Genomic DNA, 57671 nt, shown 5'->3' on the forward strand with positions numbered 1-57671 from the left:
CATAACCGTCAACATGTTAAAGGGCGCGGAAAATCCGCGCCCTGGAGGTGGTTAGAAACGGAACGTTGCGGTAGCAACAACCTGACGCTCTGCGCCCCAGTAGCATGCATATTCGCTATAGCAGCTGGAGACGTATTCACGATCAAACAGGTTATTGACGTTAACCGCGACAGACGATCCCGGCAGGCCGAAGCGCGCCAGATCGTATTTCACCATCGCATTAGCAACGGTGTAACCGCCGACGTTAAACGAATCATTCTTCTTCCCGGTTGTCGTGTCGTATTTGTAATAACTAACGGTTGAACCGGTATAACGCACACCCGCACCGAAGGTCAGGCCACTGAGCGCGGTATCGTAGAAGGTGTAGTCAGTCCACAGAGAAGCCTGATTACGCGGAACTTCTGCTGGGCGTTTGCCTTTGAAGATGGTGTCTTCAGTATATTCAGCATCGTTGTAGCTGTAGGCAGCGGTCACGTTGATATTTTCGTTAACAGCGGCTTTCGCTTCCAGCTCAAGACCACGAGAGCGAATTTCACCCGTTTGAACGCTGTACAGACCCGTAGAGTCGTTCGGATCAGACGTCAGGTTTTTGTTCTTGGTCAGCTGGTAAATAGCGGCTGTCAGCACAACTGGCATATCTTTCGGAACGTACTTCACGCCGGTTTCATACTGCTTGCCGCGAGAAGGATCGAATGGCTTGCCTTCTTTCGTGGAGCCAGACGTCGGTTCGAAGGATTCACTGTAGCTGAAGTATGGAGAAATACCGTTATCAAACAGGTAGTTTACACCGCCACGCCAGGTGAACTGCTGGTCGTGATTCATGGCTTCATTACCGTTGGTACGGGTCAGCGTTGACGTTTTCGCGTAGTCATAGCGACCACCCAGCGTCAGCACCCATTTATCCCATTCCATCTGATCCTGTGCATACAGACCCGTCTGCTCCATGCGGTTCAGAACCTGGTATTTCGCATACGGACCGCTGACGTCGATGTTCGGGTTACCGTACTGTGGATTCTGCATATTCAGAGAATCAGCAGAACCGTACAGTGCATCAATGTCGTTGCGCATACGTGAGTAATCAACGCCAGTAAGCAGCGTATGACCTACGTCACCGGTCGCAAAGTTGGATTGCAGCTGCGTATCCACGGTAAAGGTATTGAGATCTTCGTCGGAACGAACGTAGTTACGTTTGATATTACCGGCGCCGTCATAGCCAAAGCCGTACACGGAACGGTAAAGCGTTTTCACCTGGTCGTAACGCAGATTCTGGCGCACGGTGAAGGTATCGTTAAACGCGTGAGAGAAGCTGTAGCCCACCATCTGCTGGCGTCGCTGCATCTTGTTATCTCTTTCACCTTCGTTGAAGTCGGTCGGCAGCTTGTGCGAGTTACCGTTAGCATCAACGTAAGGAACCACCGTGCCTTCACGTGGCAACCAGCCGTAGTAACCGGCATCTGGATCGCTCTGGAAATTGCTCAGGAAAGTGAAGTCAGTTTTATCATCCGGACGCCAGCTAAAGGACGGCGCCACCGCATAACGGCTGGCTTTCGCCATATCCTGCTGGGCATCCTGGCTGCGACCTAAACCGGTCAGGCGGTAAGACCACACGCCCGCGTCATCAATAGCATCACTGAAGTCAAAACCGGTCTGCCAGAGGTTGTCAGTACCCATTTTGAACTGAATTTCACGCAGCGGTTCAGTGGTCGGACGCTTGCTGACCATGCTAACGACACCACCCGGGTTGCTGTTGCCGTAGAGCACAGACGTTGGCCCACGCATCACTTCTACGCGTTCCAGGAAATAAGGGTCCATCGAAATTTCAGAATAGTTATTACCCTGAAGCTTCATACCATCCAGATATTGGTTGGTGTTAACGGTGGTTGGTGCAGTAAAACCACGAATGGAAACAACATCATAGGTCGAGGAGCTGCCACGAGTGGAGAAGACGCTTGGCGTATAGGCCATTGCATCCTTCACGGTCGTCGGCTGACGAATATCCATCTCCTGACGGGTAATCACCGAAACAGACTGCGGCGTCTTTTCAATCGGGGTATCCGTTTTGGTTGCCGTTGCCGAGTGCTTGGCAGCAATCGTCGCTGCCGGGCCCCAGGCACTTTCCTGAGCCGCTGGAGCTGCGGTAACGGTGATGGTTTCTTCTTTCGGTTTATCTGCAGCCTGTGCGTAAACAGACATGCCGCTAACCGCTGTGGCGACTACGACTGCGAGTTTACGCAGCGAGTGGGTTGGCTGAGCAGTTTTAGGACGCGCCATTGGTATATCTCTAATGAAGTGAATGATAACGTAAACGAGAATTATTATTATAACCGAAAGCATAATAGGACAGCCGATGGACGCATAGCAAGCGATATAAGCCCCTACCAGAATTAAGGGGTTAAGAAATAAACAGATGAAATAAATGCGTTAAAAAAAAGCAAAAAGAGATGTAAAAAAGCCCCTGTTTAAAACAGAGGCTTTTTATTTAGGGCAAGACAGGATTAATTACCGCCGAACATATCCTTGATCCAACCTGCGACGCCTTCGCCGTCTTTTTTCTCCTGCGCCGGCTGCTGCTGCTGTTGTTGCTGTTGCTGCTGCGGCTGTGAAGAAGACGAATCAAACGGGTTCGCTGACTGCTGCTGTTCTATCTGCTGCTGGCTCTGCTGGCAGAGCGCATCCGGGTCTGTCGTCCAGACTGGCAGCATACGTAAGCCACCGCCGCCGCAGATAAAGTTGCCGTTATCATCAACGCCCATGTTGACGACATCTTCAGGCGGCGTCAGCTCCAACGCGATAGGCGACTCGCTCGCCAGGTAACGCTGATAAATCGACATCGCCCCGCTAGCGCCGTACAGCTTGGTCGGCTGGTTGTTATCGCGACCGACCCAGGTAATCACCACTTCACGCCCGTCAATCCCGGCAAACCAGGTATCGACGTTGTTGTTGGTGGTACCGGTTTTCCCTGCCAGATGCAGGTTCGGATATTTAGCACCCAGCTGACGGCCGGTACCGCGTTGAACAACCTGCTGCATGGTCCACAGCGTCATGTAAGCCGCCTGTGCCGGAACGGCACGCTCAGCCTGCGGGAAGCTCTGGTACAGCACGGTTCCGTCTTCGGCAATCACCGAACGCAGCGCCGACAGCGGTGCACGATTACCGCCGCTGGCAATAGTCTGGAACGCCTGCGCCACTTCAATTGGCGTCAGGTTCAGCGCCCCCAGCAGCATTGCCGGAACGGCGTTGAGCTGATCTTTCGGTGCCCCCAGCTTCAGCCAGGTGTCGGTCACGGCTGGCAGACCCAGCGCCATCCCGAGGTTAACGGTCGGCACGTTCATCGAACGAGTCAGCGCATCCACCAGCATCACCTGGCCGCTATAGCGACGATCGTCGTTCTGCGGCGACCATACCTGGCCATTTGGCTGACGCAGAGCAATCGGTGCATCGGCAATCCAGGTATTCAGGCGATACTGATTCGGCTGGCTTAACGCCGTCAGATAGGTTGCTGGTTTTGCCAGAGAACCAATCGAGCGACGTGCCTGCATCGCACGGTTGTAGCCGGCGAACTGCGGCTCGGCACCACCCACCATGGCTCGAACTTCACCGCTGAAACGGTCCACAACCACCATCGCCGTTTCGAGATCGCTCAGCTTGCGCTGTTTCTTCAGTACCGGAATACCTTCAGTCGCCGCTTTCTCTGCCGCATCCTGAGCAACGGAGTCGAAGGTGGTGAAGATTTTCACGCCGGACAGGTCTTTGACCTTATCGCCCAGCTTCGCCTGCAGCTCCTGACGCACCATCTGCATAAACGCTGGCTGCGGTGAAATCACCCCACCGCGCGGCTGTACGCCCAGTGGACGGGCGCTCAGCATGTCATACAGTTCCTGGTCGATAACCTTCTGCTGTTGCAGCAGGCGCAGAACCAGGTTACGACGTTCCAGCGCCAGTTTCGGGTTACGCCACGGGTTGTAGACCGAGGCCCCTTTCACCATGCCCACCAGCAGCGCCTGCTGGTCAAGACTCAACTCTTCAACCGGACGGCCAAAGTAATAGAGGCTCGCCAGCGGGAAGCCGCGAATTTCATTGTCACCGCTCTGACCGAGATACACCTCGTTCATATACAGCTCAAGAATGCGATCTTTGCTGTAGCGAGCGTCCATGATCAGCGCCATGTACGCTTCGTTTGCCTTACGCCAGTAAGAACGTTCGCTGGAGAGGAACAGGTTTTTCACCAGCTGCTGGGTCAGCGTACTCGCCCCCTGCACCGTCCGTCCGGCGGTCAGGTTCGCCAGCACCGCACGCCCCATCGAGTAGAAGCTAATGCCATCATGCTCATAGAAATGGCGGTCTTCGGTCGCTATCAGGGTATCAATCAGCAGGTCCGGGAAACCGTTGCGCGGGACAAACAGACGCTGCTCGCCGTTTGGCGAAGACATCATGGTAATCAGGCGCGGGTCGAGGCGGAAGAAACCGAACTGGCGGTTGCTGTCCATATTCTCGATGGTTTCCAGATGATCGCCATCAAAGGTCAGACGCGCGCGTACCTGCCCTTCTTTACTGTCCGGGAAATCGAACGGGCGGCGAATCATCTCGATGCTGTTAGCCTGCACGGTAAATTCGCCCGGCCGCGTCATCGCCGTCACCTGGCGATACTGGGTTGCCGTCAGCAGCTGCACCATCTCTTTTTTACTGATGGTCATATCCGGCTCAAGGTTGACCATACGGCCATACACCGCCGCCGGAAGCTGCCAGACTTTACCGTCAATACGGCTACGGATTTTTTGATCCAGATAAACGCCGTAAATCGCCATCAATACCGCAAAGACGATGCCGAGTTTGACCAGGAACCAGAACCAGCGGTGTTTACCGCGCGGTTTGCTTCCTTTACCGCCGCTTTTACGCGAACGCGGTTTTTCATCTTCGTATTCATCATCATCATAATCGTCGTCATACTCATCGTCTCTGAGCTGTCGACGGCTTACCTTTTGTTTTGCCGGACGTGCAGGTTTCCCTTTCCGTCCAATCGGCTCGCGGTCATTCCCCGCCATGCTTTCTCTCCGCAACATTCAGGCATAAAGGCCTGATTCTCAATTCTTCTGTCACAGGACAGAAGAAGATATCTCTCAATTTTGCTCCCCGGCGTCAACGTCTCAGCCGGGCTGGTACCATCATGAATACTTCTTCGTCCGCCGCGTGGGCGCGGTATTCGCCGGATCGTCCGGCCAGACGTGTTTCGGATAGCGCCCTTTCATCTCTTTTTGCACCTCGCGATACGCCCCTTGCCAGAACGCGCTTAAATCGCGGGTTATCTGTAGCGGTCGCTGGGCGGGTGAAAGCAGCTCCAGCACCAAAGCCACTCGCCCCTGGGCGATGGTCGGCGTACTGGCTTCGCCAAACATTTCCTGCATCCGCACCGCTAACGCCGGTGGATTATCTTCATCGTAGCGAATGGCGATTTGGCTTCCCGTCGGCACAGTGTAATGAGTTGGCAAAGAACTCTCCAGACGTTGTTGTAATGACCATGGCAACCGGTCGCGCAGCGCCTGGTAAATATCCACAGATTTCAGCCCACGCAGAGAGTGGACGCCGGTCATATGCGGCAACAACCAGGTTTCCAGTTCATCGAGCAACGTTGCATCATCCACAGCGGGCCACGCCTCTTCCGGCAGCCACTGTGCAGCGCACTGTAAACGCAAGCGTAGCTGCTGCGCAGCACTCGTCCAGTTAAGCACGCTCAATCCTTTCTCGCGAATGCCGGTGAGCATCGCCTGATGCAGTTCGCTTTCGGACAGTTTTGCCAGCGGGCGTACGCTTAGCGTTAGCTGGCCAATCTGGCTACGTCGCAGGGCTTTTAAGGTCCCCTGAGTATCATCCCACTCAATCGTGTCAGATTGTTGAAGCAACGAGGGGCAACGGGCGGTCAACGCATCGATATCCAGCGCGCAGGCCTGCAAAATACGCGCATCCGGCGCAGCATTGCCCTGTAACAATAGCGGCGCAATCAGCCATTCGTGGCGATTTAACGCATCGTCCGCGTCCAGCATCGCCCCCATTCCGTTCGCCAGTTGATAACGCCCTTCCTGCCCGCGTCGACGGGCGATACGGTCAGGAAACCCTTGCGCTAACAGCGCAGGAATGGCATCGCTGTCCGGCTGCCCAGCGCGGCGGTTCAGGCGCTTGCAAAGCTGCTGGCTACGCTGCTGCCACTGACCCTGCGGGCGGGAAAATGCCTGTAACAAGTCATGATTTGTTCCGCGCGGCGGCTCTTCGAGAATCGCCGCCAGGCGTGCGGCCGTCGCCACTTCATCATCGGTTTGCGCTGCCACCAACATTGCCGCCAGACGCGGATCGTTGCCCAGCGTTGCCATTTTTTGCCCTTTCGCCGTCAAACGGTCATCAGCCAGCGCCGCAAGCTGCGTCAACAGCCGACGAGCCGCCGCCAGGTTAATGGTAGGCGGTTGATCCAGCCAGCTAAGCTGCGCTGGATCGACGCAACCCCACTGCAGCAGCTCCAGCAGCAGTGACGACAGATCGCTTTGTAAAATTTCCGCATCGCTCTGCGCCGCCGCGCGTTCCGCCTGCTCTTTCGCCAGCAGATGCACGCAGACGCCCGGCTCCAGTCGCCCGGCACGCCCGGCGCGCTGAGTCATCGACGCCTGGCTGACGCGCTGGGTTAACAACCGCGTCAGCCCGGTGCGCACATCAAAACGCGCCACGCGCTCCTGCGCGCTGTCCACCACCAGCCGAATACCTTCAATAGTCAGGCTGGTTTCAGCAATATTGGTCGCCAGCACCACCTTACGTTTCCCCGCTGGCGCGGGAAGAATCGCCTGCCGCTGTTCGTTAAGCGGCAATGCACCATATAAAGGACAAAGCAGCACATCGTCAGCCACCCGTTCAGCTAGATAATTCTGCACCCGCTGGATCTCACCGACGCCGGGTAAAAATAACAACAGCGAACCTGGCTCATTGCGCAACAACTCAGCCGTGGCTATCGCCACCGCTTCATCAAAGCGCTGATGCGACGGCAACGACTGATAGCGGCGTTCAACTGGGAAAGCGCGTCCTTCTGAGATAATGGTCGGTGCCTGTGGCAGCAGCCGCTGGAGTTTGTCGTTATCCAGCGTCGCCGACATGATAAGCAGCTTGAGATCGTCGCGGAGCCCTTGCTGTACATCCAGCAGCAGAGCCAGCGCCAGATCCGCCTGCAGGCTGCGCTCATGGAATTCATCAAGGATAACCAGCCCCACACCCGAAAGTTCAGGATCGTGCTGGATCATGCGGGTCAGGATCCCTTCAGTCACCACCTCCAGCCGGGTATCCGCGCCAACGCAGGTTTCGGCGCGCATTCGGTAGCCCACCGTCTCGCCCGGTTTTTCGCCCAACAGTTCCGCCAGACGTTGCGCAACGTTACGCGCCGCCAGCCGACGTGGCTCCAGCAGCAGGATGCGCCCTTCAATCGCGCCGTCGCGTAAAATTTGCAACGGCAGCCAGGTTGATTTGCCCGCTCCCGTCGGCGCATTAAGTAGCACCTGCGGGGATTGCCGTAAGGCGAGAAGGAGTTCAGGAAGGATGCTTGCGACCGGCAACAGGGACACGAATGGCTCCAGGGGTTAACATTAAACGGCGTACATTGTAGCATCGCGTCAATTCATAACCGAGTACCCACGATGTCTGAGTCAAAAAGACTGTTTTTCGCCATTGAGATCCCGGCGAAAATTCAGAAGCAACTGGTGCAGTGGCGAGCGGATAATTTTCCCGCCGATGCCGGTGTGCCCGTAGCCGCCGCCAATATGCACATGACGCTGGCGTTTCTCGGCGAGGTGAGCGCAGAAAAACAGCGCGCGCTGGCGGCAATGGCCGGACGTATTCGTCAGCCTGGTTTTACGCTGCACCTCGACGATGCCGGGCAGTGGCTGCGCTCTCGCGTGGTCTGCCTTGGCACGCGCCAGCCGCCGCGCGGGCTGTTACAGTTAGCCAATATGCTGCGCGCGCAGGCCGCCCGCAGCGGATGTTATCAAAGCCCGCAGCCGTTCCACCCACACCTGACGCTGCTACGCAACGCCGGACAGGCGGTGTCCATTCCCGCACCCGGCTTTCATTGGGACTTTCCGGTGACGGAGTTTGTTCTGTACGAATCGCGCTATGCCGGAGGGCGCACGCGGTATACGCCATTACAGCGCTGGACGCTCAGCGAATAATTAAGGAAATCTGATGCAGTTCACGCCGCCGCTCCAGTCCGCCACGCTCATTAAACGCTATAAACGATTTCTGGCCGACGTGGTCACGCCTTCGGGCCAAGTCTTTACCCTTCACTGCCCAAACACCGGCGCGATGACCGGTTGCGCAACGCCGGGCGATACCGTGTGGTATTCAACATCCGAAAATACCAAACGTAAGTATCCGCACACATGGGAACTCACTCAGACGCAAAACGGTGCATTTATCTGCGTAAATACGTTACGAGCAAATACCTTAGCAAAAGAGGCAATAAACGCAGAGAGTATTCCTGAACTTACCGGCTACAACACGCTGAAAAGCGAGGTGAAATATGGCGAGGAAGGAAGCCGGATAGATATTCTGTTACAGGCAGATGATCGCCCCAGATGCTATATTGAAGTAAAGTCGGTAACGCTTGCAGAAAATGAGTTTGGTTATTTCCCCGATGCAGTAACGGCGCGGGGTCAGAAGCATTTACGCGAGCTTATGGGCGTTGTGGCGAACGGAGAGCGCGCCGTTTTACTGTTTGCAATCTTGCACTCAGCCATTGAATATTTCTCTCCTGCACACCATATTGATGCCAAATACGCAAAGCTATTGAACGAGGCGCACAACAAGGGGGTGGAGATTTTGGCTTATAAAGCGGAACTTTCTGCCGATAATATGACTCTGATATCGCCGTTACCCGTGACGTTAGTTTCGGGTTAATTTGCATAGAAAGTGTTCGGGCTGCGGCGCAAATACGCTTTTCCTCACAGCATTGTCAAGTGTTACGTTTAGATAATTGCCAACCGGAAAAGCATCTGTTATTTATAGCGGCCTGATTTTTCCCCCGAACACGGGGATCGATAGTGCGTGTTAAGGAGAAACAACATGCAAGAAGGGCAAAACCGTAAAACATCGTCCCTGAGTATTCTGTCCATCGCAGGGGTGGAGCCGTACCAGGTGAAACCGGGCGAAGAGTATATGAACGAAGCCCAGCTAGCGCACTTCCGACGTATTCTTGAAGCATGGCGTAATCAACTTAGGGATGAAGTCGATCGCACCGTTACTCACATGCAGGACGAAGCTGCAAACTTCCCGGACCCGGTTGACCGTGCCGCACAGGAAGAAGAGTTCAGCCTCGAACTGCGTAACCGCGATCGTGAACGTAAGCTGATCAAAAAGATCGAGAAGACGTTGAAGAAAGTCGAAGATGAAGATTTCGGCTACTGCGAATCCTGTGGTGTTGAAATTGGTATTCGTCGTCTGGAAGCGCGCCCAACGGCCGACCTGTGTATTGACTGCAAAACGCTGGCAGAAATCCGCGAAAAGCAGATGGCAGGTTGATAGAACGCTAACACTCTATCTTCAAGGCGGGAGTCACTTCCCGCCTTGTTGTTTTTTATTTTTATAAACATGTCATTACAACCTTATATAGGGCGTTTCGCCCCTTCACCTTCCGGTGAACTCCATTTCGGCTCGCTGATTGCTGCGCTTGGCAGCTATCTACAGGCTCGCGCCCAACAGGGTATCTGGCGAGTTCGCATCGAAGATATCGATCCCCCTCGTGAAGTTCCCGGTGCTGCAACCACCATTTTGCATCAGCTGGAACATTACGGCCTGCTCTGGGACGGTGACGTTCTGTGGCAGTCTCAGCGTCATGACGCCTACCGTGAGGCGCTGGCCTGGTTGAAAAATCAGGATTTATGCTATTTCTGTACCTGCACGCGCGCGCGCATTCAGAGTATCGGTGGTACCTATGACGGCCACTGTCGGGCCCTGAGAAATGGTCCAGAGAACGCCGCTTTACGGCTGCGCCAACTGCATCCGGTGCTGGAATTTAACGATCTTCTGCGCGGCACGCTTCAGGCCGATGAACGACTGGCCCGCGAAGACTTCATTATTCATCGTCGTGATGGTCTTTTTGCCTATAACCTGGCGGTCGTTGTCGACGACCATTTTCAGGGGGTGAGCGAAATTGTTCGCGGCGCCGATTTAATTGAACCGACCGTGCGACAGATTTCGCTCTACCAGCAGTTTGGCTGGCAAGCTCCTGACTATATTCATCTGCCGCTGGCATTGACTGCAGAAGGTGCTAAACTTTCCAAGCAAAATCATGCACCTGCTTTGCCTCACGGCGATCCACGTCCGGTCCTCATTCAGGCACTACGCTTTTTGGGACAGGATATCCCGGCGCAATGGCAGGATTTCAGTACGGCGGATTTATTGCAAAATGCGGTCGCTAAATGGTCGCTTTCTACCGTACCCGAGACGGCGAAGATCAATCCGCCATTCTCAAACGCGTTATGCTGAGCTATGATTAGCCGCTATTTTTTTGTCCTGGATACTGATATTACCGAGGTGCACCATTTTTACCCGAGTCGCTAATTTCTGCCGCAAGGTGCTAAGCCGTGAGGAGAGCGAGGCTGAAAACGCCGTTGCTGAGCCTGTTATGACTGTCATTCCGCGCGAGCAGCACGCTATTTCCCGCAAAGATATTAGCGAGAACGCCCTCAAGGTTCTTTATCGTCTAAACAAAGCAGGCTACGAGGCCTACCTCGTCGGCGGGGGTGTCCGCGACCTGCTTTTAGGCAAAAAACCAAAAGATTTCGATGTGACCACCAGCGCCACGCCCGACCAGGTGCGTAAGCTGTTCCGTAACTGCCGCCTGGTTGGTCGCCGCTTCCGCCTGGCTCACGTCATGTTTGGCCCGGAAATTATCGAGGTCGCCACCTTCCGTGGTCATCACGAAGATGGTCAGTCTGACCGCACCACCTCCCAGCGTGGGCAAAACGGCATGCTGCTGCGCGATAATATCTTCGGTTCTATTGAAGATGACGCCCAGCGCCGCGACTTTACCATCAACAGCCTTTACTACAGCGTGGCCGACTTTACCGTCCGCGACTACGTTGGCGGTATGCAGGACCTGTCTGACGGCGTGATTCGCCTGATTGGTGTTCCGGAAACCCGCTACCGTGAAGATCCGGTGCGTATGCTGCGCGCCGTGCGCTTTGCCGCCAAGCTGAGTATGCGTATCAGCCCGGAAACCGCCGAGCCGATTCCACGTCTGGCGACGCTGATGAACGACGTGCCGCCGGCGCGTCTGTTTGAAGAAGCGCTCAAACTGCTGCAAGCAGGCTACGGCTATGAAACTTACAAGCTGCTGCGTGAATACAACCTGTTCCAGCCGCTGTTCCCAACCATCACCCGCTATTTCACCGAAGACGGTGATAGCCCGATGGAGCGCATCATTGCGCAGGTGCTGAAGAACACCGATAACCGCATTCATAACGATATGCGCGTCAATCCGGCGTTCTTGTTCGCCGCGATGTTCTGGTATCCGCTGCTGGAAATGGCGCAGAAAATTGCCCAGGAAAGCGGTCTGGCCTATCACGATGCCTTCGCGCTGGCGATGAACGACGTATTGGATGAAGCCTGTCGTTCGCTGGCGATTCCAAAACGAATCACCGCGCTGGTGCGTGATATCTGGCAGCTACAGCTGCGGATGTCCCGTCGTCAGGGCAAACGCGCGTGGAAGCTGATGGAACATCCAAAATTCCGCGCGGCCTACGATCTGCTGGCGCTACGTGCTGAAGCCGAAAATAACCATGAACTGCAGCGCCTCACCCAATGGTGGAGCGAGTTCCAGGTTGTGGCACCGCCGGCACAAAAAGATATGCTGAACGAGCTGGATGACGAGCCGGATAACCGCCGCCGCCATCGCCGCCCGCGTAAACGTGCCCCGCGTCGCGAGGGCAGCGCGTGACGCTGGTTTATATCGCACTCGGCAGCAACCTCGCCTCGCCGCTTGAGCAGGTGAATGCTGCCGTCAAGGCGCTCGGGGAAATCCCTGACACACGTCTTGTCGCGGTATCCTCTTTTTACCGCACGCCGCCGCTCGGCCCACAGGATCAGCCAGATTATCTGAATGCTGCCGTAGCGCTGGAGACCACGCTGGCACCCGAAGTTCTGCTGAGTCATACCCAGCGCATTGAACTGCAGCAGGGCCGCGTACGCAAAGCCGAGCGCTGGGGGCCACGCACCCTCGATTTAGACATCATGCTGTTTGGTCAGGCGATAATTCATACCGATAATCTGACCGTGCCTCACTACGATATGTACAATCGCGGCTTTATGCTGTGGCCGCTGTATGAAATCGCCCCTTCTCTGACCTTCCCTGACGACATCAGCCTGCAGCAACGCCTTGATACCCTGGGCGCTGAAAAACCCGCCCTCTGGTAGCGTACAGCTCTCATTTTTAACGTTCCCTGCTTTACGGGGAACCGCTTGCCTAAAATAATTGCCCCCCTGAATTCGGCTGTTAAAATGCCGGGTAATTTGACCTTATCATCAGGGATTATTATGAAACCGACCACCATCGCGGTATTGCAGAAATGCAAGCAAGAGAAAAAACGCTTCGCTACCATTACGGCTTACGATTACAGCTTTGCCAAACTATTCGCTGACGCGGGTATTAACGTGATGCTGGTTGGCGATTCCCTGGGGATGACGGTGCAGGGGCACGACTCCACCCTGCCAGTAACCGTTGAAGATATTGCTTATCATACCCGCGCCGTTCGTCGCGGTGCGCCAAACTGCCTGCTGCTGTCCGATCTGCCGTTTATGGCTTACGCCACCCCTGAGCAAGCGTTTGAAAATGCCGCCACCGTTATGCGCGCGGGCGCCAATATGGTCAAAATCGAAGGCGGAGCCTGGCTGGTCGATACGGTGAAAATGCTCACCGACCGCGCCGTACCGGTATGCGGACACCTGGGATTAACGCCGCAGTCGGTCAATATCTTTGGTGGCTACAAAGTTCAGGGACGCGGCGACGCCGGTCAGGTACTGCTTGACGATGCGCTGGCTCTGGAAGCGGCGGGTGCACAGCTGCTGGTATTGGAGTGCGTGCCGGTTGCGCTGGCGCAGCGCGTCACCGAAGCGCTGTCGATTCCGGTTATCGGTATTGGAGCCGGCAACGTCACCGACGGGCAGATCCTGGTGATGCACGACGCTTTCGGTATCACCGGCGGCCATATTCCTAAATTCGCAAAAAATTTCCTCGCCGAAGCGGGCGACATGCGCGCCGCGGTGCGGCAGTATATGGCTGAAGTGGAGTCCGGGGTCTATCCGGGCGAAGAACACAGTTTCCATTAAGGAGTCTTGTTGTGCTAATTATCGAAACCCTGCCGCTGCTGCGTCAGCATATCCGTCGCCTGCGTCAGGAAGGCAAACGTGTCGCCTTGGTCCCGACAATGGGCAACCTGCACGACGGCCATATGACGCTGGTTGAAGAGGCCAAAACGCGGGCCGATGTGGTCATCGTCAGCATCTTCGTCAACCCGATGCAGTTCGACCGCGCCGAGGATCTGGCCAACTATCCACGGACTCTTCAGGAAGACTGCGAGAAGCTGAATAAGCGCAAAGTGGATTACGTCTTTGCACCAGCCATCGCTGAAATCTATCCGCAGGGAACGGAAAGCCACACCTTCGTTGATGTGCCGGGTTTATCCACCATGCTCGAAGGTGCCAGCCGTCCGGGTCACTTCCGCGGCGTCTCAACGATTGTCAGCAAGCTGTTCAACCTGATTCAACCTGACATTGCCTGCTTTGGTGAGAAAGACTTCCAGCAGCTGGCGCTCCTGCGCAAAATGGTGGCGGATATGGGCTATGACATCGAGATTGTCGGCGTACCAATTATCCGTGCCAAAGACGGTCTGGCGCTGAGTTCGCGCAACGGTTATCTGACGGCTGATCAGCGCAAAATTGCCCCAGGGCTGTATAAAGTACTCAGCAGCGTGGCGGAGAAGTTGAAGGCCGGCGAGCGCGATCAGGATGAGATAATCACCCTTGCTGAGCAGGCGTTGAACGAAAAAGGCTTCCGTGCGGACGATATTCAGATCCGCGACGCGGATACCCTGCTCGAGCTGACGGAAAACAGCAAACGTGCGGTAATCCTGATGGCCGCCTGGCTTGGTAAAGCGCGTTTGATTGATAATCAAAGCGTAGAGCTCTAACGCCAGTCCCCAGAGCCCGGCGGCGTTTAGCCGGTCCGGGCTCCCGGTAAATAGCGACTCAACTCACCGCTTCTAAGCCGTGCTTTGGCTACATGAATGGTAGCATTCTTGCGACACGACAACGGTTGCAGAGCATTGTGAGTGATGATACGCAATTAATCGAAAGCCCGGTGAATAGCATATAGACACCTGGTTTAAATCGGGCAATACTGCCTGCCAAATTTCTCAAGGTAGCCGCTGGCTGCTTTGTTTCCGTTAAGAATTAAAGGTAGACGCTATGATTCGCACTATGCTGCAGGGCAAACTCCACCGCGTTAAGGTCACGCAGTCCGACCTGCACTATGAAGGTTCCTGCGCGATTGATCAGGACTTCCTTGACGCTGCAGGGATCCTGGAAAACGAAGCCATTGATATCTGGAATGTGAACAACGGCAAGCGTTTCTCAACCTACGCCATTGCTGCCGAACGGGGTTCTAAAATCATCTCCGTTAACGGTGCGGCTGCGCATAACGCCGATGTTGGCGATATCGTCATCATCGCCAGCTTTGTCACCATGTCTGACGAAGAAGCCCGCACCTGGCGCCCAAACGTAGCCTATTTTGAAGGCGACAATGAAATGAAACGGACGGCGAAAGCCATTCCGGTACAGGTTGCCTGATATTCACTGGCGCCCGGCATTCGCTGAGCGCCAGCTTATCCCTGCGGCTGGTTACTGACTAACCGCGCCATCGTCTCCAGCGAATCCGTCCGCAGAATATACAGTCGTTTGAGCAGCATCGGATTATCCCCCGGCTTCACTTTTCCTTTCACCGTCGTCACCGCCAGATGAAAACCAGCATCACCCGCCGCCTTCACCGCCGTAGCGTTATAACCGCCAAACGGGTAGGAAAGGTACAGCACGTGCGGATTGAACTGCGCCAGGGCCCGCCGCGAGTGCTCAAAATCAAACAGAATGTTGTGGTAGCTGCGGCTAAGCAAAATCGGCCGGCGATAACCATCCACCCGATGCAGGAAATGGGTATGCGACTGGAAATCGAACACATCTTTAATCTCTTCCAGTTCAGAGACGCTCATAAACTGCAGCGATTTCGGCGCCCACTTTTGCGGGTGACGCTTGATGCGCGACGAAATAATAAACGCGGTTGCTTTCATGCCGTACTGATGCAGCACCGGCCAGGCGTAGCGACTGACTGATTTCAGACCATCATCGAAGGTAATAACCACCGCTCGCGCAGGTAAATTAGCGCGATTATGTATGTAGTCTTCGAGCTGATACATCGTCAGCGTGGTATAGCCCATATCACGCAGCCAGGTCATTTGGTTGCTGAAGGCACGCACGGAAGTGGTGGTAGACGTATGGCGAAAACGGGTGTTTTCTTCATCACGCAGAATATGGTGGTATGTGAGCACCGGAATACCGTTATCTGGCTGCGCATCCAGCGCGCTAATATAGGCCAGGCGATCGCCAATGCGGATTTGATACCAGGTCTGGTTAAGGTGATCTTTGAGTCGGTTGATAACCGGATAGCGCAGGTTCTCCGCCAACGTACCGAACGGTGCGCTGCTAATGTCCGGAGCGCTATAGATCGGGGTATCTTTCCACGTCATCAGGTTCTGGTTGCTGAGAGGCTTATTTAAATCACCAAGTCCATCCTCAACCCGCTGACGCCCCTGCACCGGCTCAAGATGACCTTTGTCGATGAAGCCTTTGCCAAAGCCAAAATTGAAGGTGTAATAATCCTCAACGTCCGGCTCGATGGCGATGATTTGCCCCGCCCGCAGATTCCCCACCGTCATCGTTTTATTACCAATGCGCGCCCAGACCGTCGCATCTTCGGTGGTTTGCATATAACGCATAGGTAAAGCAGCAGCGCCACCGGAGAGAAACACAAGCAGTAATACAACAGCGCGTATAGCCATCAACAATAACCAAAGCGGGAACCGACCTGACTATTGTAACAAAAGCCGCATCAATACCAACGTTTAATTCTCATACAAATCATGGAGTAGAACGAAGGGAGGATTTTTCTGCTGCTGATGCCACAGGCTAGTCACCCCGGGCGTTCCCAGCTCAACGATACGCTGGCGAAAATCGCTGCTGCTCATTGACTCGCGCACGGGAATCATTTGCTCAAGCAATGAATAATGGATACCGGCGATCACTTCACAGCCGCTGTGTTTATGGCTCATCAGCGATGCCACACGATACGGCGCGGCGCCTGCGCTGTCAGTAAGAAAGATAACACCGTCGCCAGAATCGGTCTGGTGTAGCGCTTCACACATCATGCGACTGAGCATATTGGCGCTCAGTCCACGCCAATAATTTACCGCTCGACATTGCGGTAGCGGACCATATTTTTTTTCCAGACGATCCAGCAGTTCCTGTGCGCGATCGTCATGGCAGGAAATCACCCAACCCAACATAGCTTGCCTCCTTAGCAGGCAAGTAGTTTAGCGAAGCAATCGATATATTGGGGTGATGACTGTCAAAAAACGCATCCCGGCAGGTGTTAACTGCCGGGAATAACAGCGTAATTAGCTACGCAGACCGCGTCCGCGCTGGATGAGATACCAGCAAAGCAGGTAGAAGGCAGCAATAAACACCACCAGCACGCCGAAGGTTGTTACCAGCGGCACATCGTTAATGCCGAGGAAACCGTAGCGGAAGCCGCTAATCATGTAGACGATCGGGTTCAGGTGCGACAGCGCCTGCCAGAACGGAGGCAGCAAAGTCAGAGAATAGAACACCCCGCCAAGGTAAGTCAGCGGCGTTAGCACGAAGGTCGGGATCAGACTAATGTCGTCAAAGGTTTTGGCAAATACCGCATTCAACAACCCAGCCAGCGAGAACAGCACCGCGGTCAGTATCAGCGTGAGCGCCACAAAGACCCATGAGTGCACCTGGAATGGCACGAAGAACAGCGAAATCGCAGTCACCAGCACGCCCACGCACAGACCGCGCGCCACACCGCCGCCAACAAACCCGGCAATGATGACGTGCGTCGGCACCGGCGCCACCAGCAGCTCTTCGATGTTGCGCTGGAACTTGGCGCTGAAGAACGACGAGGCGACGTTAGCATAGGCGTTGGTGATAACCGCCATCATGATTAGGCCCGGCACGATAAACTGCATGTAGCTAAAACCATGCATTTCACCAATCCGCGAGCCAATCAGGTTGCCGAAGATAATAAAGTACAGCGTCATGGTGATGACGGGTGGCACCAGCGTCTGTACCCATATACGCATAAAGCGGTGGATCTCTTTCGCCCAGATGCTTTTCAGCGCGACCCAATAAAGCTGCATCATGCGTCATCTCCTTGTTTTTCATGAACCAACGAAACAAACAGCTCTTCCAGACGGTTCGCTTTGTTACGCATACTCAGCACCTGAACGCCCTGCGCACTGAGCTGGGCGAAGACGCTATTAATCCCCTGCTCGCGCAGCACTTCAACTTCCAGCGTCGAGGTATCGACCAGACTGTACTGGTAGCCTTCCAGCTTCGGCAGCGGGCTTTTTGGTGCCAGGTCGAGGATAAAGGTCTCTGACTTCAGTTTGGAAAGCAGGTTTTTCATCGAGGTGTTTTCCACCAACTCACCGCGCTGGATAATGCCGATATTGCGGCACAGCATTTCTGCCTCTTCCAGATAGTGCGTGGTGAGGATAATAGTGGTGCCTTTATCGTTGAGATCCTTGAGGAACCCCCACATTGAGCGACGCAGTTCGATATCTACGCCCGCCGTGGGCTCATCAAGAATCAGCAGTTTTGGCTCGTGCATCAGCGCACGGGCAATCATCAGACGACGCTTCATCCCACCGGAAAGCATCCGTGCACGTTCGTTGCGTTTTTCCCACAAATCGAGCTGCTTGAGGTACTTTTCGCTGCGAATCATCGCTTCTTTATATTCTACGCCGTAGTAGCCCGCCTGGTTCACCACGATTTGCTGCACGGTTTCAAATGGGTTGAAGTTAAATTCTTGCGGCACCAGCCCCAGCTGGCGTTTCGCATTGACCACGTCCTTTTGCAGGTCGTAGCCAAAGACGCTAACGCGCCCGGATGTCTTATTCACCAGCGAACTGATAATGCCGATGGTGGTCGATTTCCCCGCGCCATTCGGCCCCAGAAGCGCGTAAAAATCGCCGGCTTCAACTTTTAAATCTATCCCACGCAACGCCTTAACGCCGCCGGGATAGGTCTTTGTCAGTTGCTCTAATTCCAGTGCAATGGTCATAGATTTTCGCTTACCTTACATTCTGATACTTGATATTTGGTTTTAATAAATCAGGAGTTGCCCTATATTAGCCCAACGCAATTTACTTGGTTACAGCCTCCATGAACGACATAGATACACTCATCAGCAATAACGCACTATGGTCAAAAATGCTGGTAGAAGAGGATCCCGGTTTTTTTGAGAAACTGTCGCAAGCGCAAAAACCGCGCTTTTTATGGATTGGGTGTTCTGACAGCCGCGTTCCTGCCGAACGTTTGACCGGACTCGAACCTGGCGAACTGTTTGTTCACCGTAATGTGGCCAACCTGGTGATTCACACCGATCTCAACTGCCTTTCCGTGGTGCAGTATGCCGTTGATGTGCTGGAAGTTGAACACATTATTATCTGTGGTCACTACGGCTGCGGCGGCGTTCAGGCGGCGATAGAAAATCCAGAATTAGGGCTTATCGACAACTGGCTGCTGCACATCCGCGATATCTGGTTCAAACATAGCTCATTGCTTGGCGAGATGCCGCCGGAACGTCGCCTTGATACGCTGTGCGAACTGAACGTGATGGAACAGGTGTATAACCTCGGCCATTCCACGATTATGCAATCGGCATGGAAGCGCGGTCAGAAGGTGATGATTCACGGTTGGGCTTACGGCATTCACGATGGCCTGCTGCGCGATCTTGATGTTACCGCCACTAGCCGCGAAACCCTGGAACAGCGTTACCGCCATGGGATTTCCAACCTCAAGTTAAAGCACATCAATCACAAATAGACCGCTTATGCCGGGTGGCGGCGATAACGCCTTACCCGGCCTACGAATCTGCATCCATAGGCCCGATAAGCGAAGCGCCCTCAGGCACTTCATGCAAAATTACTCGTCCAGCATCACCACTTTGCCCACGTAAGGCAGATGGCGATAACGCTGCGCGTAGTCGATACCGTAACCGACCACGAACTCGTCAGGGATGGAGAAGCCGATAAACTCAACCGGCACTTCTACTTCGCGGCGGGACGGTTTATCCAGCAACGTACAGATAGCCAGAGACTTCGGTTCACGCAGCCCCAGAATTTCACGCACTTTCGACAGGGTATTACCTGAATCGATAATGTCTTCAACGATCAGCACGTCTTTGCCACGAATATCTTCGTCGAGATCTTTGAGGATTTTCACGTCGCGGGTGGTGGACATACCGCTGCCATAGCTGGATGCCGTCATAAAATCGACTTCGTGCGGAACCTGTACTTCGCGGCACAGATCAGCCATGAACATGAACGAACCGCGCAGCAGGCCCACTAACACCATTTCGCTGCCGCTATCTTGATAGCGCTCGTTAATCAGACGACCCAATTCGGCGATACGCGCTTTGATCTCCGCTTCCGGGATCATCACTTCAACAGTATGTTTCATTTAACTAACCACATGATTTTAAATGTAAATCACTCAACCCGTTAACCCAGAGCCAGCAGATTGATCAGCAAGCGGGAAAGTATACCAGCAAAACGGATCGGGCGGCTAATTGGATAATAAAGCTCATTTTGTGATTTCGATCACACTTGTTAAATCCTATAATGAAATGAAAGCAATAATTAACAAACGAATGGACACCTTTCTATGGCAGAAACAAAATCTCAACAATCACGGTTACTCGTGAGGCTAACGGCCCTCTTCGCCGCATTCTGCGGGCTGTATTTGTTAATCGGCGGCATATGGCTGGTCGCCATCGGCGGCTCCTGGTACTACCCGATCGCCGGTCTGGTGATGCTGGGCATTACCGCCATGCTGTGGCGGGCAAAGCGTTCAGCGCTGTGGCTCTATGCCATACTGCTGGTCGCCACCATGGTCTGGGGCGTTTGGGAAGTCGGCTTCGACTTCTGGGCGCTGACGCCGCGCAGCGATGTGCTGGTTATCTTTGGCGTGTGGCTGATTTTGCCATTCGTCTGGCATCGTCTGGTGGTGCCTTCCAGCGGCGCGGTAGCCGCTCTGCTGGTTGCCCTGCTGATTAGCGCCGGGATCCTCACCTGGGCGGGCTTCAACGACCCACAGGAGGTCAACGGTACGCTGAGCGCCGATGCCACACCTGCCGAGCCTATCTCGCAGGTTGCCGATCAGGATTGGCCGGCTTATGGGCGCAATCAGGAAGGCCAGCGTTTCTCCCCGCTCAAGCAAATCAACGCGGATAACGTGCACAACCTGAAGGAAGCGTGGGTGTTCCGCACCGGCGACCTGAAGCAGCCTAACGATCCGGGTGAAATCACCAATGAAGTAACGCCGATTAAAATCGGCAACATGCTGTATCTGTGTACCGCCCACCAGCGCGTGTTTGCACTGGATGCAGCAACCGGTAAAGAGAAGTGGCACTTCGACCCGCAGCTGGGCACCGACCCAAGCTTCCAGCACGTGACCTGTCGCGGCGTTTCATACCATGAAGCCACTGCCGATAACGCTTCACCGGATGTGGTGGCCGACTGTCCGCGTCGCATCATCCTGCCGGTGAACGACGGTCGTATCTTTGCGCTCAACGCCGATACCGGTAAGCTGTGCGAGTCCTTTGCTAACAAAGGCATCCTCAATCTGCAGACCAACATGCCGGTGACTACGCCGGGGATGTACGAACCGACTTCACCGCCTATCGTCACCGATAAAGTGATTGTGATTGCCGGTGCTGTCACCGATAACTTCTCAACCCGCGAGCCTTCAGGCGTGATTCGTGGTTTTGACATCAACAGCGGCAAGCTGCTGTGGGCCTTCGATCCAGGTGCCAAAGACCCGAACGTCATCCCGGATGACGAACACCATTACACGCTCAACTCGCCAAACTCGTGGGCGCCAGCCGCCTATGATGCGAAGCTGGACCTGGTTTATCTGCCTATGGGCGTGACCACGCCGGATATCTGGGGCGGAAACCGTACTCCAGAGCAGGAACGCTACGCGAGCTCGATTGTGGCACTGAATGCGACCACCGGTAAGCTGGCCTGGAGCTATCAAACCGTACACCACGACCTGTGGGATATGGATATGCCGTCTCAGCCAACGCTTGCGGATATTACGGTTAACGGCAAAAAAGTCCCGGTCGTCTATGCACCAGCGAAAACCGGCAACATCTTCGTGCTGGATCGTCGTAACGGCGAGCTTGTCGTTCCCGCACCGGAAAAACCGGTACCACAGGGTGCGGCGAAAGGTGACTACGTCAGCAAAACTCAGCCATTCTCTGACCTGAGCTTCCGTCCGAAGAAAGATCTGACCGGCGCGGATATGTGGGGCGCCACCATGTTTGACCAGTTGGTGTGCCGCGTAATGTTCCATCAGATGCGCTATGAAGGCATCTTCACGCCACCGTCTGAACAAGGCACGCTGGTGTTCCCAGGGAACCTGGGGATGTTTGAATGGGGCGGTATCTCTGTCGATCCGAACCGTCAGGTAGCCATTGCCAACCCAATGGCGCTGCCGTTCGTGTCGAAACTGATCCCACGCGGCCCGGGCAACCCGATGGAGCCGCCGAAAGATGCGAAATCCAGCGGTACCGAGTCCGGTATTCAGCCGCAGTATGGCGTACCGTTTGGCGTGACGCTGAACGCCTTCCTGTCACCGTTTGGCCTGCCGTGCAAACAGCCGGCTTGGGGTTACATTTCGGCGCTGGATCTGAAGACCAACGAAGTGGTGTGGAAAAAACGTCTGGGTACACCGCAGGATAGTCTGCCGTTCCCAATGCCAATTCCACTGCCGTTTAATATGGGGATGCCGATGCTGGGCGGCCCAATTTCAACGGCCGGTAACGTGCTGTTTATCGCCGCCACCGCGGATAACTACCTGCGCGCTTATAACATGAGCAACGGTGAGAAACTGTGGCAAGGACGTCTGCCAGCAGGCGGCCAGGCAACGCCGATGACCTATGAAGTGGATGGCAAGCAGTATGTTGTCATCTCTGCCGGCGGTCACGGTTCGTTTGGCACCAAAATGGGCGACTATATTGTGGCCTATGCACTCCCGGATGACGTGAAGTAACCCCCACTCTCGTCATCAGTAAAAACGCCCGCAAACTTTGCGGGCGTTTTTTTATGCATCAATCATCAACGACATTTAGCGATTGAATTTCAGCGACAGCAGAGAAGCCCTAGCCGCATCCTGATACTGTGGGACCAGATCTTTAGTCATATTGAATGCTGCCTGTACCGCTTTATCGTTTTGTGAAGTTATCAGCATCATATTCAGTATTTCGGTATCCGGGGCCTGCGAACGGAAGGTAATCAGCCACGCTTTATGTCCGTCCACCGTTACGGCTTCAGCCTGCGGCTTGAAGTTAGCCAGCATCTTCACCGTTGCGTCTTTGGCCATCTCAATTTGCGAAGCAGGCAGCGCGTGGCGCCCAGCGCTAATCCCGAGGGATGCTTTACCGCGCTCATCACCATAAATTACCTGAGGACGATTTTCAGAAGGGTATTTAATCTTCGCCATTTCATCAGACATTGGCGTTAAAGTCTGAGGAATATCTATGCTCAAATTGAGCTGTGGGATATTATGGTGTTCCATTTTCATTTCAGCATGCGCTGAAATTGCCATCATCATGACAAAAAGTGCAGTGAGTAAATTGCGGAAAAGCCCCATTCTAACCTCATGATTTAGTGTTAATCATGTCAGTATATCCGCAATGTTTAGCAACGAAATGGCGGATGTCCCTTTTAAGAACATCCTGTTTTAACGGATGGCAAAATTGCCACCCGATCATTTTCTTAGACGGTAAATCCGAGCATCATGCCGGTATCTTCATGTTCCAGCAGGTGACAGTGCGCCATGTACATGTTCTCTTTCGACGCCTCGTGGTCGAACTTCACCAACACTTCACTCACCCCGCCTTCCACACGTACCGTATCTTTCCAGCCCGTACGATGTGCCGCCGGAGCCTGGCCATTTTCACGTAAAATACGGAACTGAGTGCCGTGGATATGGAATGGATGCAGCATCATGTCGCCTTCACCGGAAATCACCCAGCGCTCGTATTGCCCTTTCGTTGCGGCAAACATCGGCTCATTCATATCAAATGCTTTTCCGTTAATACGGTTAGCGTTATGGAAATCGAACCCACCGGTACCATGATTCATGTTGCCCATTCCACCGTGATCCATTTCCATGCTGCCATGTCCCATCATATTGCCGTGGTCCATGCCGCCCATCGCCTGATTGCCGTACTTCTTCATCAGCGCCTGCATCCCCATCATGTCGAGCATCGGGTCCATCGATAGCTGAAGCTTACGCTGGGTCAGTCCGTCCAGCGAAGGAAGCGCGGGCATAGAGGCCAACGAATCCGGCAGCGTACCCGAACCGGGAATCCCCACCGGCTGCACGCGCAGGATCGGTACCGCCTTGTCAAATGGCGCAACGGCCATCCCCATCTGCGTCACCGGCAGCGTAACCAGGTCAAACGGTTTGCCGTCACGCACATCCACCAGCACTTCAAAACGCTCGCCCATCAGCATCGGCAGTTCGCTAACCTGAACCGGCTCCGCCAGCAGACCGCCGTCGCTGGCAATCACGTACAGCGCGCGCTTATCGCTGGCGGCAATCGTCAGCGAGCGGGCGTTACAGCCGTTCAGCAGACGCAATCGCACCCAGCCGCGCGGCGGAGCGTGCTGCGGATACTGAATGCCGTTGGTCAGCAGGGTATCGCCAAACCAGCCGACCGCCGCACTCATAATATCGAGCTGGTAGTCAATTTCACCCGCTGCGGTGAATTTCTTATCCTGCATAATCACCGGAATATCATCGATACCCCACTGTTTTGGCAGCATCAGCTTGCGGGTGTCTTCATCGTCAATCAACACCAGCCCTGCCAGCCCCATCGCGACCTGATGCCCGGTTTTTCCGTGCTGATGCGGGTGGAACCAACAGGTCGCCGCGCGCTGCGTTGGCGTGAAGCTGATGGTACGGCTAGCTCCGGGCTGAATGACGCCTTGCGGCCCACCGTCAACATCGCCAGAGACCTCCAGCCCATGCCAGTGCACGGTGGTTTCTTCGGCCAGGCTGTTGCTAATTTTCACCGTCGCCGGCTTCCATTGCTCCAGCTGTATAGCCGGGCCTAAAAGACTGCCGTTGTATCCCCAGGTGGTTGCTGTTTTCCCACCAAACTGCGTCTTCCCAGACTGCACGTTAAGCAGTATCTGGTTATTCGCATCAGCAGTAAGTAAAGCAGGAATGGGAAGCGTGGCCCGTTCGGCGGCGAATACCGCCCGACTCCACAGAGGCAAGGCGCTGACGGCGCCGATAGCGGCACCCAGTTTGATAAAATCACGACGATGCATCGTTACATCCTTTTCGGCTTCTGGTGATTAATTGAGCTTAAACCCTACCCCTGCGGGAAGGTCAAGCATAAAGCGGCGAATAATGCTCCCCGTCCCGTTGGGAAGTATGTTAACGTTGAATATCGACGATGTAAGGTATAAGAAATGACGATGTTTTTCCGAACTGTGCTGCTTGGATCGCTACTGGCGATATCCAGCTCGAGCTATGCATTAAGCGAGTCTGAAGCGGAAGATATGGCCGATTTGACGGCGGTATTTGTGTTCCTGAAAAATGACTGTGGCTACCAGAACCTGCCTAATACGCAAATTCGTCGTGCGCTGGTCTTTTTTGCCCAGCAAAACCAGTGGGATCTGAGCAACTACGATACCTTCAACATGAAGGCACTGGGTGAAGATAGCTACCGCGACCTGAGCGGCATAGGCATCCCAACCGCGAAAAAATGCAAAGCGCTGGCTCGTGACTCACTGAGCCTGCTCGCATACGTAAAATAAAAAGAGACTTTCGAGTGAGATAAACATGTAGCCGTATCAAGCGGCTACATTGTGAAATACTGCCGCAGAAGCTTCATAAATTCTTATATTCGATTCACATATCAATTCAACAATTCATTAAGCGTTTCGTTAACTAATAAATAAAAAAATCACAATTCATATATTAAAAAACACGCCACCACGCGTTGCATTATTAACATCCCATCACTACCATCGCTCAATATCAAAACCGACCATCAATGGAATGAGACCTTGAATATATCAGCTATTATCCGCATCGTACCGCTGGCTATTATTTTGTTATCCGGCTGTCATTCGACTCAATCCCAACAATCCTCTGGGCTGACAAAGCCATCATCAGAGAGTGAGTTAAATCAACAACAGACTGAGCAACGTAGAGTCGCCAGTGAGCAAGAACGTATTAATACCTGTCGTCAGGCCTTAGAGTCGCTAAAAGAAGTGAACCCTCAACAGGCCGCAAAACTGGGTAATGACTTTACAGCATTAATCAATGCAGCATCACAGTACAATGCCGTGCGAAATAAGGTGGCCGAACCGACCAAACAAGGGATTGACTCAATGTATCAGTTTAAGTCAATCAAGCTGTGCGCTGATATCGAAAAAGAGTTGATAGACAGCCTGGTTAAGCGTGGCGACAATATTAAATCATGAAAAGATTGATTACGCGTTATGTTAATACTCTGGCGCTAATAATGATGTTAGCGCTATCGTTATCGCATAATGCTTATGCCGAAAAAGAGACGTTAGCGAACATAACGGCGAATTCAAACAGCAACGGTTCAGCCCCGGCATTTCTGAATTATGCACAACAGCAAACACAGGAAAATAAAGTTCCAGAAAAAATTACTGAGAGCAAATCAATAAATACTGAAACCGTTAATCGCTCAAAACCTCAACACATCAAAAAAACCGCAGATCAATCTTCAATTATTGCGCAAAAAGATAAAACAATTCACCAGTTGCAAAAGCTGCTGGCGGAGAAATCCGCCGCAGTATCACCGATACCCGATCGGCAGCTGGCGCTGCTCGCGAAACTGAAACAGTTGCAGGAAAAACTCGACGCGACCACTGCGGAAAAACAGCAGTTAATCCAACAAGCGCTCAACGCAGATAAAACAAAAACGCAGAACACCGCCAAGTCTGCAGAAACAGATAAAACGGTTGTACAGCAGGCAGCAAAGCTTTCCCTGGTTGAATCAGAGAAGCATAAGCTCGAAATATTCCTGTCTACGGTCGCCGCACAGGAGCAAGAGCTAAAAATACAGTTGGCAAACACTGAAAATAAAAATAAGGAAATGGCAGACAAGCTAGCCCTGGCTGCATCGGATAAGCGCATTCTCAGCGAAAAGCTGACGACAGCCGCGGCAGAACAGCAGGCTTTCGGCAAAAAAGTCAGTGATGCTGAAAGTGAGAAAGAAAACCTTCTGCTAGAGCTTAACGCCACCACGGCGGAAAAAGAGGCGTTAACGAAAAAGCTCGGTGTCGCAGCTGCCGATACACAGATGGTCACGGCAAAACTAACCGATACCAAGGTCGAGCTACTGGCGTTGACAACAAAACTTGATGTACTGACCATCGAGCAGAAACAGGCATCTGAGGAAAACAAGGCGCTGACCCAGCAAGCTGAGAAAGATAAACAACGCCTGCTGGCGCAAACAGCTCACATTCAGGAACTCAATGAGCAACTAAGCAGCCCTCCTACTGAGAGAAAAACTTCGGCGGTCGATCTGTCCAGCGAATCTCAGCAACAAGCATATGCCATTGGCGTATCTATGGGAGATAAGGCATTGAAAATGCTGTCAACCCGAGATGCTCAGGGCGTTAAAATCGATCTTAACACCGCTCTACAGGGGATCGCTGATGCCTTCTCAGGAACGATCGCTTTAGATGAAAAAACGCGGGATAAAGCCCTATTTACCGCCTCTGAAAAGGTAGCCAGGAATTTGCAGAAAATTGAGCAACAGGCTGCAAATGACGGTAAACACTATCAGGAAGAATTCGCGAAACAAAAAGGTGTCGTGCTGAGTCAAGGGGCCTATAGCCGCGTTGATGCTCTGGGAGAAGGCAAAATTCATGACGATGATATTGTTACCGTCACCATCAAGGAAATGCTTACCGATGGAACCGTCATCAATGATATGGCCGCAGAAGATAAAGTTCTGTCGCAAAAGCTAAAAACCTACCCCCCTATTTTCCTTGCGGCAATCAAACGTTTGGAGAATCACGGGACGGTGACCATTGTAATCCCTGCCGAGCGCGCATACGGCGCTGAAGGCCGCCCCCCGAAAATCCCGCCAGGAGCAACCATGGTCTATTCGGTCAGCATTATCGACGCCGTAGCCGCCAATCCTCTGGCTAAACAGCCATAACGCAAACGCCTCCCGGCAAAGGAGGCGTTCGCTTTTGGGCTGAATAACGCTAGCTCATTTCTGCTGTAAAAATTGCCGATACGCGGCAACAACCTGCAAAAAGTCTTCGACGCCGCAGAGCGACAGGCTCTCTTCGTCGTAGTAGTTCATCCCTTCTTCCATTTCATCGCCAGAGAACTCCAGTTGATTGGCGCGAATCATCACTTCTTCACCATCCAACCACAGGGTGTACTCATGCCCGGCGCGCTGCCATGAACGTTCGCTGCCTTTTACAGTACGTGCGGCCTGCTCTACTTCATCCAGTAGCGAGAGGTTGTCTTTAACCTCTTCATTAAACCAGTGACCGACCACTTCGTGGCCCATCGACATACGTACTCTTACCCCTCCGGTAACGTCGCGCAGAAATTCGTATTCCATGATCTGTTCCTCTACAAAGGCAATGCGTCACCGCTGCATTGTACCTATAGGTAATTATCGCAGCAGCAGGCAATAAAAAAAGCGTGCCAGGTAGAGGTCATGCAAATAAAAGCACGTTAGCTACCGGCATGACGGTATTACCATCAACTTTCGCGCATTATTCCGCCATCTACGGCAACAGACTGAGCCGCTTTGCAGCAATTTAACAGCGGTGAGAGGATGGATTGCCGTGCGGTTAAAAGTGAGCAGGAAAGAGTAAAAGCCGTCATAGGCCTTTACTGGGCATCGCAGAAGTAAAAAGGGGAAAGCCGATGCTTTCCCCTTTGTCATTTCCCGGAGGCAGCGTTTACACGCTTTCCCCGAAAAATCACCTTAAACCGCGGTCTGGAAAATCACACCATCGGCTTTCTCAGTGTACTGAGCCAACTGGTCAAAGTTCAGATAACGGTAGGTATCAACCGCCGTCTTATCGACCTGCGCAACGTAAGTCTGATACTCATCCGGCGTCGGCAGTTTACCGATAAGTGCCGCCACTGCCGCCAGCTCAGCCGAAGCCAGGAAGACGTTAGCGCCGGTACCTAAGCGGTTCGGGAAGTTACGGGTAGAGGTCGAAACCACCGTTGCACCGTCAGCTACGCGCGCCTGGTTACCCATACACAGGGAACAGCCAGGAATTTCAATACGCGCACCGCTCTTACCAAACACGCTGTAGTAGCCTTCTTCCGTCAGCTGCGCCGCATCCATACGGGTTGGCGGAGCCACCCACAGACGTGTTGGCAACTGGCCTTTATGCGCATCCAGCAGTTTACCCGCCGCGCGGAAGTGGCCGATGTTGGTCATACAAGAACCGATGAACACTTCGTCGATCTTCTCACCCTGCACGTCAGACAGCAAACGGGCATCGTCAGGATCGTTCGGTGCACACAGAATTGGCTCTTTGATATCTGCCAGATCGATGTCGATCACCGCCGCATACTCTGCGTCAGCATCGGCTTCCAGCAGTTGCGGATCCGCCAGCCATTTTTCCATGCCCTGTACACGACGTTCCAGAGTACGACGGTCGCCGTAGCCTTCTGCAATCATCCACTTCAGCAGCACGATGTTGGAAGTCAGGTACTCAATAATTGGTGCCTGGTTCAGCTTGATGGTACAGCCAGCAGCAGAACGCTCAGCGGAAGCATCGGTCAGTTCGAACGCCTGCTCCACTTTCAGATCTGGCAGGCCTTCGATTTCCAGGATGCGGCCAGAGAAGATGTTTTTCTTACCTTTCTTCTCAACGGTCAGCAGGCCCTGACGAATCGCGTACAGCGGAATGGCGTGAACCAGATCGCGCAGGGTGATACCCGGCTGCATTTTACCTTTGAAGCGCACCAGAACAGATTCCGGCATATCCAGCGGCATCACGCCGGTCGCAGCAGCAAACGCTACCAGACCCGAGCCCGCCGGGAAGGAGATACCGATTGGGAAACGGGTGTGGGAGTCACCGCCGGTACCTACGGTATCTGGCAGCAGCATGCGGTTCAGCCAGGAGTGGATAACACCATCGCCCGGACGCAGCGACACACCGCCACGGTTCATAATGAAGTCAGGCAGCGTGTGGTGGGTAGTCACGTCAACCGGCTTCGGATACGCCGCGGTATGACAGAAGGACTGCATCACCAGATCCGCAGAGAAGCCCAGGCACGCCAGGTCTTTCAATTCATCACGGGTCATTGGACCGGTGGTGTCCTGAGAACCCACGGAGGTCATTTTCGGCTCACAGTATGCGCCAGGGCGAATACCGGTAACGCCGCAGGCACGGCCAACCATTTTCTGTGCCAGAGAGAAGCCGCGGTTGCTTTCCGCCACGTCTTTCGCCTGACGGAATACGTCGCTGTGCGGCAGACCCAGCGATTCACGCGCTTTGGTGGTCAGGCCGCGACCGATGATCAGCGGAATACGGCCACCGGCGCGAACTTCGTCGATCAGCACGTCGGTTTTCAGTTCGAAGTTTGCCAGCAGCTCATTGGTTTCGTGATTACGCACTTCGCCTTTGAATGGGTAAACGTCAATCACGTCGCCCATGTCCAGCTTGTTCACATCAACTTCGATTGGCAGCGCGCCCGCATCTTCCATGGTGTTGAAGAAGATTGGCGCAATTTTACCGCCGAGGCACAGGCCACCGCCGCGCTTGTTAGGCACGTGCGGAATGTCATCGCCCATAAACCACAACACGGAGTTAGTCGCGGATTTACGTGAAGAACCGGTACCCACAACGTCGCCAACGTAGGCCAGCGGGAAACCTTTTTGCTGCAGCGCTTCGATCTGTTTGATCGGGCCAACGGCACCCGGCTGATCAGGATCAATACCTTCGCGGGCGTTTTTCAGCATCGCCAGCGCGTGCAGTGGAATATCTGGACGAGACCACGCATCCGGTGCCGGAGACAGGTCATCGGTGTTGGTTTCGCCGGTGACTTTGAAGACGGTAACGGTGATTTTGTCAGCCAGCTGAGGACGGTTCAGGAACCATTCGGCGTCAGCCCAGGACTGGATAACCTGTTTCGCGTAGGGATTGCCCGCTTTGGCTTTCTCTTCTACATCGTAGAAGTTATCAAACATCAGCAGAGTCTGGGACAGCGCGGTCGCCGCGATAGGAGCCAGTTTGGCATCGTCCAGAGCGTCGATCAGCGGATGGATGTTGTAGCCACCCTGCATGGTGCCTAACAATTCAACGGCTTTTTCAGGGGTAACCAGCGGAGAGGTCGCTTCGCCTTTCGCAACGGCTGCGAGGAAGCCCGCTTTAACATAGGCGGCTTCATCAACGCCTGGCGGTACACGATTAATTAACAGGTCTAACAGGAATTCTTCTTCGCCAACAGGCGGATTCTTTAGCAGCTCAACCAAGCCGGCCATTTGGGTTGCATCTAAGGGTTTGGCAACAATCCCTTCGGCGGCACGCTCAGCTACGTGCTCACGGTATTCTTTTAGCACGACGGTATCTCCTCGCTCTCATTGTCATATGCGGTCGGCGATCTCTTCACGCTCCTGTGAGACAGCAGTTTGTAGGGTAAAAGCCCGGTACCGCGTGGGCCAGCATAGCAGGATTTCCAGAGGGTGTTAATCCGTTTACAAAAAAGCAACATTAAATACTTGCTGAATCGTTAAGGCCAAAATAAACCCATTCTTAACTGTTTTTTTAGACACAATAATCTTATCCGGTTACACACTTCGGCCCGCGATCCCAACTTAAGTCAAAAACGAAAAATAAGCCTCCCTATACTTCCGCCAGTGCTGACATTTTCGACAATACTCTCTGCAACAGGCCAAACTATTTGCGCCAGGAGAAACAAATGACGTTACCATTTAAGCCCCATATCCTTGCGCTGATCTGCAGTGCAGGATTGCTCGCGGCCTCCGGTACTCTCTATGTCAAAAGCCGTGCCGCCGATACGCCACCGGCGGCAGCGGTTCAACCCGTCGCCCCGGCACCTGCTCCAGTGGTTGAGCCCGCAGCCAGCGCCCAACCCGCAGCGTCAACTTACACGTCTGCGCAAATTGATCAGCTAACGGCTCCCATTGCCCTGTATCCCGACAACTTACTGTCGCAGGTGCTGATGGCCTCCACCTACCCGAGCAATGTGCTACAGGCCGTACAGTGGTCGCAGGACAATCCCACTCAAAAAGGCGATGCTGCGGTACAGGCCGTCGCCAATCAACCTTGGGACCCGAGCGTAAAATCGCTGGTTGCATTTCCGGCGCTACTGTCACTGATGGGCGAAAATCCACAGTGGGTCCAGGATCTCGGGAATGCCTTCCTGGCACAGTCGCAGGATGTGATGAATTCGGTACAAAAACTTCGTGCGGTGGCCCAACAGACGGGGACGTTGAAATCCACGCCGCAGCAGAAGGTTACCACCGCTGCGAAAGCTGCCGCCCCGACATCTTCGGGCACGACAGCCCCAACGGCTTCTGCACCGCCGCCGCAGGTGATTAAGATTGAGTCCACCGACCCGAATGTTGTGTATGTACCGACTTACAATCCAAATACGGCATACGGCGCCTGGCCTTCCACCGCCTACCCTCCGGTTTATTTGCCGCCGACTCCGGGCCAGCAGTTCACCAACAGCTTTGTTAACGGCCTAGGCTTCAGCCTTGGTATAGCCACCACCTATGCGCTGTTCAGCAGCATCGATTGGGATGACGATGACGATCATCACCATCACGATGATGATTACCACGATGGGGGCTGGCACGGCGGCGGCAATAACAACATCAATATTGACGTCAATAACTACAACCACATCACCGGGCAGCACCTCAACGGTAATAACACTCACTGGCAGCATAACCCGGCGTATCGCAACAACTTGCCGTATCCCAATGACAATGTGGCGCAGCGCTTCCACCAGACCAATGTGCCTGGCGGCTTAAGTGCTACGCAGAAAGCACCTGCGGCTCTGGACAACCAGCGTCAGGCGGCACTCAATCAATTCCAGCGCAGCACCCACAACGGTGCGGCCAAAAATCTAACCCCAGGAAGTGGCGCAGCGGCAGGAACGCGTGATGCTCAACGTCAGGCAGCGTCTAATCAGCTGCACCAAATCACCCAGCGTAGTAACTATCGCGGCTACGATGGGACTCAGACGGCGAAACAAAAAATGCAAAATCCGACGGCGCAACAACAACAGCGCCGCGAGAATGCAAAGTCCCATCTGCAAAATCCAACGACACAGCAGCAGCAGCGACGCGAGCAGGTCCAGCAGCAGCACTCCTCGCTCACAGAGGAGCAGTATCAGCATCGCCAGCAGCAGGTGCAAAACCTCCGAGCCAATGCGCTAAGCGGCAACGATAGCCGTTCGCCATCCTGGCAGTCGCAGAATCAGCGGGGGCAGCAAAGCCGCAGTGCATCGGGCATCAGTGATGCACAAAAATCGGCTGCACGCGAACATCTCTCTCAACATCGCGAACTGCGCCATCGCTAAGGAGAAGCAATGAAAAAACTCATCATTACCGGTCTGCTGACGCTGTTCGCCCTGCCAGCTTTCGCCCAGCAAAATTATGCTACGCCGGAAAAAGCCGCCAGCGCCTTTGCAAAGGCGCTAACCACTCAGGACGATAACGCGATAAATCAGGTGCTGGGCGATAACTGGCGCCAGTATCTCCCACAGCGCGAAGATGAGCCCGAAGCCGTTGCCCGCTTCCTGCGCGACTGGGAGGTAGGTCATCAGATCGATGAGCAAGGTGACACCGCCCATCTCAATGTCGGTAGCGACGGCTGGCAGCTGCCAATCCCGATAGTGAAAACGGCCAAAGGCTGGCGTTTCGATATGGCCGGGGGTCAGGATGAGATTCAGACCCGAGAAATAGGCCGTAATGAGCTATCGGCAATTCAGGCCATGCACGCTTATGTGGATGCTCAGAATGATTACTATCAGCGCTTCCAGCATTACGCAGCCAAACTGCTGAGCAGCGAGGGACAAAAAGACGGTCTTTACTGGCCAACGGGCCCCGGCGAGGAACCCAGCCCATTAGGGCCGGCCTATAGCCCAACCTTGCCTGACGCAGGCTATCACGGTTACCGTTTCCGCATTATCGCCGATCAGGATCGGCAGGGTTTCGCCCTGATCGCCTGGCCGGTCAAGTTTGCTGAAACTGGCATCATGAGTTTTATCGTCGATCAGAACGATACGGTATATCAGGCCAATCTGGGCAAGCAGTCCGCATTAAAAGCCGCAGAGGTGAAGGCCTTTACCCGGGATAAACCCTGGGACGCAATGACGCAGTAAAAAAAGACCTGGCGTAAGCCAGGTCTTACTATCGGGCTCTCAACCCTACTGCGCGGCGGCAGGCTGAGCGCTGGTCAGCGCTTGCTCATCGGCTTTAATACTGCCAGAGTTTGCCGCCCACACCCCTTCCTGCGTTTTGGTGACGGCCTGGTGGTGCGCATTAAGGTTCTGCCCCATCGGCGCAATGTGCGTGGATTGCGTGCCGCCGCTATTATCGGCCCATGGAATAAGCGGATCGCTGGCCGCAGCGAAACCTGAAATAAGAGCGGTAGCGAGTAGGGTCGTAGTTAGAAAAGTTTTCATATTTCACCTCAATATAGTTATCACGCTATTAGTTTGCAGCGAAACTATTGTCGAGATAATGACCAGTTGTTTACGAATATTTTGGGTGAAATATTTTAAGTCAATGGCTTACCGCTCCACTGCCTCTGACGTTTTACAGGCATAAAAAAAGCGGCCGTTAAGCCGCTTTTTTCACATCAGAAGAATTACTTCTTCTTCGCTTTCGGGTTCGGCAGGTCGGTGATGCTACCTTCGAACACTTCAGCCGCCAGGCCAACTGACTCGTGCAGAGTCGGGTGAGCGTGGATGGTCAGCGCGATGTCTTCAGCATCACAGCCCATTTCGATAGCCAGACCAATTTCACCCAGCAGCTCGCCGCCGTTGGTGCCGACAATCGCACCACCGATAACACGGTGAGATTCTTTGTCGAAGATCAGTTTGGTCACACCGTCTGCGCAATCGGAAGCGATAGCACGGCCAGAAGCAGCCCACGGGAAGGTGGCGGTTTCGTAGCTGATGCCTTTCTCTTTCGCTTCTTTCTCGGTCAGACCAACCCAGGCAACCTCTGGCTCAGTGTAAGCAATCGATGGGATTACTTTCGGATCGAAGTAGTGTTTCTTACCGGCGATAACTTCAGCGGCAACGTGACCTTCGTGAACACCTTTGTGCGCCAGCATTGGCTGACCGACGATATCGCCGATAGCAAAGATGTGCGGTACGTTGGTACGCAGCTGTTTGTCGACGTGGATGAAGCCACGGTCGTCAACTTCCACGCCAGCTTTGCCAGCGTCGAGGTTTTTACCGTTCGGCACACGACCGATTGCTACCAGAACTGCGTCGTAACGCTGTGCTTCAGCAGGGGCTTTTTTGCCTTCCATGGAAACGTAGATACCGTCTTCTTTTGCTTCAACGGCGGTCACTTTGGTTTCCAGCATCAGGTTGAACTTCTTGCTGATGCGCTTGGTGAAGACTTTAACGATGTCTTTATCGGCAGCCGGGATAACCTGGTCGAACATTTCAACCACGTCAATCTCTGAACCCAGCGCGTGGTATACGGTACCCATTTCCAGACCGATGATACCACCGCCCATAACCAGCAGGCGCTTAGGTACTTCTTTCAGTTCCAGAGCGTCGGTGGAATCCCATACGCGTGGATCTTCGTGCGGAATAAATGGCAGTTCAATCGGACGGGAACCCGCCGCGATGATGGCATTGTCGAAGTTGATCACGGTTTTGCCGTTTTCGCCTTCCACTTCCAGAGTGTTTGCTCCGGTGAATTTACCCAGACCGTTTACCACTTTCACTTTACGGCCTTTAGCCATACCAGCCAGACCGCCGGTCAGTTGAGTGATAACTTTCTCTTTCCAGGTACGAATTTTGTCGATATCGGTTTTCGGCTCGCCGAAGACGATACCGTGCTCAGCCAGCGCTTTGGCTTCTTCGATAACTTTTGCTACGTGCAGCAGCGCTTTAGAAGGGATACAGCCAACGTTCAGACAAACACCGCCCAGGGTGCTGTAACGTTCTACGATTACGGTCTCCAGACCTAAATCCGCGCAACGGAAGGCAGCAGAGTAACCTGCCGGGCCCGCCCCAAGTACCACGACCTGAGTTTTAATTTCAGTGCTCATCATGACCTCTATCATTTATATCCGGCGGGTCTGACGCTTATGTTTTTACGCCCATGTCCACCGGGACGTTCTATCCGCGTGTATTTTACAAAATTGTTAACAATTTTTAAACAACAAACGGCAAACGATTTTGTCCTTTGTTGCTGATAACCCCAAAACAGGTCCAAGGTTATCAGAAAAAAGCCGGCCGTCAGGCCGGCTTTTTCATTACATCACCAGGCGGCGAATGTCGGACAGCGTGTTGTTAATGATGGTGATAAAGCGTGCACCATCCGCACCGTCAATCACACGGTGGTCGAAGGAAAGAGAAATTGGCATCATCAGACGCGGCATAAACTCTTTACCGTTCCACACTGGCTCCATAGCAGACTTGGAGACACCGAGGATCGCCACTTCCGGCGCGTTAACAATCGGCGCGAAGTGGGTTGTACCCAGGCCGCCGATGCTGGAGATGGTGAAACAACCGCCCTGCATTTCGCCAGCGGTCAGCTTACCGTCACGCGCTTTCTTAGAGATCACCGTCAGTTCACGGGACAGCTCGGTAATGCTCTTCTTGTTCACGTCTTTGAAGACTGGAACAACCAGACCATTTGGCGTATCAACCGCAACACCGATGTTGATGTATTTCTTCAGCGTCAGCTTCTGACCATCTTCGGACAGAGAGCTGTTGAAGCGTGGCATCTGCTCGAGAGCCGCGGCAACCGCTTTCATGATGAAGACCACTGGGGTGAATTTCACGTCCAGTTTACGTTTCTCAGCTTCGGCGTTCTGCTGCTTACGGAACGCTTCCAGATCGGTGATATCGGTTTTGTCGAAGTGAGTAACGTGCGGGATCATCACCCAGTTACGGCTCAGGTTAGCACCAGAGATTTTCTGGATACGACCCAGTTCCACTTCTTCGATTTCACCAAACTTGCTGAAGTCAACTTTCGGCCAAGGCAGCATGCCCGGGATACCACCGCCAGCGGCGGCTGCCGGAGCAGATTCAGCACGCTTGATAGCGTCTTTCACGTAAGACTGCACGTCTTCACGCAGGATACGACCTTTACGCCCAGTACCCTTCACTTTCGCCAGGTTGACACCGAACTCGCGCGCCAGGCGACGAATCAGCGGAGTCGCGTGAACGTAAGCATCGTTTTCAGCGAAATCAGACTTACCGGATGCGGCTGCTGGAGCAGGTGCAGCGGCTGGTGCAGGTGCTGCGGCCGGAGCCGGTGCTGCTGCTTGTGCCGGAGCGGCTGCAGGTGCTGCGCCTTCCACTTCGAAGATCATAATCAGGGAGCCGGTAGACACTTTGTCGCCGGTGCTGATTTTGATTTCTTTCACGGTGCCAGCAAACGGCGCCGGAACTTCCATGGAGGCTTTGTCGCCTTCAACGGTGATCAGTGATTGTTCAGCGGCAATTTTATCACCGACTTTCACCATCACTTCGGTCACTTCAACTTCATCACCACCGATGTCCGGTACGTTCACTTCTTTAGAACCGGAAGCCGCCGGAGCCGCCGCTGCTGCTGGAGCCGCAGCCTGAGCCGGTGCCGCAGCAGGCGCTGCGCCTGCCACTTCGAAGACCATAATCAGGGAACCCGTCGACACTTTGTCACCGGTGTTGATTTTGATCTCTTTAACGGTACCCGCGAATGGCGCAGGAACTTCCATTGAAGCTTTGTCGCCTTCAACGGTGATCAGAGACTGTTCTGCTGCAACGGTGTCGCCCACTTTGACCATGATTTCGGTAACTTCAACTTCGTCGCCGCCGATGTCAGGTACGTGTACGTCTTTTGCCGCTGCCGCAGCAGGTGCTGCTGCCGGAGCCGCTTCTTTCTTCTCTTCTGCCTTGGCAGGTGCAGCTGCTGCTGCACCGTCGGCGGAATCGAAAATCATGATCAGTTTGCCGGTCTCAGTTTTGTCGCCGACAGAGACTTTGATCTCTTTAACAACGCCAGCCTGAGGAGACGGAACTTCCATAGAAGCTTTGTCGCCTTCTACGGTGATCAGCGACTGTTCAGCTTCAACTTTGTCGCCTACTTTGACCAGGATCTCGGTGATTTCAACTTCATCAGCCCCGATGTCCGGTACATTGATTTCGATAGCCATTGTTTCTTTACCTCTTACGCCAGACGCGGGTTAACTTTTTCTGCATCGATATTGAATTTAGTGATGGCTTCCGCAACCACTTTCTTATCGATTTCGCCACGTTTAGCCAGTTCGCCCAGTGCCGCTACAACCACGTAAGATGCATCAACTTCGAAGTGGTGACGCAGGTTTTCACGGCTGTCAGAGCGGCCAAAGCCGTCGGTACCCAGTACGCGGTAATCATCAGCCGGTACATAAGTACGAACCTGCTCAGCAAACAGTTTCATATAGTCGGTGGATGCCACTGCCGGAGCGTCGTTCATCACCTGAGCGATGTACGGAACGCGCGGAGTTTCCATCGGGTGCAGCATGTTCCAGCGCTCACAGTCCTGACCATCACGTGCCAGTTCAGTGAAGGAGGTGACGGAGTAAACGTCAGAACCTACGCCGTAGTCGTTCGCCAGGATCTGCGCTGCTTCACGGACGTGACGCAGGATAGAACCGGAGCCCAGCAGCTGAACTTTACCTTTGCTACCTGCAACGGTTTCGAGTTTGTAGATACCTTTACGGATACCTTCCTCGGCACCTGCTGGCATCGCCGGCATGTGGTAGTTTTCGTTCAGCGTAGTGATGTAGTAGTAAACGTTCTCTTGCGCTTCACCGTACATACGCTCCAGACCATCATGCATGATGACCGCAACTTCGTACGCGTAAGACGGATCGTAAGAGATACAGTTCGGGATAGTCAGAGACTGAATGTGGCTGTGACCATCTTCGTGCTGCAGACCTTCACCGTTAAGTGTAGTACGACCGGAAGTACCACCTACCAGGAAGCCGCGAGCCTGTTGGTCGCCAGCCTGCCAGCACAGGTCGCCGATACGCTGGAACCCGAACATGGAGTAGTAGATGTAGAACGGGATCATCGGCAAGTTGTTGGTGCTGTAAGAAGTCGCAGCAGCCAGCCAGGATGCGCCGGCACCCAGTTCGTTGATACCTTCCTGCAGGATCTGACCTTTTTCGTCTTCTTTGTAGTAAGCAACCTGCTCACGGTCCTGCGGGGTGTACTGCTGGCCGTTCGGGCTGTAAATACCGATCTGACGGAACAGGCCTTCCATACCAAAGGTACGCGCTTCATCGGCGATGATTGGCACCAGACGGTCTTTGATGGACTTGTTCTTCAGCATCACGTTCAGGGCACGAACAAACGCGATGGTGGTAGAAATTTCTTTGTTCTGCTCTTCCAGCAGCGGGCCGAAATCTTCCAGCGTTGGCAGCTCCAGCTTCTCATCGAAGTTAGGCTGACGGCTTGGCAGATAACCGTGCAGTTTCTGACGCTGTGCGTGCAGATAGGTGTGCTCTTCAGAACCTTCAGGGAAGGTTACGTACGGCAGTTTTTCGATATCAGCATCGGCAACCGGCACGTTGAAACGATCGCGGACGTAGCGTACGCCGTCCATGTTCATTTTCTTAACCTGGTGAGCGATGTTTTTACCTTCAGCGGTATCACCCATGCCATAACCTTTGATGGTATGAGCAAGGATTACGGTCGCTTTACCGGTAGTTTCCTGCGCTTTTTTCAGTGCAGCGAAGACTTTCTTAGGATCGTGACCACCACGGTTCAGTGCCCAGATCTGCTCGTCGCTCCAGTCAGCAACCAGCGCTGCGGTTTCTGGATATTTACCGAAGAAGTGCTCACGAACGTAAGCGCCATCTTTGGATTTGAAGGTCTGGTAGTCGCCGTCAACGGTTTCGTTCATCAGCTGGATCAGTTTACCGCTGGTGTCTTTACGCAGCAGCTCATCCCAACGACCGCCCCAGATAACCTTGATAACGTTCCAGCCAGCACCTGCGAAGATGCCTTCCAGTTCGTTAATGATCTTGCCGTTACCGGTGACTGGGCCATCCAGACGCTGCAGGTTACAGTTGATAACGAAGACCAGGTTGTCCAGTTTTTCACGGGTCGCGATGGTGATCGCACCTTTAGATTCTGGCTCATCCATCTCGCCGTCGCCCAGGAAGGCATAAACGGTTTGTTTAGAGGTGTCTTTCAGACCGCGGTGTTCCAGGTATTTCAGGAACTTAGCCTGATAAATCGCACCGATTGGACCCAGGCCCATAGATACGGTCGGGAACTGCCAGAAGGTTGGCATCAGTTTCGGGTGCGGGTAAGAAGACAGACCTTTACCGTGAACTTCCTGACGGAAGTTGTTCATCTGGTCTTCGGTCAGGCGGCCTTCCAGGAAGGCACGTGCGTACACGCCCGGGGAGATGTGGCCCTGGAAGTACACCAGGTCGCCGCCATCCTGCTCGTTGCGGGCGCGGAAGAAGTGGTTAAAGCACACTTCATAGAAAGTAGCGGAAGACTGGAAGGAAGCCATGTGGCCGCCCAGCTCGAGGTCTTTTTTAGACGCACGCAGCACGGTCATGATGGCATTCCAGCGGATAGCAGAACGAATACGACGTTCCAGCTCCAGATTGCCCGGGTATTCCGGTTCATCTTCAACGGCAATAGTGTTGACGTAACCGCTCGCCCCTGCACCAGCAGCTACCTGAACGCCGCCTTTGCGGGCTTCAGAAAGCAGTTGGTCGACCAGATACTGAGCACGCTCAACACCTTCTTCACGGATGACCGATTCGATCGCCTGTAGCCAGTCGCGAGTTTCGATCGGATCCACGTCATTTTGTAAACGTTCTGACATGGGGGTATTCCTTATCTATCTAATACGTTGAGTTATCTGGAACCTGTCCCATTGTGTTCTTGCTCAAGAGCACAATAAGACAGGTTCTGCGTTTAGTTGCCGCGCGTTAAATAGCGCTTGATTTACAACATCTTCTGGTTAAATTTCTACCAGAAAAATCACTAATTCTTTCGTTGCTCCAGGCGGCGTAAGGAGCGTTCACGACGGCTTTCCTCACGGCTTCTGTCCAGGAGAATATCTTCGATAAACGCCAGGTGACGGTGGGACGCTTCGCGTGCCTCTTCCGGTTTTCCGGCGATAATCGCTTCAAAAATACGGGTACGATGACCGCTAACTAGCGGCAGCATCTCGCGACGCGCGTACAACAATTCAAAGTTTTGCCGAACATTTTGCGCCAGCATCGGCTCCATACATCTCAGCAAATGGAGCAGCACGACATTATGTGCCGCTTCAGTGACAGCAATTTGATACTGGAGTACCGCATCAGATTCACCGTCAAGGTCGCCGGACTGTTGAGCAAGCTCAATGGCATGGTGGAGTTCACGGATACGCGTTTTGTCTTCATCCGTGCTACGTAATGCAGCGTAATAGGCCGCAATACCTTCCAGCGCATGGCGCGTTTCAAGCAGGTCAAACTGGGATTCAGGATGGTCGGAGAGCAGTTCTACCAGTGGGTCGCTAAAACTCTGCCACAGGCTGCTCTGAACAAAAGTGCCACCACCCTGACGACGCAGCAGTAACCCCTTCGCTTCGAGACGTTGAATCGCCTCGCGTAAGGAGGGACGGGAGACGTCGAACTGTTTTGCCAGCTCGCGTTCCGGTGGGAGTTTTTCCCCGGGGCGTAAAGTCCCCTCAAGAATTAAAAACTCCAACTGCTGCTCAATCACATCGGAGAGTTTTGGTTGGCGAATTTTGCTGTAGGCCATGATTTCCTGTCTTAAGCCATTTGCCCGAAGTCAATTGGTCTTACCAATTTCATGTTCTTGACGCTAAAGTAACAAAGTATTCACCTTCTGTCCATACAGGTTTTGATTGAAATCAGTAAACCCGGCACTTTTTAACAATATTACAGAAATGATGTTTCAGAATTGTAACCTTGCACAAAAAACAGGTTTACCTATAAAGAAGTACAATTAACCAAATAAAAACAAAATTAAGCAAACTGAAGCGTTTCAATACCGCTAGAAATGAATTTAAATTCATTAATTCGACTTAATATGCAATGTTAATTCAATGCGGCATTTGCATGCCTGCGTGACAGCTGCTGGCTTTTTATCCAACCTGTCTTCATCCCTTCATAAAGCAGGTGCATTCCTTCGCGCTTACCACTATTCTGCTGATGACGAAAGAGCTCTTACCTCTTTTTAAGAAACGCCTTTCGTAAACAAAACAATACAGAAAACGGAATTTCTTAAGTACATACGCAAACAGCGTCACAATAATAACCACACACGAGGTTTCACAATGGAAGGTCAACAGCAAGGCTCCCAGCTTAAGCGCGGCCTTAAGAACCGCCATATACAGCTGATCGCTCTGGGCGGCGCTATCGGCACAGGCCTGTTTCTCGGCAGCGCTTCCGTTATTCAGTCGGCAGGTCCGGGGATTATTCTCGGCTACGCTATCGCCGGTTTTATTGCCTTTATGATTATGCGCCAGTTGGGCGAAATGGTAGTTGAAGAGCCAGTAGCAGGCTCCTTTAGCCACTTCGCTTATAAATACTGGGGCAACTTTGCAGGCTTCGCTTCCGGCTGGAACTACTGGGTACTGTACGTTCTGGTTGCCATGGCTGAGCTTACTGCGGTCGGTAAATACATCCAGTTCTGGTGGCCTGAGATCCCAACCTGGGCATCAGCAGCCGTCTTCTTTATTGCTATTAACGCCATCAACCTGACCAACGTAAAAGTGTTCGGCGAGATGGAGTTCTGGTTTGCCATTATCAAAGTTATCGCCGTTATCGCGATGATTCTGTTTGGCGCATGGCTGCTGTTCAGCGATACCGCTGGTCCGCAGGCTACCGTGCGTAACCTGTGGGAACAGGGCGGCTTCTTGCCGCATGGCTGGACCGGGCTGGTCATGATGATGGCTATCATCATGTTCTCCTTCGGCGGCCTTGAGCTGGTCGGGATCACTGCGGCAGAAGCGGATAATCCTGAGCAGAGCATTCCGAAAGCGACCAACCAGGTTATCTACCGTATCCTGATTTTCTATGTGGGCTCACTGGCCGTACTGCTCTCCCTGATGCCGTGGACCCGTGTGACCGCTGATGTCAGTCCATTCGTATTGATCTTCCACGAGCTGGGCGACTCTTTTGTGGCTAATGCTCTGAATATCGTGGTGTTGACCGCCGCGCTGTCCGTTTACAACAGCTGCGTATACTGCAACAGCCGTATGCTGTTCGGCCTTGCACAACAGGGTAATGCCCCGAAAGCGTTACTGAACGTCGATAAACGCGGCGTGCCGGTCAACACCATTCTGGTCTCAGCCTTTGTTACCGCACTGTGCGTGTTGATCAACTACCTGGCGCCGGAATCCGCGTTTGGCCTGCTGATGGCACTGGTGGTCTCCGCGCTGGTGATTAACTGGGCAATGATTAGCCTGGCACATATGAAATTCCGCAAAGCGAAGCAGCAGCAAGGGGTGACGACTCGCTTCCCGGCGCTGTTCTATCCGCTGGGTAACTGGATTTGCCTGGTGTTCATGGCCGCAGTGCTGGTCATCATGGTGATGACTCCGGGCATGGCCATCTCCGTATGGCTGATTCCGGTATGGATCGTTATCCTCGGCATCGGTTACATGTTTAAACAGAAAAACGTGAAAACCGTGAAAGCGCACTAACTTCTGTTCTCGCTCTGTACCCGCCCTGGGTACAGAGCGTTCACCCTCCCGCCAAAGTGATGTACCATTCCAGCGTTATCGTCGACAAAAGGACCTGGGTGGCTGATGAAAAAAAACCTCACTATCAAAGACATTGCTGAACTGGCAAATGTCTCTATCGCTACCGTTTCACGGGTGCTCAACAACAATAGCTGGGTCTCGGATAAAACCCGAACCAAAGTGCAGAAGGTCATCGACGAGCATCACTTCAGCCCAAACCTGATGGCGCGCAGCATGATTTCGCGTAAGAGCATGACGCTTGCCGTAGTGGTCTCCGATATTACTAACCCCTACTTCGCCACGCTGGTTGAACAAATCGAGAAAGCTTGTCTGCAGGCCGGGTACAAAATTATCCTCTTCGATACCCAATCGGCGAACAAACGCGCTCACTCTACGCAGGTGATTGCCGAAGACCAGATCTTCAATACCATCATCGACAGCCAGCTCGACGGCGTCATCATTCTCGGCGGCAATATCGACTATCTGAAAGTCCCCGAGAGCTACTTGCAGGGCCTGAAAAAGCTTATCGCCTCGCTGCCGGTTATCGTGGTCGGCCGCAAGCTCGCGCGTTACGACTACACCTGCCTTGAGCGTGATCAGGTCAACTGCGTCGCGATGATCACCCGCCATCTGCTGGAAAAAGGTTATCGCGACATTGCGTTTGTCGGAGGATCTGCGCACGTCTACATGACCGGCCAACGCGTCAATACGTTTCGGCAAACGCTAAAAGATGCCGGAATTGATGAGCAAACGGCCGCCATCTTCGAGACTAACTTCTATCCGGAACACGGCTATGAAGCGGCGGTAAAGCTGCTGAAATCCGGGCGAGCCCTGCCCCAGGCCATCCTGGCGATTAACGACCGCGTAGCGATGGGAGCTATCCGTGCGCTGAAAGATAACGGTCTATCGGTGCCTGATGATATCGCTGTCGCCAGCTGCGAGTACTTCCCCGGCAGCGAGTATTTCATTCCACGGATAACCACCGTTGACCATAAAAATAACGAGATTGGTCAACATGTTATCCGACAGATGATGACTATCCTGCAGGACATGCTGCCTGACAGCTCCCCTATCACACCGCTGCTGATCGCTGGCGAATCGGCATAACCTCCCGGCTGGCCGAGCGGCCAGCTGCACACTAAATATTCAGACCTTAATCACAGATCATAGATCATAAAATTGACGATCCATTTTCTCTCATAATATTTTACTGAAAACGTTTTCAGCTTTTCAGCCATGAGAGGCCGCAATGAAACCCACGATGATGACCTATATCCACGAAGAGCAGGCGACCCTTGCCCGGATTCTGGATAACTACCCGCAAAATGTGCCGGCTATCGACGACGACAGCGAATGGCTGCTCCTGGCGACAGGCTCAAGCGCCAACGCCGCCGTCAGCGCGAAATACTATATCGAGAGCCTTTCCGCGGTGCGCCTGACCCTTGCCGAGCCTTTCCACTATCAGCATTTTGAAAAGCATAATCCGGCGATCAAAACGGTGATTGCAGTCTCCCAGAGCGGAGAGAGTACCTCTACGCTGCACGCGCTGGAGACGCTGAAAAAGCGCTTCCAGCTGCAAACCGTGGGCCTAACCAGCAAGCCACAGAGCGAGCTGGCCAAAACCGCTGACCACTTCGTTTTGCTGGATATCGGCGAGGAACGAGTGGGCTACGTGACCAAAGGCTACGTGGCGACCATTCTGACCTTGATGTTGATGGGTTTGCGTCACGCCCGCGCGGTGAACGCCATTGATGACGCGCGTGAGCAGCAGGAACTCACTGTTCTTCGCGAAGCCGTTAACGCCATTGGCTCAATCATCGACAGCACTGAAACCTTCTTCAGCCGCTGGCAGGCCGAACTGACTGCCTCCCCGCGCTTCACCAGCATCGGCTACGGCCCGGCTATCGGCGTATGTATGGAGATGGCAACCAAATTTACCGAGACGGTGCGCGTGCCTTCGCAGGGCATCGAGATGGAAGTCTTTATGCATGGCCCGTACTTTGAAATTAACCCGCAGCATCGTCTGTTCTTCCTCGACGTGCCAAGCGTGGCTCGCGAACGACTGACGCTGCTGCGCCAGTATGAACAGCGTCACACCCAATACGTCTATACCGTCACGCCGGAAGCCAGCAACGACCCGCACACCCTGGCGCTGAACGTGAAAACACCAGAAACCGTACTGCCGCTGCTGATGGTGATCCCCTTCCAGATCCTCGCGCACCATATCGCCGAAGCGAAGGGAAACAACCTGCCGCAGCGGATTTTCACCGACTTTGGCGTCGCAGTAAAAAGTAAAACAAAACCCGGCGATTACGCCTGATCCACTGCCTGTACCCTACCTACTAATAAAGGTGCCTCGTTATGGCGACTCAATACTTAGCCGTTGCACAAAAAACCCTCGCCGCCGTGGGTGGCAAGGAGAATATCGACCACGCAAATCACTGCGCGACGCGATTACGCCTGAATTTAAAAGACGATACGCGGATTGATGAAAAGGGGCTGTACGAGATTTCTGAGGTGGTAAAACTGGTGAACAACGGCAGCCAGTTTCAGATAGTTATCGGCCCAAAGGTCGAAAAAATCTTTGCCGCACTGAGCGAGCTGCTACCCGCAGCGCAGGAGACCGCCGAAATACAGGCGCAGGATGCTTCACTCTTTAACCGTCTGCTGGCAACGCTGTCCGCCATTTTCACACCGTATATTGGCGTGCTGGCAGGTGTCGGGGTGGTCAAAGGGCTGGTCGTCCTACTGCAAACACTGGAACTTATCTCAACCAAATCGTGGCTGTTTGTGGTGTTTAACGCCCTTTCCAGCGGCGTGTTTGTCATGCTGCCGCTATTTATCGCCGTCACCGCCGCCGACCGATTCAAAACCAGCCGCTTCACCGCGCTGACGCTGACCGCCGCGATGATCTTCCCGCTGACCGATGCCGCCACTCCAGACCACGTTGAGATCTTCAATCTTGCTTTCCCACTGAAAATTTATGGTGGCGCGGTAATCCCGGCTATCTTTGCGGTGTGGTTCCTGAGCTACGTCGAGCGCTGGTGTAAAAAGTGGGTGCCGGAAATTGCCGCGCTGGTCTTCGTGCCGTGCCTGTCGCTGATTATCAGCGGGTTTGTGGTGTTCACCGTGATAGGCCCGATTGCCGACTACGTGGGCATCGGTATAGCGAATGGCTACACCTGGCTGTATAACCTGAGCCCAATGCTCTCCGGCGCATTACTGGCGGGGATTGGTCAGCTGTTCGTCGTCTTTGGCGTTCATTGGGGCATTATCCCAATTGCCTTAATTAATATGCAGGTGAACGGTTACGACACGGTGATGGCGATGTTTATGTCCGCAGTCATGGGGCAGTTCGGTGCCGCCTTTGGCGCCATCTTTATCGCCCGTAACCTCAAGGATAAACAGCTGGCAATTTCAGCGTCGATCTCTGCCTTCTTTGGTATCACCGAGCCCGCTCTGTATGGCGTTAACCTTAAATACCGGATGCTGTTTATCTTCGGCTGTATTGGTGCCGCACTGGGTGGCGCGATTACCGGGCTGCTGGAGGTCAAAACCTACAGCTTCCTGCCGGTGCTGAACGTCTTCGAACTGGGGCTGTTCAGCGGCCCGGAATCAAAAGCTATCTATGAGGTGTTCGCCATTATCGTCGCCTTTAGCGTGCCAATGATCCTCACGATTATCTACGGTAAAACGCGCGTGCTGGTGCCCGCTGCCGAACTGCGTTAATCCCGCCCACAGATGGTAGCGGATTTAAACCGCTACCATGCCTGTTATCTGCTTCACACTTTACCGACAGCAGCAATTTTATCCATATCAACAACGTTATCCTGCTACGCATTTTTCCATTTCACAGCCAATAATCCTCTCCATATCACACAAGAGAGATCTGGCGATGAACGCAAGCAAACTGTCAGTAAAAGAGAAGATTGGCTATGGCATGGGTGATGCTGGATGCAACATAATCTTCGGCGCTATCATGCTGTTCGTTAACTATTTTTACACCGATATTTTTGGTTTAGCGCCAGCACTGGTTGGCGTGCTGTTGTTATCTATCCGCGTTATTGATGCCGTTACCGATCCAATTATGGGGGCCATGGCGGACCGTACCCGCAGTAAGTATGGTCGTTTTCGTCCATGGCTATTGTGGATAGCTTTCCCCTACGCCCTGTTCAGCGTGCTGATGTTTACCACGCCAGAATGGAGCTATAGCAGCAAAGTTATCTATGCTTTCGTGACCTATTTCTTGCTATCCATCACCTATACCGCGATCAATATTCCCTATTGCTCTCTCGGTAGCGTCATCACTAACGATCCGAAAGAGCGCGTCGCCTGCCAGTCCTATCGCTTCGTACTGGTGGGGATCGCCACTCTGTTGCTGTCACTGACCCTGCTGCCGATGGCCGACTGGTTCGGCGGTGAAGATAAAGCCAAAGGCTATCAGATGGCGATGACCGTGCTGGCGTTTATCGGTATGTGTATGTTCCTGTTCTGCTTCGCCACCGTACGTGAACGCGTGCGCCCGGCGGTGCAGACCAACGATGAACTCAAGCAGGATTTAAAAGACGTCTGGAAAAACGACCAGTGGGTACGCATCCTGTTGCTGACCCTGTGCAACGTCTGTCCTGGCTTTATCCGTATGGCCGCCACCATGTACTACGTAACCTGGGTGATGGGCGAAAGCACCCACTTCGCGACCCTCTTTATCAGCCTTGGTGTTATCGGCATGATGATTGGCAGTATGCTGGCGAAAGTTCTGACCGACCGCTGGTGTAAGCTGCAGGTCTTCTTCTGGACCAACATCGCGCTGGCCATTTTCTCGGTGGCATTCTACTTCTTCGACCCACACGCAACGACGCTGATTGTGGTGCTCTACTTCCTGCTGAACGTGCTGCATCAGATCCCATCGCCGCTGCACTGGTCTTTGATGGCCGACGTCGACGATTATGGCGAGTGGAAAACCGGTAAACGCATCACCGGGATCAGCTTCTCCGGTAACCTGTTCTTCCTGAAAGTGGGCCTCGCTGTCGCCGGGGCGATGGTCGGCTTCCTGCTCTCCTGGTACGGCTACGATGCGGGTGCCAAAGCGCAAAGCGAAACCACCATCAACGGTATCGTGCTGCTGTTCACTATCATCCCTGGCGTGGGCTACCTGATCACCGCTGGCGTGGTGCGTCTACTGAAAGTTGACCGTACATTGATGAAACAGATTCAGGAAGACCTCGAAAAACGCCGCGCTAACTATCGCGAGCTGAATGAATACCAGCAAGAGCTGCAATCGACTGAACACGTAAGGAAAGCCTGATGAAGAATTGGCCCAACCCCTTTATTGAACAGCGCGCCGACCCGTTTATTCTGCGCCACCAGGGAGAGTACTACTTTATCGCCTCCGTACCGGAATACGACCGGCTGGAGATCCGCCGCGCCGCCGACATCGACGGCCTGCGTAGCGCAGAGCCCGTTGTCGTCTGGCGTAAACCGGATAGCGGCCCGATGGGGAATCTAATCTGGGCACCGGAACTGCACCACCTCGACGGCAAATGGTATATCTACTTTGCCGCCGCCCATACGCAGGCGCTGGATGAACTGGGGATGTTCCAGCACCGTATGTTTGCGCTGGAGTGCTGCGATGCCGATCCGTTAACCGGGAAATGGGTCGAAAAGGGCCAGGTAAAGACGCCGTTTGATACCTTCTGTCTTGACGCCACTACCTTCCATCATCAGGGAAAACAGTGGTATCTGTGGGCGCAGAAATCCCCTGATATTGCCGGTAACTCCAACATCTATCTGGCCGAGCTTGAGAATCCGTGGACGATTAAAGGCGAGCCGGTGATGCTGAGTAAACCGGAGTTTGATTGGGAATGCCGGGGTTTCCTGGTGAATGAAGGGCCCGCCGTCGTCACACACGGCAACCGCTTATTCATCAGCTATTCCGCCAGCGCGACCGATGAAAACTACTGCATGGGGCTGCTGTGGATAGATAAAGACGCCGATATGACCACACCGGCAAACTGGCATAAATCCCCAACGCCGGTATTCACCACCAGCTATGAAAACCGCCAGTATGGGCCTGGGCACAACAGTTTTACGCAAACACCGGACGGCGATGACGTGCTGGTATATCACGCGAGAAACTATACGGAGATTGAGGGCGACCCGCTGTATGATCCGAATCGTCATACACGTCTGAAAACAGTGCACTGGCAGGAAGATGGCATGCCGGACTTCGGCATACCACCGGCGGATACACTGTAAATAACTGGCCCGGTGGCACTGCACGCCGGGCCGAAAAACTACACCAGCGTCCCGTAAATGGTCAGCAGAGCCATGACTACCACCACCGCATAGGACGTCTTCTTCGCCATCGAAACTGCGGCTTTTGGCGTCTCGACTTTATCAACGTGCGGTTCACGTACCAGCGAATACTGCGCCAACGTCGTCAACACCTGATACTGCGAAGTATGACGGTCGCCCAGCGAGGCAAACCACGCCGGAAGCGCCTTCTCGCCGTGACCAACCAGCGCATACACCACGCCGACCAGACGTACCGGCACCCAGTCCACAATATGTAAAATGGCATCAATACCCGACTGTAAACGGTGATGCGGCGTTTGGTAGCGAGCAAGCCAGGACTGCCAGGCGCGCAGGAAAGCGTACCCCATCAGCGCCACCGGCCCCCACGAACCGCCAACCACAAACCAGAACAGCGGCGCGAGGTAAAAGCGGTAGTTGATCCACAGCAGCGCATTTTGCAGTTCACGCAAAAACTCACGCTCGTCGCAGCCTGCGGGTACGCCGTGGATCATCGTCAACTCACCGGCCATGGCTTCACGTGCATGGACATCGTTACGTGAGGCCGCTTTCAGATAGGCGTGATAATGCAGACGAACACGACCTGCACCGATGCACAGCAGCCCCAGCAGAATCCAGAAAATCAGCGACGGCACGTTAAACAATACGCCGCTCAACGCCCGCTGAATAATGCCCACTACCGCCATCGCGACAATGGTCATCACCAGCGTACCGGCAAGCGAGTAGTGCTTCACGCGCCGAAACAGCGCCTCCAGCCGATGGTCAAGCTGCCAGTGCTCGCCGAGTTTAAACAGGCGTTCAGCAAACAGCACCAGAAGCGTGGTAAACAACGTCATGTCATCTCCTTATTTGACGAGGGGGTGACCAGCGCACGAAAACGGGCCCAGTCAAAAGCCGGGCCGGGATCGGTTTTGCGCACGGGCGCGATATCACAGTGACCGGTCATGTTATCAGCAATCGCCGGGTATTCGCTCATTAACAGCTGGCTTAGTGCCGCCAGTTGCTGATACTGCGCATCGGTATAGGCCAGCGTATCGGTGCCTTCCAGCTCAATACCAATGGAGAAATCATTGCAGCGCTCACGCCCTTGATAGCTCGACACGCCCGCATGCCAGGCGCGTTTATCAAAAGGCACGTACTGAACTATCTCACCATCGCGGCGAATCAAGCAGTGGGCGGAAACACGCAGATGGACAATCTCAGCAAAGAAAGGGTCGGCATCAGGATCGAGCGTACCGGTAAACAGCGCGTCTATCCACGGACCGCCAAACTGACCCGGCGGCAGACTAATATTATGCACAACCAGCAGTGAAGGGGTTTCATTCTCCGGGCGGCAATCATAATGAGGTGACGGCACCTGCCGAACGCCCACCAGCCAGCCCTTATCTATACTCAAAGTCATTTCAGTTTCATCACGTCAGAAAAGGAGATGATCCTCAGGCACATACATAGGTACGCGGCAGAGGTAAACGAACATAACCACGGCTGAGACCGCCTAAAAGATCGCCGGTCAAACGGCATTAGGGATCTCCTTATGAGTGGTTATGCTAGTCGGTTCAGAGTAGCATGTTTCAATCTTTCGCATCGTTACCATTTTGGAGCTTAATCATGCCGCCTCGCCGCTATAACCCAGACCATCGACGTGACGCGCTGCTAGAACGTATCAACCTCGATATCCCCAACGCTGTCGCCCAAGCGCTGCGAGAAGATCTCGGCGGCGAAGTTGATGCTCATAACGATATTACCGCACAACTCTTGCCAGAAAACAGCCACTCGCATGCGGTGGTAATCACCCGCGAAGATGGCGTGTTTTGCGGTAAACGTTGGGTTGAAGAAGTCTTTATTCAACTGGCCGGTGATGATGTCACCCTCACCTGGCACGTCGCTGACGGCGATGCTGTTACCGCTGACCAGCCGCTGTTTGAAATTCTCGGCCCATCCCGCGTGCTGTTAACCGGTGAACGTACCGCATTGAATTTTGTGCAAACCCTCTCCGGCGTTGCCAGCGAAGTGCGCAAATATGTCAATCTGCTGGAAGGCACGCATACCCAGTTGCTGGACACCCGTAAAACGCTACCAGGCCTACGCACCGCGCTGAAATATGCCGTGCTGTGCGGCGGCGGCGCAAACCACCGCCTGGGGCTTTCTGACGCTTTCCTGATTAAAGAAAACCACATTATTGCCTCTGGCTCCGTGCGTCAGGCGGTGGAAAAAGCCTTCTGGCTGCATCCAGATGTGCCGGTGGAAGTGGAAGTCGAGAGTCTGAAAGAGCTGGAAGAAGCACTGAAAGCTGGCGCGGATATCATCATGCTCGACAACTTCGACACCGAGCAGATGCGTGAAGCGGTGAAAATAACCCGCGGTCAGGCACAGCTGGAAGTCTCCGGTAACGTCACCATCGACACTCTGCGCGAGTTCGCCGAAACCGGCGTCGACTTTATCTCCGTCGGGGCGCTCACCAAACATGTTCGCGCTCTCGACCTCTCGATGCGTTTCCGCTAAATCGAAATCTCCTCTCATGCCCTCCCTCTGGAGGGCATTTTTTTCGTACCTGCTTCCCGTTCGTTATGTACCGCTGCAACGGGATGACTCATTCCGGAATGCCGATTCCTGAAACCATTTTTGCCCCTCGCCGTTCTTTCTGACCTCTGACACAGTGGCGTCAGACTCAGCAAGGAGCAGATCATGGATAAACAAAAAGGCTTCACCCTCATCGAATTGATGGTTGTCATCGGCATTATCGCTATTCTCAGCGCCATCGGCATTCCGGCTTATCAGAACTACCTGCGCAAAGCGGCGTTGACCGATATGTTGCAAACTTTCGTCCCCTACCGCACCGCCATTGAGCTATGCGCACTCGATCGCGGCGGTATTGATAACTGCAACGCCAGCAGCAACGGCATCCCATCGCCGAGCACCACCCGCTATGTTTCAGGCATGAGCATTACCAAAGGTACCGTGGTGCTAACCGGCCAGGAGAGCCTGAATGGGTTAACCGTCACTTTGGTGCCCGGCTGGGATAACGCGAACGGTATAACCGGCTGGCAGCGTACCTGCGGTATTCAAAACGACAGTGCCTTACAGCAGGCCTGTGAAGATGTTTTCCGTTTTGACGCTGAATAGAACAAGGAGCCGTCAATGAAGAACGAACAATTGCTCACGCTTTGCCAGCGACACCATGCGGTACTGTTGTCTAACGGCGCGGATGAACTGAACATCGCCGTGGTCGGCTCACCGCCGGGTGAACTCATGGATTCACTGCGCTTTACCACACAAAAACGGGTAGATATTGAGTGCTGGGATCAAAATAGAATGGATAAATATCTGCAAACCATCACCAGCGCTAGCCAGCCAATCATCCATGAAGACAGCCATAATCCGGTGGACTTGCTAAACCAGCTATTTAAGCAAGCTCTGTTACAACGTGCATCCGACATCCACTTTGAGCCCACGGAACACAGCCTGCGCATCCGACTGCGGGTAGACGGCGTGTTACACACGCTGTCTACCGTTTCACTACTGCTGATGAATCCGCTTATTGCCAGATTAAAGGTGCTGGGGAGTCTGGATATTGCCGAACGCCGCCTGCCACAGGACGGGCAATTTACGGTGGAAGTGAACGATACACCCCTCTCCTTTCGAATCGCCACACTCCCCTGCCGCTATGGTGAGAAAGTGGTCCTGCGTCTGCTGCATAAAGTCGAGCAGGCGCTGGATCTCCAGTGCCTGGGGATGTCTGCGGAAGCACTCACGCAGTTCCGGTCGGCACTCAATCACCCGCAGGGGCTGATACTGGTCACGGGACCGACGGGCAGTGGCAAAACGGTCACGCTTTACAGCGCACTGCAAAGCCGCAATAGCAGCGATGTGAATATTTGCAGCGTTGAAGACCCCGTCGAGATCCCGCTTGATGGTCTTAATCAAACCCAGGTGAGCCTCAGAGCAGGGCTGACCTTTCAGAGCGTATTGCGTTCTTTATTACGACAAGACCCGGACATTGTGATGGTGGGCGAAATCCGCGATAGCGAAACTGCCGAGATTGCCATTAAAGCGGCGCAAACGGGGCATCTGGTGCTCTCGACCCTGCACACCAACTCCACGGTAGAAACGCTGGTGCGCCTCGAGCAAATGGGCGTTGCCCGCTGGATGGTCTCCTCTGCGCTGCTGATGGTGGTGGCCCAGCGGCTGGTGCGTAAACTCTGCCCCCACTGCCGTACCGAGGCTCATGGCAACCATCCTCTGCCGCTTTCGCTGTGGCCACGCCCGCTTCCGCACTGGACGGCAGCGGGATGCAAGCACTGTTACCATGGCTACCAGGGGCGACTCGCCCTGTTTGAGGTTCTTCCGCTGACGCCAGCGCTGCGCCAATCAATTGCTCACGGCGCCAACCCGAGCGAAATGATGCTCCACGCCAGACAAGAAGGAATGAGCACTTTATTTGAAAGTGGTTGTCTTGCTGTCGAGCAAGGGCTTACGACCCAGGAAGAACTACTTCGCGTCCTCGGGATACCCCAGGATGCGTGAACATCTCTGGCACTGGCAAGGGCTGAATGCCAACGGAGAGAAACTAAACGGCGCAATCTGGGCCAGCCATCGCCCAGCAGTGCTTATAGAACTGCAACAACAGCGAATTACCGTGGTGGCGCTAAAGCGTCGTAGCGTCAATAGCTCACTGTGGCGAACGCAGCATAGCTGTATGGTCATCAGCCAGCTAGCAACGTTGCTACAGGCCGGTCTTACGCTGTCAGACAGCCTGACGCTTCTGGCTCAGCAGCATCCGATTGTCCAGTGGCGAGCCTTACTGATGGTGCTAGCCAATCGGCTGGCGCAGGGAGTATCACTGTCGGAAGGGTTGCAACAATGGCCGCAGGCCTTTCCACCGCTGTATCTTGCAATGATTCGCACCGGCGAAATTACCGGCAAGCTTGAGCAGTGTTGTCTTGAGCTCGTCCGCCAGCAAAAAGCACAGCTACTGCTAGCCGCAAAGGTTAAGAAAGCGCTGCGCTATCCAATCATTATTCTGTCTCTTGCCATGCTGGTGGTGATGGCCATGACAGGATTTGTCCTGCCGGAATTCACTGCGATATATCGAACCTTTAACACTCCACTACCCGCGCTGACCCTAGCCGTGATGGCAATGGCGGCCTTCGTCGAACAGTGGTTCATGGTGCTGCTCACGCTACCGCTGCTTCCCGTTATCTTAAGTGCGGTATTAAAAAACCATCCGCCCTGGCAGCGAGTACGCCAGCAAATACTGCTGGCGCTACCAATAATGGGAAAACTGGCTCGTGGGCAAAAACTTACCCAGATTTTTACCGTGCTGGCACTGACCCAGCGAGCAGGCATCGCTTTTTTACAGGGACTGGAAACGGTTGAAGAGACGCTCACCTGCCCGTGGTGGCGCAAGATTATCAGTCAGCTTCACCAGGATATCGCTCAGGGCAATGCTATTTGGCAAGCCATGGAGAAAAGTCAGGTGTTTACGCCGCTCTGTTTACAGCTAGTGAGAACCGGTGAGGCATCAGGAGCACTGGATGAAATGCTGGAGAATCTGGCGCGCCACCATGATGAAAACGCACAAAACCTAGCGGAGAACATGACGTCGCTGCTGGAGCCCGCATTGCTGATTGTGACGGGATTAATTATTGGTACGTTAGTCGTGGCGATGTATCTGCCCATTTTTCATCTGGGAGACGCCATCAGCGGGATGGGATAACGCTGGCGCGTTTACGCCAGCGTAAATCCTAAAGATTACAGGCTGTTGAACACGCGGTTCTCTTGTTCCTGTACCCGGATAAAGGTCGTGCGCTTGGTCAACTCTTTCAGACGCGATGCCCCAACATAGGTACACGCTGAACGCAGACCGCCAAGGATGTCGCGTGCCGTGTATTCCACCGGTCCACGCAGTGGCAGCTTAACGGTTTTACCTTCCGCAGCACGATACTGTGCAACGCCGCCAACGTGACGGTTCATCGCTGATTCGGAACTCATACCGTAGAACAGCATAAATTTCTCACCGTTCTCTTCAACCAGCTTACCGCCGCTCTCATCGTGGCCTGCCAGCATACCGCCCAGCATGACGAAATCTGCACCGCCGCCGAACGCTTTTGCCACGTCGCCCGGCATGGTGCAGCCGCCATCGCTGACAATCTGACCGCCCAGGCCGTGCGCCGCATCAGCACACTCGATAACGGCAGAAAGCTGAGGATAGCCGACGCCGGTTTTCACACGGGTGGTACAAACAGAACCAGGACCAATACCGACTTTAACGATATCGGCACCGGAGAGAATCAGCTCTTCACACATCTCGCCGGTCACAACGTTACCCGCACAGATGGTTTTAGTTGGCCACGCTTCGCGCGCTTTAGCCACGAACTGGACGAAATGCTCGGAGTAACCATTCGCCACATCGATACAGATAAAAGTCAGCGCTGGGTTCAGTTTGAGGATCTGCTGCGTTTTCTCAAAATCAGCATCGGAGGTGCCGGTAGAAACCATGACATGCTTTAACACATCCGCAGACTCGGTCTGCACGAAGGTTTTCCACTCGTCAACGGAGTAGTGTTTGTGAACAGCGGTCAGAATACCAAAAGAGGAAAGCACTTTTGCCATCTGGAAGGTGCCCACGGAATCCATGTTCGCAGCGATAATCGGTACGCCTGACCAACGTTGTCCAGAATGTTTAAAGGTGAAGTCGCGTTCCAGTTCAACGTCGGAACGGCTTTTAAGAGTAGAGCGTTTAGGGCGGATAAGAACGTCTTTGAAACCTAACTTCAGATCTTCTTCGATACGCATGTGCGGATTCCTGGGGTTAATGGCAATTAAATTGAGAGCACAACTCCAGTAATGCAATCATACGCACTAATCAGGGCTTCGCAAGACTGCGAATTTCACTTTTTTTAAGCTACAATCCCATAAATTTACCTGGCGAATAGTGCCGTGCAACATCAACACCCTCGTTGCAGGTTGATAGATTCTTAACCGAATGATTTTCATACTAAAAACTCAAGGCAAAGCGGTATGACTTACACAGTAGCGTTAACGGGCGGCATCGGCAGCGGTAAGAGCACGGTCGCAGATGCATTTTTTCGCCTGGGAATTAACGTTATTGATGCCGATATTCTCGCCCGCCAGGTCGTCGAACCGGGTACGCCAGCGCTTGCCGCAATAGCAGAATATTTTGGCTCCCACATGCTGACTTCGGAAGGCGCTCTTAATCGCCGGATTTTACGTGAGCATATTTTTGCTCACCCTGATGACAAAACCTGGTTAAACGCCCTCCTGCATCCTCTAATTCAGCAAGAAACACAGCGCCAGTTCCAGCAGGCCACCTCGCCCTATGTGCTCTGGGTTGTACCATTGCTGGTAGAAAATAAGCTCTATCACCGGGCCGATCGCGTACTGGTTGTCGATGTCACGCGCGAAACCCAGCTTCATCGAACCATGCAACGCGACCAGGTGTCGCGAGAGCATGCGGAAAATATTCTTGCAGCCCAGGTCACGCGTGAAGAGCGTCTGGCAGTGGCTGATGACATCATTAATAACAACGGCACACCAGATGCAATTGCATCGGATGTCGCTCGCCTGCACGCTCGCTATCTTCAGCTCGCTGCGCAGGCTGTATCACAGGAAAAATCGTAATGCACACCCACATCCTTTTTGAGCATCCCTTGAACGAAAAAATGCGTACCTGGCTGCGTATTGAATTTCTGACAGAGCAAATGAATGCCAATTTACCTATCAGGGATCACGCCAGCGCACTGCATTTTTTTCGTAACGTTGGGGAGTTACTGGATGTGTTCGAGCGGGGGGATATCCGCACTGAACTCCTCAAAGAGCTGGAACGCCAGCAGCGAAAACTCAACGCATGGAGCGAAGTTCCTGGCGTCGATCTGAGCCGCATTGACGCATTGCGCCAACAGTTAAAAAACAGCAGCAGTATCCTGATGGCTGCGCCACGTATCGGGCAATTCTTGCGTGAAGACCGCCTGATTGCGCTGGTGCGCCAGCG

49 protein-coding genes (2 of these 49 cut by a window edge) are annotated in these 57671 nt (G+C 53.7%); 28 read left to right on the forward strand and 21 right to left on the reverse strand.

Annotation, left to right across the window (positions count from 1 at the left end):
* The 4 genes from fhuC to hrpB form a co-directional block, all read right to left on the reverse strand.
* On the reverse strand, positions 1-3 hold the 5' end (the start) of the coding sequence (gene fhuC, locus ABOC97_RS09285; protein ID WP_234505184.1) for a Fe3+-hydroxamate ABC transporter ATP-binding protein FhuC. It extends 795 nt beyond the left edge of the window; only the first 3 of its 798 coding nucleotides appear in the window; the start codon lies at positions 1-3; its stop codon lies off the left edge, out of view.
* A 48-nt stretch (positions 4-51) separates the two neighbouring features.
* A complete protein-coding gene (gene fhuA / locus ABOC97_RS09290; protein WP_349596643.1) occupies positions 52-2271 on the reverse strand; it encodes a ferrichrome porin FhuA in 2220 nt (739 codons plus the stop codon).
* Between the two features lie 224 nt (positions 2272-2495).
* Entirely contained in the window at positions 2496-5042 is a 2547-nt protein-coding gene (mrcB, locus tag ABOC97_RS09295) for a bifunctional glycosyl transferase/transpeptidase (protein ID WP_349596645.1), read from the reverse strand.
* Positions 5043-5162: 120 nt separating this feature from the next.
* The gene (hrpB, locus tag ABOC97_RS09300; RefSeq protein ID WP_349596648.1) at positions 5163-7592 is read right to left on the reverse strand and encodes an ATP-dependent helicase HrpB; all 2430 of its coding nucleotides are present in this window, start codon (positions 7590-7592) and stop codon (positions 5163-5165) included.
* A 72-nt stretch (positions 7593-7664) separates the two neighbouring features.
* On the opposite strand from hrpB, the gene thpR reads away from it, so the two are divergent.
* The 9 genes from thpR to panD all read left to right on the forward strand — a co-directional run bounded on the left by thpR (position 7665) and on the right by panD (position 14868).
* Positions 7665-8195 (forward strand): RNA 2',3'-cyclic phosphodiesterase, encoded by a 531-nt coding sequence (gene thpR / locus ABOC97_RS09305; protein WP_349596651.1) that lies wholly within the window; start codon positions 7665-7667, stop codon positions 8193-8195.
* Between the two features lie 13 nt (positions 8196-8208).
* Entirely contained in the window at positions 8209-8922 is a 714-nt protein-coding gene (sfsA, locus tag ABOC97_RS09310; RefSeq protein ID WP_349596654.1) for a DNA/RNA nuclease SfsA, read from the forward strand.
* Positions 8923-9087: 165 nt separating this feature from the next.
* Positions 9088-9543 carry an RNA polymerase-binding protein DksA gene (gene dksA, locus ABOC97_RS09315; protein ID WP_035891939.1) on the forward strand — a complete coding sequence of 152 codons (456 nt, stop codon included), beginning with the start codon at positions 9088-9090 and terminating at the stop codon, positions 9541-9543.
* A 69-nt stretch (positions 9544-9612) separates the two neighbouring features.
* Positions 9613-10509 carry a tRNA glutamyl-Q(34) synthetase GluQRS gene (gluQRS, locus tag ABOC97_RS09320; protein WP_349596658.1) on the forward strand — a complete coding sequence of 299 codons (897 nt, stop codon included), beginning with the start codon at positions 9613-9615 and terminating at the stop codon, positions 10507-10509.
* Between the two features lie 55 nt (positions 10510-10564).
* The gene (gene pcnB, locus ABOC97_RS09325) at positions 10565-11962 is read left to right on the forward strand and encodes a polynucleotide adenylyltransferase PcnB (protein WP_349596972.1); all 1398 of its coding nucleotides are present in this window, start codon (positions 10565-10567) and stop codon (positions 11960-11962) included.
* Complete coding sequence (folK, locus tag ABOC97_RS09330) at positions 11959-12438, forward strand: 2-amino-4-hydroxy-6-hydroxymethyldihydropteridine diphosphokinase (RefSeq protein WP_349596661.1); 480 nt, start codon at positions 11959-11961, stop codon at positions 12436-12438. The genes pcnB and folK overlap by 4 nt, the downstream gene beginning before the upstream one ends.
* 120 nt (positions 12439-12558) lie before the next feature.
* Complete coding sequence (panB, locus tag ABOC97_RS09335) at positions 12559-13350, forward strand: 3-methyl-2-oxobutanoate hydroxymethyltransferase (RefSeq protein ID WP_349596664.1); 792 nt, start codon at positions 12559-12561, stop codon at positions 13348-13350.
* Between the two features lie 11 nt (positions 13351-13361).
* Positions 13362-14210 carry a pantoate--beta-alanine ligase gene (gene panC / locus ABOC97_RS09340; protein WP_349596667.1) on the forward strand — a complete coding sequence of 283 codons (849 nt, stop codon included), beginning with the start codon at positions 13362-13364 and terminating at the stop codon, positions 14208-14210.
* Between the two features lie 277 nt (positions 14211-14487).
* A complete protein-coding gene (panD, locus tag ABOC97_RS09345; protein WP_052282994.1) occupies positions 14488-14868 on the forward strand; it encodes an aspartate 1-decarboxylase in 381 nt (126 codons plus the stop codon).
* A gap of 35 nt (positions 14869-14903) precedes the next feature.
* Here panD and ABOC97_RS09350 read toward each other — a convergent pair whose 3' ends face one another.
* The 4 genes from ABOC97_RS09350 to ABOC97_RS09365 all read right to left on the reverse strand — a co-directional run bounded on the left by ABOC97_RS09350 (position 14904) and on the right by ABOC97_RS09365 (position 18439).
* Positions 14904-16130: a polysaccharide deacetylase family protein gene (locus ABOC97_RS09350; protein WP_349596672.1), complete on the reverse strand. Its 1227-nt coding sequence runs from the start codon at positions 16128-16130 to the stop codon at positions 14904-14906.
* 63 nt (positions 16131-16193) lie between these two features.
* Complete coding sequence (locus ABOC97_RS09355) at positions 16194-16634, reverse strand: PTS sugar transporter subunit IIA (RefSeq protein ID WP_349596675.1); 441 nt, start codon at positions 16632-16634, stop codon at positions 16194-16196.
* A gap of 111 nt (positions 16635-16745) precedes the next feature.
* Entirely contained in the window at positions 16746-17516 is a 771-nt protein-coding gene (locus ABOC97_RS09360) for an ABC transporter permease (protein ID WP_349596678.1), read from the reverse strand.
* On the reverse strand, positions 17513-18439 hold the full coding sequence (locus ABOC97_RS09365) for an ABC transporter ATP-binding protein (protein ID WP_349596681.1): 927 nt from the start codon (positions 18437-18439) through the stop codon (positions 17513-17515). Before ABOC97_RS09365 ends, ABOC97_RS09360 begins: the two co-directional genes overlap by 4 nt.
* A gap of 101 nt (positions 18440-18540) precedes the next feature.
* Between ABOC97_RS09365 and can the strand changes: the two genes are divergently transcribed.
* The gene (can, locus tag ABOC97_RS09370; protein WP_234505221.1) at positions 18541-19203 is read left to right on the forward strand and encodes a carbonate dehydratase; all 663 of its coding nucleotides are present in this window, start codon (positions 18541-18543) and stop codon (positions 19201-19203) included.
* Positions 19204-19302: 99 nt separating this feature from the next.
* Here can and hpt read toward each other — a convergent pair whose 3' ends face one another.
* Complete coding sequence (gene hpt, locus ABOC97_RS09375) at positions 19303-19839, reverse strand: hypoxanthine phosphoribosyltransferase (protein ID WP_234505223.1); 537 nt, start codon at positions 19837-19839, stop codon at positions 19303-19305.
* A 204-nt stretch (positions 19840-20043) separates the two neighbouring features.
* On the opposite strand from hpt, the gene ABOC97_RS09380 reads away from it, so the two are divergent.
* Positions 20044-22434: a glucose/quinate/shikimate family membrane-bound PQQ-dependent dehydrogenase gene (locus ABOC97_RS09380; RefSeq protein ID WP_349596686.1), complete on the forward strand. Its 2391-nt coding sequence runs from the start codon at positions 20044-20046 to the stop codon at positions 22432-22434.
* A gap of 75 nt (positions 22435-22509) precedes the next feature.
* Here ABOC97_RS09380 and ABOC97_RS09385 read toward each other — a convergent pair whose 3' ends face one another.
* Complete coding sequence (locus ABOC97_RS09385; RefSeq protein ID WP_349596689.1) at positions 22510-22959, reverse strand: hypothetical protein; 450 nt, start codon at positions 22957-22959, stop codon at positions 22510-22512.
* A 200-nt stretch (positions 22960-23159) separates the two neighbouring features.
* The gene (gene cueO, locus ABOC97_RS09390; protein WP_349596692.1) at positions 23160-24725 is read right to left on the reverse strand and encodes a multicopper oxidase CueO; all 1566 of its coding nucleotides are present in this window, start codon (positions 24723-24725) and stop codon (positions 23160-23162) included.
* Between the two features lie 144 nt (positions 24726-24869).
* On the opposite strand from cueO, the gene ABOC97_RS09395 reads away from it, so the two are divergent.
* From ABOC97_RS09395 to ABOC97_RS09405, 3 genes are all read left to right on the forward strand, one after another.
* The gene (locus ABOC97_RS09395; protein WP_052283002.1) at positions 24870-25217 is read left to right on the forward strand and encodes a YacC family pilotin-like protein; all 348 of its coding nucleotides are present in this window, start codon (positions 24870-24872) and stop codon (positions 25215-25217) included.
* A 252-nt stretch (positions 25218-25469) separates the two neighbouring features.
* A complete protein-coding gene (locus ABOC97_RS09400; protein WP_349596695.1) occupies positions 25470-25889 on the forward strand; it encodes a permease in 420 nt (139 codons plus the stop codon).
* Positions 25890-25930: 41 nt separating this feature from the next.
* Positions 25931-27607, forward strand: a complete 1677-nt coding sequence (locus tag ABOC97_RS09405; RefSeq protein WP_349596698.1) for an FKBP-type peptidyl-prolyl cis-trans isomerase — start codon at positions 25931-25933, stop codon at positions 27605-27607.
* A 54-nt stretch (positions 27608-27661) separates the two neighbouring features.
* On the opposite strand, the gene yacL is transcribed toward ABOC97_RS09405, so the two are convergent.
* Positions 27662-28024: a protein YacL gene (yacL, locus tag ABOC97_RS09410; protein ID WP_052283005.1), complete on the reverse strand. Its 363-nt coding sequence runs from the start codon at positions 28022-28024 to the stop codon at positions 27662-27664.
* A gap of 372 nt (positions 28025-28396) precedes the next feature.
* Entirely contained in the window at positions 28397-30994 is a 2598-nt protein-coding gene (acnB, locus tag ABOC97_RS09415; RefSeq protein ID WP_349596702.1) for a bifunctional aconitate hydratase 2/2-methylisocitrate dehydratase, read from the reverse strand.
* Between the two features lie 359 nt (positions 30995-31353).
* Between acnB and ABOC97_RS09420 the strand changes: the two genes are divergently transcribed.
* Both ABOC97_RS09420 and ABOC97_RS09425 read left to right on the forward strand, forming a co-directional pair.
* The gene (locus tag ABOC97_RS09420; RefSeq protein ID WP_349596704.1) at positions 31354-32985 is read left to right on the forward strand and encodes a DUF3300 domain-containing protein; all 1632 of its coding nucleotides are present in this window, start codon (positions 31354-31356) and stop codon (positions 32983-32985) included.
* A 9-nt stretch (positions 32986-32994) separates the two neighbouring features.
* Entirely contained in the window at positions 32995-33789 is a 795-nt protein-coding gene (locus tag ABOC97_RS09425; protein ID WP_349596707.1) for a DUF2950 family protein, read from the forward strand.
* Positions 33790-33834: 45 nt separating this feature from the next.
* Here the strand turns inward: ABOC97_RS09425 and ABOC97_RS09430 are convergent, their stop codons facing one another.
* The 5 genes from ABOC97_RS09430 to pdhR all read right to left on the reverse strand — a co-directional run bounded on the left by ABOC97_RS09430 (position 33835) and on the right by pdhR (position 41400).
* Complete coding sequence (locus ABOC97_RS09430; RefSeq protein ID WP_349596710.1) at positions 33835-34092, reverse strand: hypothetical protein; 258 nt, start codon at positions 34090-34092, stop codon at positions 33835-33837.
* Positions 34093-34277: 185 nt separating this feature from the next.
* Positions 34278-35702, reverse strand: a complete 1425-nt coding sequence (gene lpdA, locus ABOC97_RS09435; protein ID WP_349596975.1) for a dihydrolipoyl dehydrogenase — start codon at positions 35700-35702, stop codon at positions 34278-34280.
* A gap of 207 nt (positions 35703-35909) precedes the next feature.
* Positions 35910-37796 carry a pyruvate dehydrogenase complex dihydrolipoyllysine-residue acetyltransferase gene (aceF, locus tag ABOC97_RS09440; RefSeq protein WP_349596713.1) on the reverse strand — a complete coding sequence of 629 codons (1887 nt, stop codon included), beginning with the start codon at positions 37794-37796 and terminating at the stop codon, positions 35910-35912.
* Positions 37797-37810: 14 nt separating this feature from the next.
* Entirely contained in the window at positions 37811-40474 is a 2664-nt protein-coding gene (gene aceE, locus ABOC97_RS09445) for a pyruvate dehydrogenase (acetyl-transferring), homodimeric type (protein ID WP_234505244.1), read from the reverse strand.
* A 161-nt stretch (positions 40475-40635) separates the two neighbouring features.
* Positions 40636-41400, reverse strand: a complete 765-nt coding sequence (gene pdhR / locus ABOC97_RS09450; protein WP_349596716.1) for a pyruvate dehydrogenase complex transcriptional repressor PdhR — start codon at positions 41398-41400, stop codon at positions 40636-40638.
* 538 nt (positions 41401-41938) lie between these two features.
* On the opposite strand from pdhR, the gene aroP reads away from it, so the two are divergent.
* The 6 genes from aroP (at position 41939) to ABOC97_RS09480 (ending at position 49603) form a co-directional block, all read left to right on the forward strand.
* The gene (gene aroP / locus ABOC97_RS09455) at positions 41939-43309 is read left to right on the forward strand and encodes an aromatic amino acid transporter AroP (protein ID WP_234505248.1); all 1371 of its coding nucleotides are present in this window, start codon (positions 41939-41941) and stop codon (positions 43307-43309) included.
* A gap of 105 nt (positions 43310-43414) precedes the next feature.
* Positions 43415-44455, forward strand: coding sequence for a LacI family DNA-binding transcriptional regulator (locus ABOC97_RS09460; RefSeq protein WP_349596719.1), 1041 nt, complete (start codon positions 43415-43417; stop codon positions 44453-44455).
* Between the two features lie 142 nt (positions 44456-44597).
* Positions 44598-45668: an SIS domain-containing protein gene (locus ABOC97_RS09465; protein ID WP_349596722.1), complete on the forward strand. Its 1071-nt coding sequence runs from the start codon at positions 44598-44600 to the stop codon at positions 45666-45668.
* 41 nt (positions 45669-45709) lie between these two features.
* A complete protein-coding gene (locus ABOC97_RS09470; RefSeq protein WP_349596725.1) occupies positions 45710-47077 on the forward strand; it encodes a PTS transporter subunit EIIC in 1368 nt (455 codons plus the stop codon).
* Between the two features lie 166 nt (positions 47078-47243).
* Entirely contained in the window at positions 47244-48653 is a 1410-nt protein-coding gene (locus tag ABOC97_RS09475) for an MFS transporter (protein WP_349596727.1), read from the forward strand.
* Positions 48653-49603: a glycoside hydrolase family 43 protein gene (locus ABOC97_RS09480; RefSeq protein ID WP_349596730.1), complete on the forward strand. Its 951-nt coding sequence runs from the start codon at positions 48653-48655 to the stop codon at positions 49601-49603. Before ABOC97_RS09475 ends, ABOC97_RS09480 begins: the two co-directional genes overlap by 1 nt.
* A 38-nt stretch (positions 49604-49641) precedes the next feature.
* Here the strand turns inward: ABOC97_RS09480 and ampE are convergent, their stop codons facing one another.
* Complete coding sequence (ampE, locus tag ABOC97_RS09485; protein ID WP_349596731.1) at positions 49642-50496, reverse strand: beta-lactamase regulator AmpE; 855 nt, start codon at positions 50494-50496, stop codon at positions 49642-49644.
* A complete protein-coding gene (gene ampD, locus ABOC97_RS09490) occupies positions 50493-51062 on the reverse strand; it encodes a 1,6-anhydro-N-acetylmuramyl-L-alanine amidase AmpD (protein ID WP_416013282.1) in 570 nt (189 codons plus the stop codon). The genes ampE and ampD overlap by 4 nt, the downstream gene beginning before the upstream one ends.
* A 206-nt stretch (positions 51063-51268) precedes the next feature.
* Here ampD and nadC point away from each other — a divergent pair, with 206 nt between their 5' ends.
* The 4 genes from nadC (at position 51269) to hofC (ending at position 55376) form a co-directional block, all read left to right on the forward strand.
* Complete coding sequence (nadC, locus tag ABOC97_RS09495; protein ID WP_349596734.1) at positions 51269-52162, forward strand: carboxylating nicotinate-nucleotide diphosphorylase; 894 nt, start codon at positions 51269-51271, stop codon at positions 52160-52162.
* A 183-nt stretch (positions 52163-52345) separates the two neighbouring features.
* Entirely contained in the window at positions 52346-52783 is a 438-nt protein-coding gene (ppdD, locus tag ABOC97_RS09500) for a prepilin peptidase-dependent pilin (RefSeq protein ID WP_349596737.1), read from the forward strand.
* A 15-nt stretch (positions 52784-52798) separates the two neighbouring features.
* A complete protein-coding gene (gspE, locus tag ABOC97_RS09505) occupies positions 52799-54184 on the forward strand; it encodes a type II secretion system protein GspE (RefSeq protein ID WP_349596740.1) in 1386 nt (461 codons plus the stop codon).
* Positions 54177-55376, forward strand: a complete 1200-nt coding sequence (gene hofC, locus ABOC97_RS09510; RefSeq protein ID WP_349596743.1) for a protein transport protein HofC — start codon at positions 54177-54179, stop codon at positions 55374-55376. The genes gspE and hofC overlap by 8 nt, the downstream gene beginning before the upstream one ends.
* A gap of 35 nt (positions 55377-55411) precedes the next feature.
* Here the strand turns inward: hofC and ABOC97_RS09515 are convergent, their stop codons facing one another.
* Positions 55412-56455, reverse strand: a complete 1044-nt coding sequence (locus tag ABOC97_RS09515) for a GMP reductase (RefSeq protein WP_349596746.1) — start codon at positions 56453-56455, stop codon at positions 55412-55414.
* A gap of 225 nt (positions 56456-56680) precedes the next feature.
* Here ABOC97_RS09515 and coaE point away from each other — a divergent pair, with 225 nt between their 5' ends.
* Both coaE and zapD read left to right on the forward strand, forming a co-directional pair.
* Entirely contained in the window at positions 56681-57301 is a 621-nt protein-coding gene (gene coaE / locus ABOC97_RS09520; RefSeq protein ID WP_349596749.1) for a dephospho-CoA kinase, read from the forward strand.
* Positions 57301-57671: the beginning of a cell division protein ZapD gene (zapD, locus tag ABOC97_RS09525; protein ID WP_234505288.1), read on the forward strand. It continues 373 nt past the right edge of the window; only the first 371 of its 744 coding nucleotides appear in the window; the start codon lies at positions 57301-57303; its stop codon lies beyond the right edge, outside the window. The genes coaE and zapD overlap by 1 nt, the downstream gene beginning before the upstream one ends.

The organism is Kluyvera huaxiensis (assembly GCF_040149365.1).
In the GTDB taxonomy this organism is placed as follows: Bacteria; Pseudomonadota; Gammaproteobacteria; order Enterobacterales; family Enterobacteriaceae; genus Kluyvera; species Kluyvera intermedia_A.

Excerpts from the sequence above, each read along its gene's own strand:
- ABOC97_RS09385 (WP_349596689.1), bottom strand. The coding sequence starts at position 22,959 with ATGGAACACCATAATATCCCACAGCTCAATTTGAGCATAGATATTCCT.
- sfsA (WP_349596654.1), top strand. The coding sequence starts at position 8,209 with ATGCAGTTCACGCCGCCGCTCCAGTCCGCCACGCTCATTAAACGCTAT.
- gspE (WP_349596740.1), top strand. The coding sequence starts at position 52,799 with ATGAAGAACGAACAATTGCTCACGCTTTGCCAGCGACACCATGCGGTA.
- ABOC97_RS09480 (WP_349596730.1), top strand. The coding sequence starts at position 48,653 with ATGAAGAATTGGCCCAACCCCTTTATTGAACAGCGCGCCGACCCGTTT.
- panD (WP_052282994.1), top strand. The coding sequence starts at position 14,488 with ATGATTCGCACTATGCTGCAGGGCAAACTCCACCGCGTTAAGGTCACG.
- ampD (WP_416013282.1), bottom strand. The coding sequence starts at position 51,062 with ATGACTTTGAGTATAGATAAGGGCTGGCTGGTGGGCGTTCGGCAGGTG.
- fhuA (WP_349596643.1), bottom strand. The coding sequence starts at position 2,271 with ATGGCGCGTCCTAAAACTGCTCAGCCAACCCACTCGCTGCGTAAACTC.
- aroP (WP_234505248.1), top strand. The coding sequence starts at position 41,939 with ATGGAAGGTCAACAGCAAGGCTCCCAGCTTAAGCGCGGCCTTAAGAAC.
- aceF (WP_349596713.1), bottom strand. The coding sequence starts at position 37,796 with ATGGCTATCGAAATCAATGTACCGGACATCGGGGCTGATGAAGTTGAA.
- panB (WP_349596664.1), top strand. The coding sequence starts at position 12,559 with ATGAAACCGACCACCATCGCGGTATTGCAGAAATGCAAGCAAGAGAAA.
- gluQRS (WP_349596658.1), top strand. The coding sequence starts at position 9,613 with ATGTCATTACAACCTTATATAGGGCGTTTCGCCCCTTCACCTTCCGGT.
- ABOC97_RS09380 (WP_349596686.1), top strand. The coding sequence starts at position 20,044 with ATGGCAGAAACAAAATCTCAACAATCACGGTTACTCGTGAGGCTAACG.
- dksA (WP_035891939.1), top strand. The coding sequence starts at position 9,088 with ATGCAAGAAGGGCAAAACCGTAAAACATCGTCCCTGAGTATTCTGTCC.
- ABOC97_RS09365 (WP_349596681.1), bottom strand. The coding sequence starts at position 18,439 with ATGACCATTGCACTGGAATTAGAGCAACTGACAAAGACCTATCCCGGC.
- ABOC97_RS09425 (WP_349596707.1), top strand. The coding sequence starts at position 32,995 with ATGAAAAAACTCATCATTACCGGTCTGCTGACGCTGTTCGCCCTGCCA.
- ABOC97_RS09355 (WP_349596675.1), bottom strand. The coding sequence starts at position 16,634 with ATGTTGGGTTGGGTGATTTCCTGCCATGACGATCGCGCACAGGAACTG.
- thpR (WP_349596651.1), top strand. The coding sequence starts at position 7,665 with ATGTCTGAGTCAAAAAGACTGTTTTTCGCCATTGAGATCCCGGCGAAA.
- pdhR (WP_349596716.1), bottom strand. The coding sequence starts at position 41,400 with ATGGCCTACAGCAAAATTCGCCAACCAAAACTCTCCGATGTGATTGAG.
- ABOC97_RS09465 (WP_349596722.1), top strand. The coding sequence starts at position 44,598 with ATGAAACCCACGATGATGACCTATATCCACGAAGAGCAGGCGACCCTT.
- ABOC97_RS09460 (WP_349596719.1), top strand. The coding sequence starts at position 43,415 with ATGAAAAAAAACCTCACTATCAAAGACATTGCTGAACTGGCAAATGTC.
- ampE (WP_349596731.1), bottom strand. The coding sequence starts at position 50,496 with ATGACGTTGTTTACCACGCTTCTGGTGCTGTTTGCTGAACGCCTGTTT.
- ABOC97_RS09360 (WP_349596678.1), bottom strand. The coding sequence starts at position 17,516 with ATGATGCAGCTTTATTGGGTCGCGCTGAAAAGCATCTGGGCGAAAGAG.
- ABOC97_RS09430 (WP_349596710.1), bottom strand. The coding sequence starts at position 34,092 with ATGAAAACTTTTCTAACTACGACCCTACTCGCTACCGCTCTTATTTCA.
- lpdA (WP_349596975.1), bottom strand. The coding sequence starts at position 35,702 with ATGAGCACTGAAATTAAAACTCAGGTCGTGGTACTTGGGGCGGGCCCG.
- ppdD (WP_349596737.1), top strand. The coding sequence starts at position 52,346 with ATGGATAAACAAAAAGGCTTCACCCTCATCGAATTGATGGTTGTCATC.
- ABOC97_RS09475 (WP_349596727.1), top strand. The coding sequence starts at position 47,244 with ATGAACGCAAGCAAACTGTCAGTAAAAGAGAAGATTGGCTATGGCATG.
- cueO (WP_349596692.1), bottom strand. The coding sequence starts at position 24,725 with ATGCATCGTCGTGATTTTATCAAACTGGGTGCCGCTATCGGCGCCGTC.
- mrcB (WP_349596645.1), bottom strand. The coding sequence starts at position 5,042 with ATGGCGGGGAATGACCGCGAGCCGATTGGACGGAAAGGGAAACCTGCA.
- aceE (WP_234505244.1), bottom strand. The coding sequence starts at position 40,474 with ATGTCAGAACGTTTACAAAATGACGTGGATCCGATCGAAACTCGCGAC.
- ABOC97_RS09420 (WP_349596704.1), top strand. The coding sequence starts at position 31,354 with ATGACGTTACCATTTAAGCCCCATATCCTTGCGCTGATCTGCAGTGCA.
- ABOC97_RS09350 (WP_349596672.1), bottom strand. The coding sequence starts at position 16,130 with ATGGCTATACGCGCTGTTGTATTACTGCTTGTGTTTCTCTCCGGTGGC.
- coaE (WP_349596749.1), top strand. The coding sequence starts at position 56,681 with ATGACTTACACAGTAGCGTTAACGGGCGGCATCGGCAGCGGTAAGAGC.
- ABOC97_RS09405 (WP_349596698.1), top strand. The coding sequence starts at position 25,931 with ATGATGTTAGCGCTATCGTTATCGCATAATGCTTATGCCGAAAAAGAG.
- ABOC97_RS09515 (WP_349596746.1), bottom strand. The coding sequence starts at position 56,455 with ATGCGTATCGAAGAAGATCTGAAGTTAGGTTTCAAAGACGTTCTTATC.
- nadC (WP_349596734.1), top strand. The coding sequence starts at position 51,269 with ATGCCGCCTCGCCGCTATAACCCAGACCATCGACGTGACGCGCTGCTA.
- hpt (WP_234505223.1), bottom strand. The coding sequence starts at position 19,839 with ATGAAACATACTGTTGAAGTGATGATCCCGGAAGCGGAGATCAAAGCG.
- can (WP_234505221.1), top strand. The coding sequence starts at position 18,541 with ATGAACGACATAGATACACTCATCAGCAATAACGCACTATGGTCAAAA.
- yacL (WP_052283005.1), bottom strand. The coding sequence starts at position 28,024 with ATGGAATACGAATTTCTGCGCGACGTTACCGGAGGGGTAAGAGTACGT.
- ABOC97_RS09470 (WP_349596725.1), top strand. The coding sequence starts at position 45,710 with ATGGCGACTCAATACTTAGCCGTTGCACAAAAAACCCTCGCCGCCGTG.
- hofC (WP_349596743.1), top strand. The coding sequence starts at position 54,177 with ATGCGTGAACATCTCTGGCACTGGCAAGGGCTGAATGCCAACGGAGAG.
- ABOC97_RS09395 (WP_052283002.1), top strand. The coding sequence starts at position 24,870 with ATGACGATGTTTTTCCGAACTGTGCTGCTTGGATCGCTACTGGCGATA.